The following is a 57,671-nucleotide window of genomic DNA, read 5'->3' on the forward strand; positions in this document are numbered from 1 at the left end:
GATTTTTTATCGCTTATAATAATGTTTGTGTTAATTATTCATAAATGTATTTATATTTTTTTCAAAATTATAATGAGAATGATTACACAGAAAAATTAAATGGAGTGGAAATAAATGATCAAGTTACAAATTGAATCAAAGCGGAATCAAATGTTACGTTTAGCCGAAAAGTACGGATTCACTTCAGATGAAACCGTACGATGTAGCCAGGAATTAGACGAGCTACTGAACACCCTTCAAATCCCAATTATTAGAAATAAAATTTAATTTTTATGATTTGTATCATAAAAGTGAAATGAAATCATTGCAATGAGTAAAATCTTTTGATAAGGTAGAGTCACTATAGTGAATAATCTTTACTTCATCAGTTGAAGTGAGGCTAGAGGAGCAAACTCCATCAGTAAGTATGTGTAGAAGGTTGAGCTTTGATGAAGCATACTAAAAGGGGATTTTGCCGAAGCTAAATAAGAAGCTCATCTTTTATTTAGCTGGGACTGTATTTAATAAATGCAGGACTGTCATATAGCATGGAGCTATATGGAGGGCTATCTCACGCATTGGAATGATTGTGTACGCACAGTTTTGCCATGCAGCAATGAGGATCCTTCATTGTTGTTTTTTTTGTGTTCAATCGGAGATAATAGATATAGCCCATTTTATTGATAATAATGGAATTGAGGGTGAGTAAAATGAATTTAGGACGAGTTATTACCGCAATGGTAACCCCGTTTAATGAAGAAAACAAAGTAGATGTAAATAAAACAAAAGATTTAATTGAGCATTTAATTAGTAATGGTACAGATGCCATTGTTGTAGCTGGAACAACCGGTGAATCTCCAACATTAACACATCAGGAGAAATTACATTTATTTGAAACAGTCGTTCAAGCTGTTAATGGCCGTATTCCTGTTATCGCCGGAACTGGTTCTAATTCAACCGCAGCATCTGTTGAACTAACCTTGCAAGCCGAACAATTAGGTGTCGATGCGATTATGCTTGTTGCCCCATATTATAATAAACCTTCTCAAGAAGGACTTTATCAACATTTTAAAACGATTGCCGAAGCAACAGATTTGCCAATCATGTTATATAATATCCCAGGGCGTAGCAGTGTCAATATTAGCGTAGAAACGACACTTCGTTTAGCAAAACTACCTAATATCATTGCAACCAAAGAAGCAAGTGGTGATTTAGACGCCATGACAACCATTATTGCAGGTGCACCAGATGGTTTTGCCTTATACAGTGGTGACGATAGTTTAACTTTACCTGTATTAGCGATTGGTGGTACAGGTGTTGTATCCGTTGCCTCTCATATTATTGGCAATGAAATGCAACAAATGATTCAAAATTTCTTTGCTGGTCAAGTACAAGCCTCAGCAATCCAGCATAGAGAACTGTTACCTATCATGAAAGCCCTATTTGCTGCACCAAATCCAACACCAGTTAAAGCGGCACTTAATATGAACGGTGTCCAAGTTGGCTCTGTTAGACTGCCACTTGTGCCATTAACAGAAACCGAGGTCAATGAACTAAAAGTTCAGCTCAGCCCTTCGTTAAGCTTTTTTGTTAGTTAATAATAAAAAAAGAAAATCTTTCAATTATCTCCAAATTAAAAAACGGGGCTGACCAAGAAGTCATGAAAATGACCTTTGAAGGTCCAGCCCCTTTTCAATGTATATAAAGCGAACGGTAAACAACACCCCATGCCCACCTAGCTGACTTCATTCAAAAATGAATACTATCTATCCCTAATAAGAAAAAAGAGCTGTACTTCTAAAGTCAACAATTGAACTTTAGAAGTACAGCCCCTATCCATTAATCATTTTAACAATACCTTATTCAAAACGATATTCCTTTTTTAAATCATTTAATTTTTCCAAGCTTTTTAAATTAAAATCTGTCTCTTCACTCTTAAGCTTTTCATGTAATTGATTCCATGCAATACTTAGTGATTCTTTATACTCTAAAACCTCTCCTTGATAGCTTTTTAAAGAAGAAAGTGGCATCCAAGCTTTCTCAAATTGAGCTAACGCCTTTCTTTCATGAAAGAATACACCTTCTGTTTGCTTTGGGTGATGCAAATCCCCTTGTTGTGGATGTTTTTTGACAGCAACCACTTTTACAAGTGCTTTATTTTCGGCCTCTTTCACCTGCAAACATTCCCCTATATAAACGCCTGTTTTATATACAGCCTGCACAATCTGCGCTTCCACGATATCCCACCTCTCCATTTATGAAGTCCAAAAGCATCTGTACATCAGAAATTTATAAACCGGGAACTAATAAAGTAAATAAATTCCACATAAATTCAGAAATAGGCACTAAATTCTCCTCAGCATAGCCCTTTAAGCTTTCTGACCCACTAAAAAAATCAATGATAATAAAAGTGAAAGTCACCAACACAACAAAAATCGTTGAAGCTAATATGACTGCTAGCAGTGCGATATAGGCCATTACTACTCGAAATACCCACCTTAACCAAGTAGGAATTTCCTTAATCTTTTTTAATATTTCCACTTAGGCTCCTCCTTACGTTCAAAACTCACTATGTTTCTATCGTACCAAAAAAGCCCTAAATAATGTGAAAAAATAAATGAAGATCAAGTGAATATTCGAGTAAATACACTATTTAGATAAGCCAACTTTTTTCAAAATCCCATCGATCGGTACACCATCAGGAGTCGATATATCACTAAAGTCAAACATTCTTAAGTCCACTTTGCCATTACTCGATACACTAATTGGTTGCTCATCCTCTTCTTGTTTAGATGATTCGACAACATTTATTTCTACTTCTGACGGCTCTTCTTCTCTATCATCTAATTGAGCAACTTCCAACGTTGTTTCTTCATCGATTGGAAGTGTGTTTGTTTGCTCGTGATTGCTAAATTGTATAAATGCTATAGTCCAAACCGCAATAAAAATGAAGCAAGTCACACTAATGAACCATATTTGACGTTTTTTCACAGGTTGAACCCCCTTTTCATGACCACTTATATAGGTCTATACTACCACAAACTGCAAATGTAGTCAGTAAGTCTTATTAACTAAAAACAGACTTTAACTAGTCAAATAGAAGGGTTTTAATCAAAAAAGAAGTACATATGCAAAAAAACCACAACAAAGGTCGTATGGACCTAATTGCTGCAGTTTTTTTAAATTAAGCCATCCATTTTGGCGGCATATTTTTCCCCCAGTATACATCCCCTAAATTATGATGACCTTCATGACCATCTAAGAATGTATGATAATGAAAATTAAACCAATGCCCTTTTTTCGGTGGTTGATCTCTTCGAACGTGAAAACGAAATATATCTTCTCCACTCTCTTCATTATATAAGTGAAAAATCTTTTCACCTGAACCATTCGTTGGTTTGGATGATAATTTTACTTGTTTCCACTCATTTTCCGTTAATTGATTAGTTGTCTCTGCAACGACTTCTGACAGCTTTGGTAAAATCTCGTCTTGAAACGGTTTTTCGATCTGTTTGGATATCGTTTCACCAAATTTGAGCATGCTCATATCATAAGCAAATTGCAAAAGGTAATTTGTATAAACTTCAGCAGATGACACATCTCGATGTATGTATTTATCCGTACTTGAAGGAAGAACGGCATGGAACAAAGCATATTCACTTTCATCTACTTTATAAATATTAGGTTTTTCATACACTGATTTTGACAAACGTAATGGCTCTTCTGCATAAACCTCTCGATAATCGGTTCCAGTCGTAACAAGACCAATCGATAGAAGCGCTGTAGAGACTAATAAGCCACGTTTTATCCAAGAAAACATAAAAAAACGCCCCCTCACCAATTAATAGATAATTCTATCATCTCATAATATTGGTGAAAAGGCTATGACTTTTTATTATATAATACATGTTAAAAATAGAAAATCCCTATATATTTTAAGGTAAATTTGAAGCTCCCATTAAATAACGATCACATTCTCTTGCGGCTTCTCGGCCTTCGTGAATAGCCCACACAACTAAACTTTGACCACGACGATTATCTCCAGCTGCATAAACTCCTTCAACACTTGTTACATATTGACCGTATTCTGCTTTAATATTAGAGCGCTTATCCGTTTCTAACTTCAATTGTTGAATAATCTTTTCTTCAGGGCCAGTAAACCCAACTGCTAATAATACTAAATCAGCTGGCCAAACTTTTTCTGAACCTGCAATAGGATGACGAGTCTTTTGTCCATTTTCATCAATTTTAGTTTCAACAGAAATGGTATGAAGCTCTTTTAAATTTCCATTTTCATCCCCAACAAATTTAGTTGTCATTAATTGATAGGCCCGCGGATCATTACCATAAACAGCCTTTGCTTCTTTATGGCCATCATCTACCGTATGAACAATTGGGAACATCGGCCATGGATTATTAGCTGGTCGCTCCTCTAATTTGGTTTTATTAATATCAAATTGAGTGATCGACTTCGCCCCGTGACGGACTGATGTTGTAATGCAGTCTGTTCCAGTATCCCCACCACCAATAACAATAACGTGTTTATCTTTCGCATCGATATAGTCTTGATCTTGAAAATTTGAATTTAATAAACTTTTCGTATTTGCCGTTAAGAAATCCATAGCAAAGTGAATACCATTTAATTCACGGCCTTCCACTTCTACATCACGAGGTTTAGTAGCACCGGTACATAATATAACAGCATCAAATTCCTTATCTAACTCAGCTGTTGTAATATCTTTCCCTACCTCCATGTTAGCTTTAAATAGAATCCCTTCTTCCTCTAAAAGCTTTACACGACGTTCAACGATATGGTTCGCTAACTTCACATCTGGAATTCCATATGTTAATAGGCCACCAATACGATCCTCACGTTCAAAAACCGTAACTAAATGACCGGCTTTGTTTAATTGTGCTGCCGCTGCTAGTCCAGCTGGGCCAGAACCTACAACAGCTACTTTTTTCCCGGTTCTTGTTTTAGGTGGCTGGGGCGTAATCCAGCCTTCCTGGAAACCTCTTTCGACAATGTGGTACTCAATGCTTTTAATGGATACAGCGTCATCACTAATCGCTAATGTACAGGAACCTTCACATGGAGCTGGACAAACCCTTCCTGTAAATTCCGGAAAATTATTTGTTTTGTGGAGGCGGTCAAGTGCTTCACGCCATTTCCCGCGATAAACGAGATCGTTCCATTCTGGAATGAGATTGTAAACAGGACAACCGATTTCTCCTGAACCAGCCATTGTTGTACCCGTTTGACAAAAAGGGACGCCACAGTCCATACACCTTGAACCTTGCTTCCTTAAAGAAGCTTCCGGCATAATGATTTGAAACTCCTGCCAATTTTTTGTTCTTTCAAATGGATCCCGCTTCGTTGGGTTCTCTCTTTTATATTCTAAAAATCCTGTTGGTTTCCCCATTCATTTCACTCCAAACTGCATTCTATTGTTCTGAATTCATATGGAGAGGAGGCTGAGACAAAAGAGTTTAACGAACAAAAAATCCGAACTTAATATTCGTTGCTCCCTTAGAGAGGTAGACTCACTAAAGGAGTGTCTAGTTCGTATCTTTGCTTAAACACTTTCGTTTTGTCCCAGTCCCTTCTATTATTTTCCACTAACTCGCGATTTATCGTTTTTATTTTCATCAAACGCAGCCATCACTGCATCAACATCCGCTAACCCCTCTTGTTTAACACGCTCAATCGCTTCAAGCATTCGTTTATAATCTTTTGGAATGACTTTAACGAACTTCTTAATTTCATTTTGCCAATTTCCGAGAATGCTCTTCGCTACTTGACTATTTGTATATGACTGATGTTTTTCGAGCATCGATTTTAATAACGATAAATCGATATCCGTTAATACTTCTTCAAGTAAGACCATTTCTTTGTTGCATTTATTAGCAAAATCACCATGCGGATTATATACAAAGGCAATCCCGCCTGACATACCAGCAGCGAAGTTTTTACCTACCGTTCCTAAGTTTACAACGACTCCACCTGTCATGTATTCAAGGCCATGATCTCCTACCCCTTCAACAACAACAGATGCACCTGAATTCCTGACCGCAAAACGTTCGCCTGCATTTCCATTAATATACGCTTCTCCACTAGTTGCCCCGTAAAAAGTCGTATTACCAATCAAAATGTTTTCTTCCGCTTTAAAGGTAGAATTCTTCGGTGGATAGATGATTAATTTACCACCAGATAATCCTTTTCCTGTATAGTCATTGGCATCACCTTCTAAAGTGATCGTCATTCCTGTTGGTAGAAAAGCTGCCAAACTTTGACCGGCAGACCCGTGCAATTGAATATTAATCGTATCCTCTGGTAAACCTTTTAAACCATAACGTTTACTGATTTCACTTCCTACAATTGTTCCAACTACACGATCAATGTTTTTCACTTCTGATTCAATAAAGACTTTTTCACCATGTTCAATGGCTGCTTTACTTACTGGCAATAGTTTGCGGTGATCAAGTGAAATTTCAAGTTGATGGTCTTGCTCAACCGTTTTATAGTTTTTCGCTTGTGAATTTACTTCTGGTTTATAAAGCAAATTCGATAAATCAATTGTTTTTGCTTTATCATTTTCAATGTTGGGATTCACTTCCAAGACGTCCGTACGACCGATCATCTCATCAAATTTACGGAACCCTAACTCAGCCATAATTTCACGAATTTCCTCCGCTATAAAACTCATAAAATTAACTACATGCTCAGGCGATCCCATATATTTTTTTCTTAACTCAGGATTTTGTGTTGCAATTCCGACTGGACATGTATCTAAATGACAGACACGCATCACAATACAACCTAAAACGACTAAAGGAGCTGTAGAGAACGCATATTCTTCAGCACCTAATAAGGCAGCTGTGACAACATCTTTTCCTGTCATTAACTTCCCATCAGTTTCTAAAGTGACACGACTCCGTAAATTATTTAATAGGAGTGTTTGATGTGTTTCTGCTAACCCAATTTCCCAAGGTAAACCTGTATGCTTAATACTTGTTCTGGCAGCAGCCCCTGTTCCACCATCATATCCACTAATAATAATGCCATCGGCCCTACCTTTAGCAACACCAGCAGCAATCGTGCCTACACCTGTACCAGCAACTAATTTAACACTAACTTTTGCTGCAGGATTTGCGTTTTTTAAGTCGTGAATTAATTCCGCTAAATCTTCAATTGAATAAATATCATGATGTGGTGGTGGTGAGATAAGACCAACCCCAGGTGTTGAACCACGAACTTCAGCCACCCATGGATACACTTTGTTACCAGGTAATTGTCCACCTTCTCCAGGTTTTGCCCCTTGTGCCACTTTGATTTGAATTTCATCAGCATTGACTAAATAATGACTTGTCACACCAAAACGACCTGATGCTACTTGCTTAATCGAACTTCTTCTCAAATCACCATTTTCGTCCGGAGTAAAACGCTCTGGATGTTCCCCACCTTCACCTGTATTGCTTTTCCCTCCGATTCGGTTCATCGCAATCGCTAATGTTTCATGTGCTTCTTGAGAAATCGAACCAAAGGACATTGCTCCCGTTCTAAAACGTTTAAAAATTTCAGAAGCAGGTTCAACCTCTTTTAATGGAACAGAAGGTCGGTCACCCTTAAACTTTAACAAGCCCCTTAAAGAAGTTTGCTGTTTCGTTTGTTCATTAATGGCGGTTGAATACTTTTTAAATAGCTTAAAATTATTAGAACGACAGGCATTTTGAAGCATATGAATCGTGTGAGGATTGTATTGATGCGGATCACCATCACGTCTCCACTGCAAATCATCACCTGCATCAAGTGTTTTATCGACACCTTCTTGATTTGAATAAGCCCTAGCATGACGCTTTAAAACTTCTTGTTCAATAACAGCTAGACCAATTCCACCAATCCTAGTCGTTGTCCAAGTGAAATATTTGTTAATGACCTCATCTGATACACCAACGGCTTCAAAAATTTGCGCTCCTCGATAACTTTGAATCGTGGAAATGCCCATTTTTGATAGGACTTTCATAATCCCTTTTGTTGCTGCTTTTACATAACGGTTAACAGATTCGACATAGGAATAATCTTCAATTAAACCATCTTGAATTAACCCATCAACAGAATCAAAAACTAAGTAAGGGTTAATTGCTTCCGCACCATACCCTAATAAAACCGCGTGATGGTGAACTTCCCTTGGTTCCCCAGATTCTAATAAGATACTTACTTTTGTTCTTGTCCCTTTTCGAATTAAATGATGATGTAACCCACTAACAGCTAACAAGGAAGGAATGGCCGCAAAATTCTGATTCATTCCTCTATCACTTAATACAATGAGTGAATAACCTGCTTCAATCGCACGATCCGCCTGCTCAAACAGTTGTTCCAATGAAGCTTCTAGACTTCCTTCATTCCCCACTTTAAACAAAATCGATAACGTCGTAGCTTTAAACCCAACCATTTTATTATGGCGAAGTTTGGCTAATTCTTCGTTATTAATAATCGGATATGGTAAATGAATATGTCTACAACTTGAAGGCAAAGGGTTTAATAAATTTTGTTCAGCACCGATTGTTGTCCCCATCGCTGTCACAACTTCTTCACGAATCGCATCAATTGGCGGATTTGTCACTTGTGCAAATAATTGCTTGAAATAATTATATAAAAGCTGTGGTTTTTTTGATAAAACCGCTAGTGGCGAATCATATCCCATTGAACCTACTGGATCAACACCATCTTTAATCATTGGCGTAATCATTTTAGAGAGTTCTTCGTACGTGTAACCGTAAGCAAGTTGCCTCTCTTTCAATTTAGAAAAATCTGTATTTTCAACATTCGATGTTTCTAAAACATCCTCTAATTGGATTAAATGATCAGCTACCCACTCTTGATAAGGGTGCTCTTTAGCAATTTCTTCTTTAATTTCTTGATCAGGGATAATTCGACCTTCTTCAGTATCAACCAAAAGCATATGCCCTGGGTGCAAACGCTCTTTATATAATACATTTTCAGGTTCTATTTCCAAGACACCCACTTCAGATGACATTAAAATATAATCATCCTTTGTCACGTAATATCTCGAAGGTCTTAAGCCATTACGATCTAAACAGGCACCAATTTGTTTTCCGTTTGTAAAGACGATCGCTGTTGGTCCATCCCAAGGCTCCATTAAGGTACTATGGAATTGGTAAAAAGCTTTCTTTTCTGGACTCATTGCTTGATCATTTTGCCAAGGTTCCGGAATCATCATCATCGCTGTATGTTGCATGGAACGTCCAGCTAATGAGAGAAATTCTAGAGCATTATCAAACATGGATGAATCACTACCATTTTGATCAATAATTGGTTTAATTTTATCCATATCATCGCCAAATAACTGTGATTCAAATAATTGTTCACGAGCATGCATCCAATTCACATTCCCTTTAACGGTATTTATCTCACCGTTATGAATCATGTAACGATTCGGATGTGCTCTCTCCCAGCTAGGGAATGTATTTGTACTAAACCTTGAATGGACAAGCGCCAATGCTGATTCAAAGTCCGGATCATTGATATCTAAATAAAATTGATTTACTTGTTCCGTCGTCAGCATTCCCTTATACACAATGGTACGACTAGATAAGCTTGTGAAATAAAAAGACTGTCCTTCGGGAACAAATTCAGCCGTTTCATTTTCTGCCCGTTTTCTAATCACATATAATTTCCGTTCAAATTCATCTGTACTTTTCATTTGTGTTGGCTTCTTGATAAAAATTTGGCGAATAAATGGCATCGCTGATTTTGCTGCATTACCAAGCATTGAATCATCAGTTGGCACATTCCGCCAGCCAAGTAGTTCTACATTCTCTTCTCTAATAATTGTCTCTAGTTTCTTTTCCGCAAGTTCTCTTTGATGAGCATCTTGTGGCAAAAACAGCATCCCTACACCATATTCATCTTCATTCGGAAGAGTCATTTCCTCTGCTTGGCAGACCTTTTTAAAGAAACGATGTGGAAGTTGTAAAAGAATACCGGCACCATCACCTGTATTCACTTCGTCCCCCTGGCCACCTCGGTGTTCCAAATTACGTAAAATATGAAGTGCATCATCAACAACTTGATGTGATTTCTTTCCTTTCATATGAGCCAAGAAACCGATACCGCAATTGTCGTGCTCAAATTGCGGGTCATACAGGCCTTGTTTCTTCGGGTATCCAGCGTTCCGCATTGGCATCAACCTTTCTCCAAAAAATAAATTCAATCAACTCTCCCCAAATAATTTCGAGCTAATATACAGTATTATATCATTTTTCTGACATTTCGGCAAATTAAAAATTATAAACCCCTCATATGAAAACGCTTTCTACCAAGCGTTAAAAGGTATTTTTCCATCCCCTCTCTATTACCTATATGAGCATTTAATGTATATTAATAACTTTAAATTGAATAAAAATACAAACACTCCTTTCTCTAATCATTTTATTATAAAAGTATAATACCAGCGTACAGATGTTTAACGACGAACAAAACAAACAACAATCACTGAATTTGTTCGCTTTTACAACAGTCCGTTTCCTTATATATGTAATAAAATCAGTCTTTGGTCTGATTCCTTTTCGACAATTATCTTTTTAAATAGTTTAAGGATACAAAAAAAGGGGCATGTAATCTTTTTGAATACGTAAGTACGAAGATTGTAAATTCCTATAAATTCATTCATAATAAAATCAAGGAATCTTACCATTTAAACCAGTTTTTAATCCTCAAAACGGAAATGAAACTTTCTTCTAAATAAATACGTAAATAAAAGAAAGAACAATTAAAATCGGAGGTATTTTTTATGACAAATCAATCGACAAATTCTCCATTGATTAAGGAAGAAATCGAAAAACATATAAAGCAAGAAAAAAATATTGATGCGATCCTCGAAAAACTACAATCATTAGGCGAAGATGAACAAAAACAAGCGGGCGAATCTTTAGAAGCTTTAAAACGCCCAGTTAAAGAAATGATGAATGATCAATCCAACCAACTGCCTAACCAATTATACCAATTAAAAGAAATGGTTAGTCAATTAGAGCCTGATTATTTAAATGATGGTCAGCTAAAAAAATGGGTTAATAAATTATTAAAAAGAAGCCCTATTGAGGCCTATACAAAAAAATATCAAACAGTCGAAGCACAAGTAGAACAAGTGATCGAAGGGTTATTGAGCGGACGTGATAAACTTCAAGAAGACAATGTTATGCTGCAACAATTAAAAGAAGTGGCTAAACAACGCATTCATAATTTAAACGTTCAAATTGATAATGGCAATCAACTACACGAAATGCTAGAGCAAGAAATGGATTCAGAGCAGTGGAAAGACAACCCGAATGAATTAAAAAAGGGGCAAGTGAAAATTGTCACGAGGGTCAAAAATATGTCTCAAGCCGTTATGGTTCTTCAGCAATCCTTAGCTTCCGTTGACTTAATTATTGATAATAATGATAAACTTGAGGAAGCGATTTTTAATGCCATTACAATGACAAAAAACATCATTACGGTCACTGCTTCTATTCAATTAGCATTAAATAATCAGCAAAAAGTGATCTCTGCTGTTCGAAATGTTAATGAAGCAACAGAATCCATGCTATTATCCAATGCACAATTATTAAAAGAAAATACTGAACAAACCTTAAAGACATTAGAAGAACCTGCGATTGCGATTGAAGCTTTTAGAAAAGCCTACAATCAAGTTTTTGAAGCGATTGAATTAACTGAACAATCAAATGAACGAATTGTGACAAGCGGAAAAAAATTCATTGAAGAAATGGACACTCTTAATAAAGAAATGAAAACGAAATTAATCGGCAAATAAATGCAAACAGAGACCCAAAAAAGGAGGAGAAATGATGAAAGATTTAATGGATTCACCATGGCTACGCTTTTTTACCCCCGCCCACAAAAGAGCTGTGGATGAACATCTCCTTCGTGATGAAGCAACAACTAAATTACTGAAAACTGGGGAAAAGTTAATTGATCATTTAATCTCAAAAGCACCAGGTTATAATCAAAAAAGAAGCTTACGTCGCAAGCAAAAACAATCAATCGTCCGCTTAAAGATCAACCATAAATTTATTAAACTTCAATTGCTAGATACAAAATATTCAGTCTCACCAATTCAAAAACGTATTACAATTATTTGTTATCGTCATTATGTACGTTCCAAAAATGGTGTAGGGATTTGTAAGGAAGCTTCTATAAACTATATGAAAGATGGAACATGGCATGTTAGATCTTTAAAACAGTCTTCACTCTTTCAAGGGATATTTTTTCGAATCCACCGACTTGATGAAGCTTTTTCTCAAGGACAAAGCCAATCAGAAGGTTCACTTGAATTATTAGATAAACAAAAAGAACTCCTCGGAGCTTCTAAAACAGACCAACTTCCACTATTACTAGAAGAATCGAAACGATTTTTTGATTCGGTCGAGCAATTCTCAATCGATCCATTAATTCAAAACCGCTTAGAGCGCTTAATCAAACAAGCGAGTAAATTAAGTTCTGATTTTGATTTACTTGATTACGAGGAAAAACATATTGTAAGAAGGATGTTTAAAGAGGATGTCCCCAAACTATTAAATACGTTTTTGTCATTATCGCTTAAAAACCAACTCGAACAAAAAGAAAACATTTTTGTAACCTTATCAAAAATGGAACTTACCTTAATTGACTATCATAATCAATTAGAAAAAGCACGAGTGGAAAAAATGAACCATCTCATCAGGCTCCAAGAAATGAGATATAATCGAGATTGAAGGTTCTGTTTTCATTTTATTGTCAACAATCGTCATCATAATCATAGATTGTTAACATACAGAATAAAAAATGAACGTCGTTTGCGTTCATTTTTTTTAAAACGTTTCGTTTTATGGTAAAATGATGGGACAGTTTGTTTTTTAGTTTTTTACTGCCCGTTATGATAGTTCTGCAGAAAAGCTAAATTAACGAACAAATAGATAAATGAATGACCGATAGAAAAGGAGTGAAAGTCTAAATGGATCGTAAAGAAGCACAACAATTAATTGGGTTTACCGTACAATATACCGATCAACATAAAGGTACATATTTAGCCCGTTTAGATGATTTAATTTTGGAACCTCGAAAGCCTTTTCGTGGACAAATTACCATCCTTGCCCTACTTTCTTTACCGACATTAATCGTCGACAAGCAGCAAGAGGCTTTTTATCCCTTAATTAAAGAAGGGGTCAGTTTGGAATGTTCCGGTCAATCTTTAGAAAAAACAGATTTTAAAAACGATTTATCCTATAACGAGTCTTTACTTCTCGCTTACGAAAACCGGATAAAACAATTATCATATAATGAAGATTTTTTTGAGATAGAATTCCTTAACTCAAAAAAACAACAGCTCCTTACTAAATGTTTAGCTATTCGGCCCACTATTGAACTTGAAGATTATATTAAATACACATTTGAAGAGCGTAACGAGCATTTTGTATTAATTGATGAGCATGGCGGTATTCTAGACCTTGATGACTGCCCTTTTGAATTAATGTGGCAAATCGATTCGACTAATTATAGCGGTTATTATATCGGGGCTGGTCAATTTGAATCTAATGACAAACAGATGTATTCGCCAATCGACGGGGATTGGATTTTTATTCACAAAGATCAATTTGATCCTTATATGATCTTAAGGCAAGAGCTTGAACCACAAGTACTTGAGGCGTTTGAAAAAAGCTTAATGAGCTACGGACTTACACATGATGATTTGATTGAATGCCATAACACATTATTGCGTCAATTGCTCAGTCAAGAACAAACATCCGATTTTTCAGGTACCAACTTCCTAACTTATAAAACGAATCAAGGGATTACAATGGTATTACATCATTATGATCGCAAATTAAAAAAAGGCAAAGAAGACATCATTTACGACCGCTTTGAATTCACGACAGAGAATGGCAAACGTTCGATTTTTACGTATACAAACGAATATTCGGTTTAAAGGAACTCCCAAAAGCCTTTTTAAGAGCTTTTGGGGGTTTTTATTTCAAGTTATTTGAATTTAGCACCAAAAATGCTTGGACAATTCCCAAGCAGCAACTTTTCAACAAACTTTTTAGTACTTGAGAGGCCCTCCGGCTCCGCTCCCGAGATGGGGGCACGCTTTCCGCAGGACGCGGAGGCGAGTGTGGAACTAACTAGCTGGGCCGTTTTTATCTGCTCTTAATTTATTAGGACTTCCTGATTGCACTTCGTAATTTCTTAAAATCATTCCGTTTGATTTTTTCATATTAAAATTCTCATAATAAGGAACTAATTCATCATCACAGCATAAATCAATCATATAAATATGGTCAAGCTCTTTTAACATTCGCTTTACTAATTCGTAGCCTATGCCTTTATTTTTATATTCTGGCAAAACTTCAAGGAAAGGAATATAGGCAGACAGTACTCCATCACTAATTGCTGTTATAAACCCAACTACTTGATTAGTATTATCATCTACTGCCACAATCACTTTACTACTGTTTTCTAACAATTTTAAATGCGTTTGAGCATTAGGAGGATTAAGCCAACCATCAAAGAAACCTTTCAACGTATTAGCAGTAATACCTTCAAGACAATTTTTGTATATCACTATATAACAGCCCCTAAATGAAAATTAATTCAGATGATATACCAGAAGTAAACTAACACCATATCCTGTGTTATCTCTGAAACAAAAACTTGGTTGATAAAATCTCGTTTAACAAGACTTTATCAACCAATTATACCTTTTAAGGCGTTCTTTATTTACTCTTCGTCTTCTACATAAATGATTTCGACACCACAGGCTTTTAATGTATCGATAATTTGTTTGTTAAGTTCTCGATCATAACAAAGCCCAATCGATTCGACTAGTTCTAATTCCTCTAAATAGCCTTTTTCAGCATCTTCGACAAGCTCGAGTAAATCTTCCATGTTATCAACTGATAACTTTGCTTTTAATTGTTCTATATTCATTTGTTTTTATCCCTCATTACTTTTGTTTTGATGACAGAGAATCGGTCATTTGTTTCCAGACGGAACCTTTGGCTTCTTCCCCACCTTCAATTCTTTCTAACGCCATTTTCACTTGAAGAGCTACTTCAAATTCCGGATCATTTTCTGCTTCTTTTAAGGCTTCAATCGCCGATGCATCACCTACTTCATTTAAAAACATCGCGGCTCTCCAGCGAACAAGTTTATTTTTGTCTTTTAAAGACTCGATTACTTCTGGCATAGCTGCTGGATCACCGATATCGGACAAACAGTCGCCAGCAGTACGACGAACAGTTACAGAAGAGTCTTTTAAAGCTTTATATAAGAGTGGCAATACAATAGGCTTCTCGATCATCCCTAAATACATCGTAGCCAACCTTCGAATCGATGCTTTTTCATCCTCTAGTGCTTTTTCTAAAACTGGCAAATCTTCTTCGCTCGGATCCATCCTGTCTAGTATTTCATAACGCTCACGCCAGTCTTCTTTATCAAGCATTTCAAGTGTCACTTTTATATAACGATTCGTTGTAATACGCTCAGCCCCTGCCTCTCCTTCTCCACGGTTAGCAGCTTGTACTAATTCTTTTAAGCGTTCTTCCGAATAAGCAGCTGAGACTTCTTCTCGTACTTCCTTTGCTATCTCATCTAACTCACCATATCGTACCCCTTGGTCAACCCATTTTCTCTCCAAGACGACATTATCAGAATCAGATTGAGCTTTAGCTAGTGCTTCAACAAAACGTTCTGGCAAACCTTCACGCTTTTCTTGCTCTCCATCTGATAGTTTGATTTGCATCGGAATTCCTTTAAACATTTGTAATTGAACGGTCACTTCACCAAAATGCTCAGTCGCTTTTTCTTCCGCTTTTAATGCTTCAGCGTTCTCGCCAAAAATCGCTCTTACTTTCGGTAAAATAAGTTTCCAATCGACTTTCGGATGACGATCAATGGCAATAAAGTCAGCTACATGATAGACAGCCTTTACCCCTTCAACCTCAAATAACTCTTGTATATTTTTCGGTGCTGTATCCTTATTTTTCACAGTATAACTATGACCTGACTCCCCGCCTAAACTTTCACTTAATGTAAGTTTCATTGTATTTGGACTAGGTGTTGGTTCGATTGATTGAATATACAATCTATCCAGCCTCCTTCTTATTGAATTCTTTATTGATCTTACCATATTCAGCAGGATGCTGCCAATTTAACAACCGACAGCTATTACCGTATTTTAGTCATTGACTCCTTTCAAATTCTATATTATTTCACAAAATTAATTCAGAAAATTGAGTGTTTGTCTGTTATACTATAGAAAAGGGAGGTTATAAGACATGCGTTTTGCGTTTTTATCAGATATTCATGGCAACGCCACTGCACTAGAAGCAGTCATTCATGATATTCGCCAACAAGAAGTTGATCAAATTTTTATTCTAGGAGATATTTGTTTCCGTGGTCCTGAGCCAAAACGTTCACTTGATCTAGTTCGTTCCCTTGATGCAACTGTTATCAAAGGAAACGCAGATGAGTGGCTTGTAAAAGGTATTTCTAAAGACGAAGTTCCAGAAGAAGCACTTGCCATTATGAATGAAGAACGTGAATGGACACTACAAAGACTTGAAGACGAAGATTTAGAATATCTAGCAAATCTTCCGACAGAATTAGTCATTGAAGATGGTTTAGACATTATTATTCATGCCTTTCATGCCACACCAAATGATTTACTAGGTGTCGTCTTGCCTGACGAAACAGAAAAAATTGAAAATGAAATTATGCAACGTGATGAAGCCGATTTATTCGTATATGGGCATACTCATTTGCCATTTGTTCGTTCATTACTCGGTAAAAATGTCGCAAACACAGGTAGTGTAGGAATGCCATTTGATGGACATCCACTCGCTTCCTACTTAATTGTTGAGATTGAGGATGGTCGACACCGTCTTCACTTAAACCGAGTACCATATAATCGTGAACATGTTGTTGAATTATACAAGCAAGGTAGCTACCCTAATATCGAAACAATGGGACGAGTTATCTTTTACGCGGTAAAACCGTAATATTATGATCAAAAAAACACTGGAATCCCAGTGTTTTTTTGATTACATCATTATCATACATCGCTTAACAATGATCGTTATATGCTTGAGCAAGGTTGCGGATAATATTTTCGGGAGCTTCCCCTTCAATATGCTCTCTTGGGATAAAGTGTACGACTTCTTTTCCTTTTAATAAAGCCATTGACGGTGAAGATGGTGGAATATCACCAAAATAGCTTCTCATTGTTGCAGTCGCTTCTTTATCTTGACCAGCAAAAACAGTAACAAGATGATTTGGCGTTTTATCATGTTGTAATGACGTAATCGCTGCTGGCCTTGCTAACCCAGCGGCACAGCCACAAACAGAATTTACAACAACAAGTGTTGTGCCCGCTGCATTTTCCATATACTCTTGAACGGCCTCTTCTGTTATTAACTCTTTAAATCCTGAATCTGTTAATTCTTTTCTCATCGGTAAGACCACTTGTTTCATATACTCTTCATATGCCGTTGACATCGTATCGACTCCTTTAACGTTCCTTTAAATTTAATTCTAATTGTTTTTTTACAAAGTATGGCTTTAATGTATCAAATAAATAAGCAACCGATTGAAACGCGTACAATCTTTCTACTCCTAAGCCATTTTGAAACACGAGTAAACATGGAACACTTTCAATCTTCCACTTTTGAGCAAAATGAGCGGCATGATTGATATTCAATTGATTAATTGTTATCTGCTCATTGGTTGCTTCCACAATTTCAATCATTTTAGAGGCCAATTTACACGTACCACATAAGGGTGTGTAAACATATAAAAACTCAACAGAGTCTCTTTGATTTAACTTATGCTCAAAACGTTCAATCGATATTTCCTTCATTTTGTTCCCTCATTTAAACACTCTCTAGATTCTTATCTATTTTAACAGATTATCACTCATCTCGCACGGGTGACTTTCTTGAGAGCATTATTCTTAAAGTCACCTTATAGCAGACAAATTTCATTTCCGTTCTATAATAACGGATGATTACATTTTGGTCATAGCTTGCTTCGACATAATCATTTACGTTAGTTTATAAATCATTTGATCAAACGCAATAAGTGTCGGTGTAAAAAACTGGTTCGCCTCGTTTAAAAGCGACTCTTCCGCGCCTGCATAACGAGAGCTAATATGAGTCATAATCAGTTGTTTTACATCTGCTTTTTTCGCTAATAAAGCAGTAGCTTCAATCGTTGAATGACCAAATTGTAGCGCATGTTCACGTAAGTCACTTCTAAAAGTAGCTTCATGAATAAGTAAATCGGCTCCGGCGGCAAATTCTACTAATTTTTCGGAAGGTCTTGTGTCTCCGGCAATGACAACTTTACGTCCTCGTTTTGGTTCACCAACAAAATCTTTTCCATTTAGAATTGTTCCATCTTCTAACCGAATTTGTTCTCCCTTTTTAATTTGCTGATAAATCGGACCTGGTGGAACTGCAAATGGTTTTAATTTATCGATTAGAAGCTCCCCTGGCTTTTCCGCTTCCACTAATTTATAAGCAAAGCTCGGCATCACATGATCAAGTTCAAGAACTTCTACTTTTACACCATCTTCATCAAACAGCGGTCCACTTTTAGTCACTTCAACAAACCGAATCGGATATTTTAAATACGTATGTGATACTTTTAAGGCTTGTGTCACAAAGTCTTCTAGGCCAGGGGGCCCATAAATAACTAATTCAGATGTCGCTCCTTGAAAAGAACGTGACCCGATAATTCCTGGTAAGCCAAAAATATGATCGCCATGAAGATGGCTAATAAAGATCTTCTCTATTTTTGATAAAGAAATAGGCGTTTTTAAAATTTGCTGCTGTGTCGCCTCCCCACAATCAAATAACCATTGAATGCTTCTTCTTTTTAAAAAACGTAACGCAAGGGCACTAACATTTCGTTCCGTCGACGGGATTCCGGCCCCTGTACCTAAAAAATAAAATTCCAAACTTATTCCTCTTTTCCTAGCTAATCATATTAACTAGTATACCATGCCACAAAAAGGACAAACATCAAAGAATCTCGCCATACAAAAAGAACGTACTACAATTGTACGCTCTCTACTCCTATTCAAATGAGAAGATTAAACAAACTCTCATTTTTATTGATCTCGTGAAATCCGAAACCTTTCTTTTCTAAACGATGGATAAACTGTTCATAATCTTGATTACATTTGAGTTCAATTCCAATTAACACCGGTCCATTGGATTTGTTATTTTTCTTTGTATATTCAAATCTTGTGATATCATCATTTGGCCCTAACACTTCTTGAATAAATTCTCTTAAAGCACCCGCACGTTGAGGGAATTGAATAATAAAATAATGCTGCAACCCTTCATAAATTAAAGAACGCTCAGACATTTCCTGCATTCGGCCAATGTCATTGTTTCCTCCACTTACGACACAAACGACGGTTTTGCCTTTAATTTCTTCTTGATAAAAATCTAAAGCGGCAATCGGCATCGCTCCCGCTGGTTCAGCAACAATCGCGTTTTTATTATAAAGTTCCAAAATAGTTGTTGAAATCTTTCCTTCAGGCACAAGGGTAATATCGTCTAATAATTGCTGGCAAATTCGAAAAGATAAATCTCCGACTCGCTTAACAGCGGCACCATCGACAAATTTATCAATCGTTTCTAGTTCAATTACCTTTCCTTGTTTCAGTGATTCCTTCATTGAAGGTGCTCCCACAGGCTCACATCCAATGATTTGTGTTAAAGGACTTATGCTTTTAATATAAGTGGCAAGCCCGCTTATGAGACCTCCACCTCCAATAGACGCAAAAACATAATCGATATTTTCATCAATATCATTCATGATTTCCAAACCAACTGTTCCTTGACCGGCAATAATGTTTTCTTGATCAAATGGATGAATAAAGCTCAGGTTTTCCGCTTCTCTTACTTTCATCGCCTCATTAAATGAATCATCAAAAGTATCGCCAGTTAAAATCACCTCGACAAATTCTTTTCCGAAAAATTTCACTTGGTCCACTTTTTGACGCGGAGTTGTTGAGGGCATAAAAATCTTCCCGTGAATTTTTAACTTATAACAGGAATAAGCAACACCTTGAGCGTGGTTTCCTGCACTTGCACAAATAATGCCATTTGCTCTTTCCTCATCTGTCAAACATGAAATTTGATAAAAGGCACCTCTCAGTTTAAAGGAGCGGACGACTTGCAAATCCTCTCTTTTTAAATAAACTCGGCATTGATATCTTTCTGACAAGACTTGATCATATTGTAAAGGTGTATGGGTTACAATATCTTTTAAACGTTGATTCGCAATGATGATGTCTTCTAATTGTACTAATTCCATGCTAAATTTCCTTTCGAATTATCATTTATAAGTATTTTCTGAATTTACGAATAAAACAATCTTATCATATGGTTACCCTTTTGATAAGACTTTGTTCACAAATATCTTAATCGCTTTAAAGTTTTAACACTTGCCATCAAGAAAATTTGATAAAGTGCGATATATATAACTCAACTTTCGCAGCGTATGATTGACCCTTAACCGTTGATAGAGATTGACTTTAGGGCGATACCATACTCAAATTGACTTTACAGGAACGGTTCAATCATTGACAGTCTGAACATACCTCTTAGTAGGCTGTTGAAGGAAACTGTGCACTAAAATGAAGAGCTTGGGTGGTCGCTACCAAACAGAAACCAGACATGGGAGTGATTTATGTTCTACTTGTTTCATGCCCTTCGGCTATCGCTCCCAAACAGACACTCCGCGTCCTGCAGGAACCTCATGAGCCTCCTCAGCACGCTTGCGGGGTCTCATTGGACGGTTTATTCGAGGCTGCTGAAAAACCTCGCTTATTTTTTGGGATGGAAAGGAGCGAACTAAAAAAGGGAAAGGAATAACCATTAATTGGTTATTCCTTTCCCTTTTTTCTCCTTTTATTCGGTCTAATTTCCCTTAATTTTGCTCTTTTTCATCGATTAGTTTCATGATTCGTTTCAGATTGACAACGAATATGGTCATAGCCGTCTGAAGGCTCATGCCAAACAGACCCGAGTTTTTCGCTTTTTTAAACCCGTGCCGATTCTTCATTTCTCCAAATTTAGCTTCAATCATATAGCGATCTCGTGCCAATGCTTGAAAGACTTCAGAGTTCTGAAAGTGTTCTTGTTCCCTATGTTCAGGTGATTTGATGGTCACCGAATAGGTTTTCGTTTTGGTTCCTTTATAACAACCTTCTTGCATGGGACAGGACTGGCAGATCTCCACATCAAAAAAGTATTTCATTTGAGGGTTCTTGTTTTCTTTTTGTCCTCGGTTATCTATCTTCTTCTTAAAAGCTAAATGACCAGCTGGGCAAGCGAACATGTCCGCATCTTTATTAAAAACAAATCCTTTTTGAGCGTTAGGGTGTTGAGTGATAATGGGGTGAAGCTTAGAAACAAGGTCAATCTTTCCTTCTTCTTTGGCGAATTGTAAATTGTCTTTCCCTGAATAAGCGGTGTCTCCAATTACGGTATCTATTTCTACTCCTGCGGCTCTTGTCTGATTCACTAAATCTTGTAAATAGCGACCATCCGCTTTTTCCCCCGTTGTGACAATCGCTGCGGTTATCAAACGGTCTGTGGTCATAGCCGTATGCGTTTTGTAACCGAAAAACGATTGGTCTTGTGATTTGTACCCAACACGCGCATCTGGATCATTGGATGGAACAGTGCCTTCTTGATAATCTTCTACGATTTCCTTTAAATAGTTCACTTTCTCTTGAATAGCTGGAATCGGTTCTAATTTCGCTTCTTGCTCGATCGTTTCAATTAATGTTTTACTATAGGCACACCATTCTTTTCCGTCATCACTTTTAGGCTTTTGTGGGAATTTTTCTTTCATCGATTCATCAAATTGATAAACGCTTTTCCTCACAAGTTTGGCTTTTTCTTTTATAAATCTTCCAGCGGTCATCGAATGATACCGCGAGGAACTGTGCGTTGAATCCACGATAACGGTGCTACTCATACGAATCTGATGCTGTTCAGCGATCTCCACTGTTTTGGCGATAAGAATGGTCAGTAAGTTTCCTTTTTCCTTTTCCTCTTTTCCTTCGTTCATCTCTTCTTCAATCGGTTTGATTCGTTGTTTTCTAAATTTTGATAAGAGGCTCGGATCAATGACATCATCTTCAGGGGCTAGATCTAAAAAGAACTTAATCGCTAAATCCGTTTTAGAACGAGCGACCAGATCTCGATCGGCTAAACTATAAAATTCCTTTAGAAGCAAATATTTAAACATTCGAATGGGAGGAACACCATTTCTTCCATTATCTAAACAATAAGCTCCCTTAAAAAGCTCATCTATAAAAGAAAAATCCACTAACTCCTTGATTCTTCTTAATGGATGATCAGGGTCGATCAGCTTTTCGTATAAATCAATATAAGGACTAAGAATCAAGGAAGATTGTTGTTCGATCATGTTTACCACCCATTCTGCTTTGTTTCTTTTATTATACAAGAAATTCAACGACCTAAAAACAAAATTTCCATATTTATGGGGGACTTTTTCAGCAGCCTCGGTTTATTCCTGCGGGAGTCTCCGTGTCTGTTTGTCCGCTTGATAATAGAATCGAATCTAGGTTCGGTTCTCCTCATGGAATAAAAAATAGTCATTACTTCAACGTACAAGAGCTTGAGAATGATTTTTCTTCAATGACTCAGTCCGTTACAGTTGTAAACAAATCCGTGTTGATACTCTGTACGTTAGCTAGACTAGCGAGCTTATTTCGATTGGAATCATGTCTTTTCATAACTAACAAAGTAAAGAAGAAGGTCCTTATGCGTTAGAAATAGCTGATTTGGGCATGGCGATATCATCAAGCATCTCCACGACACTTAGCGGACAAAACCATACGGAGACTCCCGTGGGAATAAACCGTGGAGCGAGACCCCGCAAGGCTTGCCGAGGAGGCTCGCCAGGTTCCCACAGGACGCGGAGTATGGTTTTGGGAGCGACAGCCGAAGCGCATTGTACATTGTCTATTTTTTCTTAATGCACAGTTTATCCGTTTTGTGTGATAATGCGTTCTTTCTTTCCAAACGTGTCAAGGGCATTTGTTTAAGAGCTTCCCTTTCGCTCTGCCAACTAGTTGAACGGATTTTCTCGATGCGAAAGTGGAGTATAAAACTAAAGGAAGTTCTTACATCATGGAAAAGGAAAAGTCATCATCCCTGCAGAAAATTCTTTGCTTTGACAGATTAATCGCTTTTTAAATGGTTCATGATGGCGTTTATTTTATTGATTGTAAGCGATTATCTGTTGATTATTTACGCTTGCAACACTATAATAGAATCGATACTTGACGGTGTCTTAATGAAGGAGGGTTGATAATGATAAAGAAAACAATTGCAGCCGTAACAGCTTTCCTTGCCATGTTACTGCTACCATTACATACAGTTTTAGCTGCAGGAGCCGATAGCAGTACTACTGAAGCCGCATCAGGTGGTATGGGCATGACGACTATTCTTTTACTGGTCTTATCAGTAGCAACACTTGTTACAATGGCTTATTTACTTATTCGTGATAATGGTTAACAAAAATAAAAACGTGTAGATTCCTATAAGAGGAACTACACGTTTTTTTAATTCGTTAAGTTATTCAATGCCTCATCCACTTGAGAGAGTACATATTTAATCGATTTAAAGGTTTCTAACTGTCGCTTTAAACTCGTGTTCCCATAAAAGGATTTAATCGCAACCGTTTCAAAATTATCGACAGTTTGCGTAATTTGGTTCGCATAAAGCTGATTCGGTTTATATTCCCTTACAAATGACTCAACCAATCTCTCCCATAATGCTGTTAATTCAGTCACTTCATCTGTAAAAGGTTTAACCTTCCCAAAAAAATCAGGTTCATAACCTTCCTGTCTCGCTTTATGAACAAAAAAATCATGAGCAAACTCATTTTTATCTCTTAACGCCTTATTAACATCGCGTAGTTGCTGTAGTTGTTCCTCCGTCATTTTACACCTCCACAATGAGCTTATCAAAAATAAAACATTGTGAAAAGGAAAGAACGCTCTACTAAGCACCCCTCTAATAAAAGAACAAGTAAAGAGACTGAAACAATTCATTACCAGACCTTTTTAACTTGGAATGAACATTTGCACAAAGGTCCGCCACCTTTTTTTCGGTTCCCCACCTGCTGCTAATGGCAATTCGGCTTCCTCAAATTCTTTAGCTACCTTTGATTCCATACTTTCTAGTCTAGTTTCCAAGCGGTTGAGCATTTTGACCATATCCTCAATCTCAGCACGATGTTTTAATAACTGGTAACTGACAACCTCGTCAGCTTTTTGTGAAAGACGTTGTTCTAAGTCCATCACTCGCTCAAGAACTTGTTCTAATTTTTGTTCATATTCATCCGTAGCAATCCGAGGTTTATCTGTCTTTGTTGCAATCATAGCACCTTCTATTTGAATTTCAACATCACGTAATTTTTTTCCATTGTTTAATTGACTTTTAATCGACTGTAATAATTCAACTTGTTCGGCCGTAAAGAAATAATGACCGTGCTCATTTGTTTCACATGGTAAGGCAAAGTATTTTACCCAGCGTTGGACGGTCGTAGGATTGACTGAAAGCTCTTCAGAAACTTCCTTCGTTTTAAATAATTTACTCATCATTTATCCCTCCGTTTATAACTTTGTCCTTCCCAATTCAACTTTAGGAGAGCACTTCCCTTCACGGCTGACAAAACTAGAAGGCTTTCGCCAAAGAAAGTCCAAAACTAACACAATTCCTCTTAAGGACGAAAAAAGCCGCTAAATTCTTCCTAATTCTGTACTTTCATTTCGCTTTTTGTAAAATTGACTTTGATTTATGTCAGAAGATCTTTTTCGGAAACTGACAAAAATAAATAAAAGCTAATTCGCTCTCTTTCCACTTCAACCAATTTGTTCGTTCTTTTGGCTTTTTTTCTTTAACTGGTTGATAGAATTTGCCGATTTGCTTTGGGGTTAAGCACCAGCTCGTAATCTTTGGACGTTGATGTTTAAATTCTTGGTAGGCTAAACGGAGAATCGGGGTTTGGTTAGTAGTTGTCCATTTTTTGCTTAATCGTTCATAATCACGCCGCGAACCCGTATGTTCTGTTCCTAATAAAAAGAGCTTAATGACCTCATGACAATCCGGATGGTAAAGGATTTGTGCCAGTTTTTTTCCGAGTTCGATTCTCGCTTCCACCTTTTTAAAGTTCGTCACCGATACCCCATACATTTTCTCTTCTAAAGTAGGAAATAACACATAACTTAGATGAGCATGGTCTTCCAAAAGAAAAGGTAGCTGTGACAAAATTTTCTCTTTTGCGAACAGTGTTTCGATTAACGTATGTTGTAAATGATACTGTTCATTAATAATGAGTGAAGTCATTAAGCGCTCTTCATCTTTTTTAAACCAAAAAAGCTGCCATTCATGCTCACTAAAGCTTGAAATATTTAAATCTGTCAATAATGAAAATAAAGGGGACTCCATTTTTTTGGATAATTGGTATAACAATAGTTGTGGGTACGCGTCTGCAAATATCAGCCAATTTGCTCGCTCAAAAAAAGTAAATAAATGAGCTCGTACCTTCATAGACATCAAAGATTGAAACCTTTTGCTTTGTAAACTCGTCATATTATAACCAGCATTTCTAGATACAGCAGAGGCAAGTAAGCTCCATTTTATTTCTGGATTTTTGCGATAAAACTTTAAATAAGCTGAAGTCCTAGACAAGTTATCACGATTATGTCTTTTCGTTTCCGTCCTTATCCAAGACAGTAAAGCCTCTTTTTGTACATGTGATAGGTGTACCATTAATTTCACCATCTTTCACAAAACTTTATAATCTTATCACTTTTCTTCCGTTAATTAATTGCTCATTTATGGTAATATAGTTTGATGGGATCTGTATTATTATGTACATATTCTCACGCTTAGAATATTTCATTTTAGAAAGGGTTGTGATTAGATGACGATTCGCTACCCAAACGGAAAGGTGTTTAAACGAGAGACTACCGTTAAAAATCAGCGCAAAACAAGTGAGATCACTTACAGCAATCGGGGCATGTCGTTAGAAGATGATATTAACGAAACAAATGAATATTATTTACAAGTAAAAAAAGCCGTCATCCATAAAAAGCCAACACCTGTTCAAATCGTTCAGGTCGATTATCCAAAGCGAAGTGCTGCCGTAATTAAGGAGGCTTATTTTAAACAGGCATCAACAACCGATTATAACGGTGTATACAAAGGTCGTTACATAGACTTTGAAGCAAAGGAAACGAAAAATAAAACATCCTTCCCTTTGCAAAACTTCCACGAACACCAAATTCAGCATATGCAAGCTGTATTGGATCAAGAAGGAATTGCCTTTATCCTGATCCGTTTCTCTATAACGGACCAAGTTTTTTTGCTAGATGCAAGCTATTTAATTACATGTTACTTAGCTCAAAAGAATGGTCGGAAATCGATTCCAAAAAAAGAGATTGAAAAATGCGGCCATTTGGTTAAAATAGGATATCAGCCACGGATTGATTATTTAACGATTGTAGAGCAATTATATTTTTCGTAATAGACTCGATCTTTTTTCTGTTAAATAGAAAAAAGATAAAGCTTGATTTTTATTTGAAAGGGAGAAAAACATATGTCAGATCATAATAAATCAAACCCACCTTCTGCTAAGTCGCGTGTGGAAAAAAGAAAGCAAGCCCAAAAAAATCAGACAAAACCAAAAAAGAAGGGCATTTGGAAAAAAATATTTATTACACTCGTTGCCCTCTTTATGTTAGCAGTAGTCGCTGGTGGGATTACCGTCTTTGCCATCGTCCAAAGCTCACCGGAGCTTGACTCAGATAAACTTATTTTAACCCAAGGTAGTGAAATTTTTGATCAAAATGACCAATCCGTGTCAATGTTAAATTCATCAGAAAACCGAATTAATATTGATTATGCCGATATCCCTGATGTTTTAGAGGATGCTTTTTTATCGGTTGAGGATGTTCGCTTTAGAGAGCATTTTGGAATGGACATGCGCCGTTTCTTCGGTGCCGTTTTAGCGAATATTACCGACGGTTTTGGTGCAGAGGGTGCCAGTACGATTACCCAACAGCTCGTCAAAAACCTATTTTTAACCGATGAAAAGAGACTTTCTCGGAAAATTCAAGAAGCCTATTTAGCGATTCAATTGGAACAAAAATATTCGAAAGATCAAATTTTAACGATGTACTTAAACCAAATTTATTTAGGTGGTGGGGTTTACGGTGTCGAACTTGCTTCACAAAGATATTTTGGCAAATCAATTGCTGACTTGAATCTAGAAGATGCTGCTTTGCTTGCGGCCATCCCACGTCGTCCAAGCTTTTATGATCCGATTCAAAACCCTGAAAATGCGGAAAGTCGTCGTAATGTTGTTTTATCTTTAATGGAACAGCACGGCAAAATCTCAAGTGAAGAGGCAACGGCAGCTAAAGAAGTACCGATTGCCGATCAAATGAATCCAACAGAATTTGAGTCGTACCCATATGAAGCGTATTACAACTTTATTATGTCTGAACTTGAGAACATTGATGGCATAACTTTAACGGATGTTTATAATTCTGGTTTAAAAGTATATACAACATTAGATGTCGGTGCCCAGGAACATCTAGAAGAAGTTTTAGCTTCAGATGATTACATTGCACATTTTCCTGATAATGAATTGTTCCAAGCTGGTGTATCAGTACTTGACACACAAACAGGTGCGATTAAAGCCTTAGGAAGTGGGCGTGAGGATACTGGTTATCAATTAGGTTTAAACTATGCAACCGATATTAAGAGGCAACCAGGTTCTACAATAAAACCGATTTTAGATTACGGCCCAGCGATTGAACATCTGCAATGGTCAACAGGTAAAATTTTAAATGATAAGCCGACTACTTATAATGATCGCGACCAGACACCTGTGAACAACTTTGACAGAAGGCATCTTGGCAATATGACGATGCGTGAAGCCCTTGGCCGCTCCCGGAATACGACAGCGATTCAAGCTTTACAAGAAGTTGGTGTTGATAAAGCGGCCGAGTTTGCACGAGGTTTAGGCATTGATACAGGCAATGAAGACGAACCAATGCATGAATCCTATGGACTTGGTGGTTTTACAAATGGAATTTCTTCACTAGATTTAGCAGCAGCTTATGCAGCTTTTGGAAATGGTGGAACGTACACAAAACCTTATGCTATACGTAAAGTTGTTTTCCCAGACGGACGCGAACTTAATTTAGAACCAGAAACGCATAAAGCGATGGAAGATTATACTGCTTATATGATTACCGATATGTTAAAATCTGTTGTTACGGCTAGTTATGGAACAGGAGGGTCCGCCAATGTAAGTGGTGTACCATTAGCTGGTAAAACGGGTACAACAAACTTTACTCCGGAACAGATAGAAGAACATCGATACCCTGATGGAGCTGTACCTGATTCTTGGTTTGCTGGTTATTCAAGCCGTTACTCGATAGCCGTGTGGACAGGTTTTGAAAAGCGAGATGACACAACTTACCTTGCCAATGCAGATGAAAGACGAGTTCCTCAACATATTTTTAGAGAAATGATGAGCTACTTGTCAGCTGATATTGATACACCTGATTTCCAAATGCCTGACTCTGTCGTCCGAGTTGGTGTAGAGAGATCGACTGGGTTATTGCCAAGTCCTTTCACTCCTTCTAGTGAGATTATTCAAGAACTGTTTGTCAGAGGGACCGAGCAAACACAAGTCTCCGAAAAATTTGTTGATATTGAAGCTCCTTCTGGGGTACGTGCTGTCTATCAAGAAGATCAAGATCAAATTATCGTCACTTGGAATTATCCACAAGACTTGCTTGATGACGTCAATTTTGAAGTAAGGCTTTCAATAAACGGTGGTAGCAATGAAACGGTTCAACAATCGAATGATATGCAATATATTTATTCTAATCCAGAACCAGGCTCTACTTACGAATTCTCAATCACAGCTGAATATGAAGGAGAAACGAGTGACCCAGCAAGAGCTTCTGTTGAGATTCCGGACGCTATTGAAGAAGAAGAGCCAGAACCTGAAGAAGAAAATGTTGAAGAAGACACTGAAGACAATAATGATGAAGACCAAACAGAGGACGGAAACGGAGACGACTCTGGCGAAGATACAGGTTCTGACGAAAATGAAGACGATAATGGCGGCGAAGAAGAAAATAACAACGAAGGAACTCGCCCTGAAGACGAAGAACAAGAAGAAGATATTGAAACAGAAGAAGAATAGACAATTTTAATAAGTAAAAGCAGATGAGATCATTTTCTCATCTGCTTTTTTTGTTGGCTTTTGGCATCATTGCTGGCCTTTGATTCCCTTTGCGGCTTTTATTCACCCGCTTTGATTCCCTTCCCTCCTCTCATTCAACTGCTTCCGACTTCATTTTTTGGAGATTCGCTTACTTTATCTATTGTAAATAATTTTGAATCTGATAAAAAACAACCTTAGTCAATCACAAACAAGGTTGTTTTTATAAAGTCATGGTCTAATTAAAACAATTGCTGTCCCAAGAGCATACTTGAGACTGAAAAGGCACCAGCAGGTGGTAAAACATTAGTATATATGGGAGGTCCCAAACGGGTTGTAAAGGTTGTAGCAATCCAATTTCCGTATTCACCAGCCAGCAAAGAGGGAGGTTTCATTATAAACCGTCCACTTAAAATGAAATGCCGAATGCTTATAGCGGTCTCATCAAATATTCTCAAGTTGCCAACAAAGGAGGCATATGGTGAATCGAAACTTATTTGTTTAGCGCTTTCGTCCCAATACCCATTAATCGGAATAGGTATACCACGAAAATTAACTGTACCTACTACTTTGTTGTCTACAATGGAATCAATGGTAAGTATACCTCTAATAATGGATCTACCCGCAATAGAAGCATCAATCCCCCATACGGATGGAAAGGGGATACTAACTTTGGTTGTCTTTGGAATTTTCAAAATTAACCTCTCCTTGATTATTTTATGTATGGATTGAGTTGTATTTAATCATAATCCTGTAGTAATGATACAGTATATGCACAGAGAATCATTTAGGTGTTTTGTTAAGAAAGGAGCATCAATAATCAATCAGCCTACTGTTTAGATGAACAAGAGTTTGCCTGACCCACGAAATAGCCGTCTCAAACGGGACAAAAACTCCCTTTTGAAACGACTTTCTATTTTCTATCCTTAAACAAAATTTAATTCCAATAATCTAGACATTTCTTTTTCTAATCTTACTTGTTCCTCTTTTGAAAACAATGATTCAAAACGCTCCACTTCTTGTTGCATCGTTTGACTAATATGTTGAATCCCTTGCTCATGGAGGGTGTTGATTAATAAAGCCATATTTTCTATTACTTGCCCTTCAATATTTCGAATCGTTTCACGTGCTTTTTGGGCTCCCGTATCAACTAAAACTTCTTTTAACTGCCTTGTGCCACCTTCTTCAAAAAAATGCTTTAATGATTTAAATTCTTGTTTATATTCATTTGGATCAACCTCAATTAAAGAATCTAATGAAATTGGCTCAAAATGGAATTCTCTTTTGTCTGTCGGCAAGTTAAAATATTGCACCCTCTTTTGAATCTCTTTTTCCATTTCCTTTTGCCAACGTAGATAACTTCTAGAAACAGCCAATTCTAAACGAACAATCGTTGCTTCAAGCTCTTTTTGCAAAAACCATTCCGCTTCACTTTTCCACTCACGGATACTTTCGACTAATTTCGTCTGTTGTTCTTTTTTCGTTTTTCCATTCACTGAAGTAATATTAATCGATTCTGTATACCCATCTGAGAGAATAAATGTCATTCTTTCACGTAAATAAACCATCAATTCTTGTAGTTCTTGGGTCACTTCCGTTTGTAGTGAATCCATTGATTGTGCTTCAATAAATGAAACGAGCTGTTTTGTATCCGTTTTTAATTGAGCTAGTTTTTGCTGTCGTATATCGATTTCACTGTTCATAAAAGCGATACTTTCCGTAACCTTTTGTTGATACTTCACTAATTCTTCATATAAATGCCGATTATTAAGAGCCTTTAATTCTTCAATCGTTTCTTGATAAAATTGTTGTTCAAATTGGGCAAAGGACTGTCCCTCGCTTGTTTCACTCTCTCCTCGTTTATCTGATAACCCTCGTTTGCTTGATAAGTGGTAAAGCCTAGGTTCCATCATCCCATTACGTTTTAACTCATCGTAAACATGTTTTTTAACGCCATTTAATTCACGTTCACTACTCGCGAGGTCAGCTGCATTTAAGACAAAATAAATCTTATCTTCACTAAAGCCTTCATTCACTTTCGCTACCTGTTGTAAAAACCATTGATCTGCTTTAGAAAAAGCATGATTATAATACGTTAAATAAAAAACCGCATCAGAGTTTTTTAATTGTGTAAAAGCAACATTTGTATGCCGTCCATGGATTGAATTTACTCCTGGCGTATCAATGAGCTCAATCCCCTTTTCCGTTAGTGGACAATCGTAGTAAATATCAACGGCATGCACAAGACAGGCCTTTGATTCATCGGCAATATAGGCAGCTGCTTCCTCTTTCACAACACTCGTACTCGTATCGAGGACAGCTTCATATTGTTTTAAACTGTTTTTTAACGTTAACAAATATTCCACAAACGTTTTTTGAGAGCTCCTTGTATATTGAGCTACATTTGCTCGCCACTTACTTAACTCTGGCAAAGATAAAATTTCTTCACCCAACTGCTTACTCACATATTGAATCTCGGCCTCTACGCTTTCTCGTGACTTAAAATGTAAAACAGCTGTGTTATGACCATGCTCTACATTGGAACGTTTAATCGTATTAATCGTGGCTGTCGTTGGATGTGGTGACACTGGTAAAACGTAATCACCTAATAGAGCATTAGCAAAGCTTGATTTCCCGGCACTAAAAGCTCCAAATAGCGATATTCGGAACGTTTCATTCTTATGTCTTTTAATACGACTTAATAGGCTCTCTCTCTCATTTTTTAAAGAATAGGAATGCTCTCCTGTTAAGAGCCAATCTTCCACCTCTGCAAGCAATGTTTCACTAAGTTTTTCTTTCTCTCGTTCTTGCATTTTCTCTGTCTGCCATTCCCAACTCGTATCAATCACACTTTCCTCTGGCAATGCTAATTCAATAAATGGAGAAGCATCCAATGTTTCTGGAAATGGTTTATTCGAGGCGGCCTTTAAATCTTTTTCAAAATGAGTTTGATGATAACGTTTCGACTCGTCCACTAATATTTGGGCTTTGCTTGCGAACTCATGCTTTAATTGTTCCATGCTCTTTAATTCTGCCTGAATTTGAGCAAAGGAGTTTAGTTCTTCTTCGATTTGTTCCTTTTTTAAGGACCAGCTGTTTTGTAGGCCTTCTATTAGTAAAAGAAGGGCCGATTGGGCTTTTTGTTGTAATCTCTTTTTGATGTCCGCTTCCCGCTCTTTTGTAAACGTAAATACATAATCGCGGTTAATATGTTTGGGAATCGCAACAGACTCAAACAAGGTACGATCGATTTCGACATCAATCTTCTCAATCGCAGCTTCCACTTCCTGTCGATTCGTTAAATCACTTTTTTCTACTCGCTCAAATGACCTTTTTAAATGAAAGATGAGCATACTTTTTACTTTATCTTTTAACTCATCTAATAAAGCTTGAAGTCGTCTTTCTTGTTCTTCTTCTGTCTTCTTTTTCGCAAACAGGAGTCCCACTTTAAAAGATTGGTCTTTACTTTCCAACCATTGGCGGGCTAGGTCCGTTGTCGAATAAGGAAAAACGGTTACTTGTTGAAAAAGCTTTTTCCACTCTGCTTCTAACATACTTTGTAATTCGGTCGATTCCAATTGTAATGCTTCTAACTGTTGAAGAAGTTGGGCTTTTCGTTCAAAGGCATCTTTAGGAAACCCTAAGCGCTCAAACTCTTCCCCTTTTTCAGTTATTTCTTCCTCTAAATCTTGTTCTATTCTCGATTTTGCATTCAATAACAAACTTTGAACCATGCGATCATTAGAAATTTTCGCTAAAGAATCCCCGTGAAACAAAATCGCTTTCATGGCCTGTTCAAATTCAAAAAATTGATTATTTGGATCATTTTTTACTTTCATGCTTGTATAATACAAATCAAGAAACTCAATTTTCCAATTTTTAAACGTTTCACGGACAGAAGAATCAAATTGGGCAAAGGAAAGTTCCTGATCATTATGCTTATCAACTTGATTAATAACTAACATCAACGGTTTATGTTCTTCTGATAATTGTTTAAGAAAATATAAATTGGTTTCTGATTGAACATGATTATATTCCATGACATAGACGATTAAATCAGTCGTATAGAGGGCTTCAACCGTCATTTTTTGATGGGTTGGATCAGTCGAATCAATACCTGGAGTATCATATACCACACTATTACTTAAAAACGGGAGCGGGGCATAAATTCGCATATCGGTAATATTGTGGCCGTCCATTCCCCATTTGCGAATTTGTTCCCACGGAATATCCCCTGTCCATTTTTTAATTTTTTGATCCGAGCTTGTAACAGATACACCTAGCTCCCCTTGCTGAATGGAAACGATGTTAGCACTCGTTGGAATCGGGCTTGTTGGCAATACTTCTGCCCCTAATAGTGTATTCATAATTGTTGATTTTCCGGCTGAAAAATGGCCACAAAAAGCGATTTCAAAAAATGATTGCTCTTTTTTTTGTTCAATGATTTGAAATCGCTTTAATTCTTGCTCATTTAATAATGATTTCGTTTCCAATAATGTTGTGTTTCCCTCGTTGCTTGACATTTCTCTCCACCCCTCGTTCACATGCTCCAATATGCTATACTCATTTTCGTTCGATCATTTTTACTCTTGTATACAGTTTTCTTAATTCCTCAAAAAGCATTTCTAACTGTACAAATCCTTGGTAATGGCCGACATGTGTCAAAATAAAATGAATTCTTTCGCTCGCATTAACCGGCTTATAGAAAAGTTCCTCTATATCGGTTCGTAAACTTGTTAAATTTCGAACTTTTTCTTTGTTTAACCAAAACAAAGCATCAATTAACAAAGCAGACATCGCCATCATAAGCGGCTTCGCTTTTTTAGCCTCTCTGTTTCGAAAATCCTCTTTTATTTGGTTCTTTTTTTTATCCCAATAATGAAAAATTAGCGGTAAAAATCGTTCATGTTCAAGCCAAGGTTTTGCCACTTCTGTTAAATCAAAATAAAAATAAACAGAAAGCCACTTATCTTCGTCTGACCTGAGTTTCTTTTCGTCGATTACGGTTTGATTTTCATAAAAAGGGGCGATTTGAAAAGAAGATGGAAGCTTCATAATTAAAGCTTCCCCTTCATCCGTTTTTTTCCTTCCCGACACATAGATAATAAAGGACATTCTGGACACTGTGGCGATTGAGCCTTACAATGATATCTTCCGAAAAAGATTAATTGGTGATGGGTATCAGACCAACGCTCTTCAGGTATTTTTTTCATTAAGGTTTCTTCTACTTCCCGAACATTATCCTTCCAACGACAAATTCCTAATCTTTTACTGACGCGTTCAACATGTGTATCGACCGCAATAGCTGGAACACCAAATGCAACAGAAGTGACGACATTAGCTGTTTTCCGACCAACTCCTGCCAACTTCACAAGCTCATCCCGTTCTTTAGGTACTTCTCCTTGGAAATCATCAATTAAGGAACGACAGAGCTTTTGGATATTTTTCGCTTTACTGCGGAATAAACCAATTCTCCGGATATCTTGCTCTAACTCTTCTTGTGGAACCATCAGGTAATCTGTCGGGCTTTTATATTTAGCAAATAATCCAGGTGTTACCTTATTTACTAATGCATCTGTACATTGGGCCGATAAGACAACCGCAATTAATAGTTCAAATGGGTTCGAATGCACGAGCTCACACTCTGCATCAGGAAATAAATAGGCCATTTCATCTATAGCTTCTAACGTTTGTTTCTTCGTTAACACGATTCATTAACCCTTTCTCTCTCAACTAACTTTCAAGCCAATTAAAACTTGGATAAGCATCTGAACGAACACGTTCCTGCTCTTTTGCTTTTGGCTGTTGTTGGTATTTTCTAAATTTCTCTCCATATACTTTTGCTTGCTGTAATGTTTGCACACCATTTCGTTTCCATTCGAATAAAATTCGGTCAATATAACGGAAATTTAGCTTTCCAGAGACGACCGCCTCTCGTAGGGCTGCTATAATCAATTCTGGCTTATGTTGATCCTGGTCAAGCCACATCGACAAAGTCTCTGCTTCAATTGGTGATAGCGGTCTTGAAAATTCCTGTTCAAACTTTTGATACAGTTTTCCTTCCTCTTCTGCCTCTATTTCTACTTCTTTTTCCATCTCTTGTTTTTTTATGATTTGAAATAATTTTATCCAAAGCGGCTCTAGAGAATAGTCCTCATACATGATTCCTTGTTCATCCCAATCTTTCTCTAAAGACAAATAACCTCGTTTGCATAAGGAGCCTAGCATTTTTGCACAGTCATCTGGATTTTTAGTCATTCTTACACTTAATAGTTCTGGTGTAGGAAAATGATCGCCTTGTTCTATAAAGGCTTGCACATGTAATAAAGCGACTAATTCCGTTTCTGTTAGACCAATTTTCGTGTAATGCTCCATTAACATCTTTGGAACGGAAATCGAACCAAGCTTCATCCATTTTACTAAAATATTATGTTCCATCCGTAAACACCTCTATCCGACATTATAACATGATGTCAGTGGAAAAGGCTTCGTAAAAAGACTTTTCCCATAAATATCTTCTTGGAATTTTGGTTATGTTTGGATTGAGCTTGCTCTGTTATTTGCGGCAAATGGTGTCTGCTGCCTACTTCAAGAGAAAGACATGGAAAAACAGTCTACGCGTTGATTATAGTTACATTAGTTAGCTTACTCCGCCAGCTTCATACCCTACGCGTTCCGCGGGTGAACCGGGAGCCTCCTCAGCAAAGCTTGCGGGGTCTCCCTTGTCTCACTTTTCCCGCAGGAGTCTCCGGGTATTGCACTGGCTCCGTTTTGGTTAATGAAAAAACGGCTTGATGCTGTGATTGACGAACTAATGAATAACTTAATTGCCTAGTACTCCTCCCTATAAAGGTTGCTCAAGAGACTTTTTCAGTAGTTCCTTACGAAATGACGATGTGGGCTGGTTTTGTATTAAAGGTTCTTGTTAAAATCATTTATTGAACAAAAAAAGCCCGGGCGCCATTTATTGACACTTCCCGAACTTTGATTGTTCCTTTGTAATCATTATGGATATAAACGATTTAATAAACGTGGGAATGGAATCGTTTCACGGACATGCTCGACTCCAGATAACCAAGCAACGGTCCGTTCTAACCCAAGACCGAATCCAGAATGTGGCACAGAGCCATATTTTCTTAATTGTAAATACCACTCATACGCATTTAAATCCAGTTTATGCTCATCAAGTCTTTGCTCAAGCAATTCCATATCATGAATACGTTCTGAACCACCGATGATTTCTCCATAACCTTCTGGAGCGATTAAGTCGGCACATAAAACCACTTCAGGTCGGTTTGGATCAGGCTGCATATAAAATGGTTTTAACGATGTTGGATAATGAGTAATAAACACTGGTTTATCATAATGGTTAGCGATCGCTGTCTCGTGTGGAGAACCGAAGTCATCGCCCCATTCAATATCATCAAAGCCTTCTTTATGCAAAAATGTTACAGCATCATCATACGTAATCCGAGCAAATGGAGCTTGAATTTTCTCCAATTTTTCTAAGTCGCGGCCGAGTGTTTTTAATTCAATTTGACAGTTTTTTAAGACAGATTGGGCAAGATAAGAAACATATTGCTCCTGCACTTCTAAGTTTTCTTCAAATTCAACAAAAGCCATCTCCGGTTCAATCATCCAAAACTCAATTAAATGACGACGGGTTTTCGATTTTTCAGCACGGAATGTCGGGCCGAAAGAGAAAACACGACCTAAAGCCATCGCAGCTGCTTCCATATAAAGCTGTCCACTTTGAGAAAGGTAAGCATCCTCATCAAAATATTTAGTCGCAAATAACTCACTTGTACCTTCTGGGGCACTTCCTGTTAAAATAGGCGGATCAACTTTAACAAAGCCGTTTTCATTAAAAAATTCATATGTAGAACGGATGATTTCATTTCTTATTTTCATAACCGCATGCTGACGTTTAGAACGAATCCATAAATGACGATGATCCATTAAAAATTCAGTGCCATGCTCTTTCGGTGTAATCGGATAGTCGACTGCTTCGTGTATGAGTTCTACATCTGTTACCGTTAATTCATAACCAGATGGGGCTCTTTCATCTTCACGAACGATTCCTGTTACATAAAGAGAGGATTCTTGTGTGATTGCTTTAGCTTTTGCAAAAATCTCCTCGCCGACTTCCGCTTTCACAACGACCCCTTGAATAAAGCCTGTACCGTCTCTTAATTGTAAAAAAGCAATTTTTCCACTTGAACGTTTATTGGCAATCCAAGCTCCGATTGTTACGGTCTGGTCGACAAATTGTCCAACTTTTGCGATTGTAGTTTTCAATATATACCCTCCATTACTTCAAACATTTCCTTTTATCACGCTCTTTATTATACAGTTGGCTGAATTTTGAAGTCAATTGTTTTCCTATATTAACATAGAATCTTCGCTACTTTGTTAATCTCGATTCAAATGGTACCTTTTCATAAAAGCTCCCTCTTCAAACGTCACATAATAATAGCTTTGACGATTTTCATCATCAATAAACATGACTTCATAAGCAGGCATATTTCGTTCATAACCTAAACGAACTTGAACTACTTCTTCCGCTCCATAATCTTGATGAACGATCGCCATTGCCGCCTCAGCTGTAATCCCATCAGACTGTTTATAAAGGTCATAAAAGCTCAAATCCTCTTTTAACCATAAGTAAGCCGTATCACCATCTTCATCTTCACCCGTTATCACATAATAGGTTTCTGTGCCATGATAATAATTAATATCACTAATGTCATGTAATAATTGTTCATTTTCAACATAAACAAGAACTTGCTCATACGCTTCGGTTAAAGGCTCGCGCACGAGTTGGTACATATAAAAAGCAACACCTATAAACGTGATAAACAGGAGGAAGACACTTGAGATAATCCACTTTTTCATATTGATCCCCTACCTAAGTTTTATAAATCGTGAACACCATTTGTTCTTCATTCTCTTGATCAAGAGCTAATCCAAACATTAAATCTTTTTCTTTTAATGTACGATTTAGGGAATCGACAATTTTGTATAAATCAGCTGATTTTTGCACCCTAACTGTTGATAAAACTTCAATTTTATTCTCCATTTAAAATCCACCTTTTTTTTGTATGATTCCGTTATAAATATATCCTGTTTCAGAAAGTATTACTAGTCATAGTTATGTCCATTCATCCCATACTAATATTATACTCAAGCAAGGAGGCGGAATGATGTCGAAACAAACGAAATCGATTTCTGCTTTATTCCAAGAACAAAAACAGCATATTTCGCTTCTAAGCCGTAATGGATTGGATACACACCGTGCTTTTCCAATGTCGATTAGACAAACCAATTTTCCATTACGGTTTGAGCAAGAAAAAAATAAAATTTCTATCCACACCTCACTCGTACCTGCACAATTCATTTGTGCGGGTATTATTTATAGGCGTGACATCACTTGACGAAATTCGTGGTTTGCTTCATAAATAATCTTTTCCTCATCCAATGTTAGTAATTGTTTATTTTCCATTAAGGCAACACCTTGAACATAAACATCGGTGACATCCTGACTATTTAGTGCATAAACGAGATGAGAAAATAATTGGCTTTCTGGCTGTAGATGAGCTTGGTTTCCATTAATTAAGACAAAATCAGCCTCTGCTCCTTCTTTTATTCCTTTCACTCCTTCAAATTGTAATGCCTTGCTCCCATTTAATGTCGCCATATGTAAGGCATCTATACTAGTCACCACCGTTGGATCACGCTCGATTCCTTTATGAATTAATGCAGCCATCCGCATTTCCTCAACCATATCAAGCGTATTGTTAGAGGCAACACTATCCGTACCTAAACAGATGTTCAAATCATATTGTTGCCATTTAGAAACAGCTGCTATGCCAGAACCGAGCTTCAAATTACTAATTGGATTATGACTAATGGCGACACTTTTAGCTGATTGAAGCACTTCTAAATGCTCATCTTCTAAAAAGACACCATGAGCAAACAACCAATCAACCTCCTTTAACACGCCGAGTTCGTCCAAATGATGAACCGGGTGTAGACCGTACTCGTTGATATGATCATCGACTTCTTTTTTCGTTTCTGCTAAATGCATATGCACTGGTAATTGTAGGGCAGTCGCTTCTTCAACAATCCGTTTAATAAAGTTCGGTGGACACGTATATGGAGCATGTGGCGCGAGCATCGTTTGAATTCTTCCTTCCGCTTTTTGATGCCAATTGAGTGCGAATTCTTTTGCTTCTTTAAGCTTGGCTTCCTGTTCTTCTGTTGGACATAAACCGATCATTGAGCGCATTAATGTCGCTCTTATTCCGACATCTTGAATTTCTTCAGCAAAATCATCCATAAATAAATGATACATTTCTAAAAAAGTTGTCGTTCCTGATTTGAGCATTTCCACTAACGCTAACCGCCTTGCTGCTGCAACAGAAGCTCGGTCTAATTTTGCTTCAAATGGCCACATTTTTTCTTGTAACCAGCGTTGTAACGGAAGTTCATCTGAGTACCCTCTTAATAAGTTCATTCCAACATGTGTATGAGTGTTAACAAAACCAGGGAGAAGCCATTTCCCTTTTCCATCGATAACTCGACTCACTTGATTAAGTGTTTCAATCGGTGGCTCACCTTTGTTAACCTTTTTAATAATTTTTCCATCTATTTCAAGATAACCATCGCTGACTGTTTTCTTTTCAATCGAGATTATTTTGACATTTTTGATGATAAAAGACAATGAAATCATCCTTCTTTACTTATTTTTTTGAAATTCTTGAACCTCTTCTAATAATCGCTCAAGTTTCCCTTTAGATATTGGAATTGGTGGGAGTGATTTAACAAAAGCAGAGCCGTATCTAGTCGTTGAAATTCTTCTATCTAAAATATAAATACAACCTTTGTCTTCTTTTGTTCGAATCAATCGTCCAAACCCTTGTTTGAAACGAATAATCGCTTGAGGCAAAGAAACGGCCATAAATGGATTTAAACCCGCTTCCTTTGCTTTTTCAAACTGGGCTTCAATATGCGGTTCTCCTGGAGGTGAAAATGGCAAGCGAACAATAACTAAGTGCTCAAGCTCAGCCCCTGGCATATCAATTCCTTCCCAAAAACTGCTCGTCCCAAATAATAAGCCTGATTCACTTTGTTTAAACAATTTGATGAGTTTGATCCGGCTTCCACTCGTTATACCTTGTGCAATGATCGTTGTCGTTGTCTCATCCGTACGTAAGTCCTTCATATATTCATATACGGCACGTAACATTTCAAACGAGGTGAATAAAACAAGGATTTTCCCTTTCGTTTCTTGAGAAATTCGTTCGATTTTAATGGCAACTTCCATTGCATATTCCGTTTCGCTTACTTCTTTTATCGATGGCATATCGGTCGGCAAAAGAAGTCTTGCTTGTTTTTCATAATCAAATGACGTAGGAATGAGTAAGCGTTTCACCCCAAAATCTTCAAGACCTAATCGTTCAACTTGGTAATCAAATGATTGATTAACAGTTAACGTCGCTGATGTTAGCACAACGCTTTTTTTCTCTGTAAAAAAGCGATCGGCCAACGTCTCGGCTACATCAATTGGTTTTTTATATAAAAAAGCGGCATTTTTAGCCCCTTTTGCTTCGATTTCGATCCAATACACATAATTTAAATCGGCTTCGAGTAGCAGTTCATATAGGACTTGCTCGTTTTCATATAACTGTTTAGCCATTGCGTGGATGTCGGCTAATAGGGCTCTTTCTAAATAGGCTAGTTCCTCCAAGTCGTTTAAAAGAGAACAAAAATTCATTAATGGAGTGAACATGTCCTTACATAACACATGTAGTCTCATACAGCTTTCTAAAATCGCATCCCATATAGGTCCACTTTCTTTAAAACTTTGATAACGATAACGAACCCTCCCGACATCAGACGTACTAACGCGGTAATGTTTTTCAACATAACGAAATAACATTCGAAATAGCTCATCGACCTCTTCATTCATCGCTTTTAACTTTTTTTCCATCTTAAAATAAGGATTTGCTTCAAATAAGTGATACCGTTCTAACATATCCTTCAATTTATTTAACAGACCATTATCAGCACCTGAGGTCAAGCGGGCAAAGACATAAGTAAATGATAAATAATCAGTCGATTGACCTAAATGGTTTGAAGCCGCCTCTTCAAAATGGTGAGCCTCATCTATAATGGCGTGTTTATAAGCAGGCAAAAGTGGTTGCTCTGTCGCTAAATCAGTAAATAACAAAGCATGGTTTGTAATAATAATATTCGCTTTCTGAGCTCTTCTTCTTGCCCGAGCATAATAACAACGGCTTAGCCATGGATTAAAAGAACCAAGCTCAGTGTTGGCATCACTTTTGACATCATGCCAAAAGGTTCTTCCACCTGTTGGTAAAGAAAGTTCCTCAATATCTCCCGTTGTCGTTTCGGTAATCCAAACGAGGATTTGGGCTTTCGTTAATTGCACATCATATGTATCGTCTTCTACATAAGTTAAAGACTGTTCGAATTTTCGTAAACATAAATAATGATTTCGTCCCTTAAGTAAGGCCACATTTAGCTGAAATGGGAGCAACTTCTTTAATATCGGAATATCTTTTGTTAATAATTGTTCCTGTAACGGAATCGTCTGCGTACTCACAACAATCGGTACTTGATTTGCGACACTATAAAAAGCGGCTGGAAATAAATATGCAATCGATTTTCCGGTTCCTGTTCCAGCTTCAATCAATATATGCTCATTGCTCTCAAAAGCATTTGAGATAGCTTCCATCATTTGTAATTGTCCCGCTCTTTTTTCATAACGTTCAAATGCTTGCTTCGTATCTTTCATTTGATCGTCTTTTAATTGCTGCAAAACAGTCTGTAAAGGAGGCGGTTGTTCACTATTTTCGCTGCTTTCTTTTTCCATTCGCCGTAACGATAATGAACGAAAGTGATCAAAAAGGTTATCCTGAGCTTTTCGGTCTTGCCGCAATAAGTTTTCAATATGGTGATCAATATCGCTCCGAAATGTTTTCGTGATTCTTTGCAAATGCTCTAGTGTAGATGTCGGTAAAGCATTTAATTTTTCTAATAATAAAAGAAACAGTTCTCCTGTGACCTCTGCATCACTATCTGCTTGATGTGGACGTTCATGTTCAAACCCTAACTGCTCCGCTAAATGTCCAAGCTTATAGCTTTCTTCACTCGGCAATAAAATACGAGCAAGTTCAACTGTATCATATTGATGGTTCGTATTTAATTCATATCCGTGGGCCTCTAATTCATGTTTTAAAAAGGAATAATCAAATAAAACATTATGAGCAACAAAGTCAGCGTTTTCTAACATTGGCAAAAGAAAAGGAATGAGCTCTGAAAATAGCGGTGCCTCTGTGACATGTTCATCGGTAATACCCGTTAGCTCTGTAATAAATGGTGGGATTTCCTTTTTCGGATTAACATAAGAGGCAAATCGTTCAACGATTTGCCCAGCTTCAATAACGACAGCTCCGATTTGGATAATTTTTTCTCCAAGTTTAGCGGAGTGGCCGGTCGTCTCTAAATCAATTACGACATAACGTTCCATTCTAAAACACCTCTATTTTACTTCCTGAAAAGAAGCTCAACTACAAACCCATATACTTGCTAACCATTTAAAAGAGTCAGCTCCAGTTGGATGTGTAGGATTCAATTGAAATAACTTTTTAAAATAGTTCAGCGAAAGCTCGCGTTTATTTAACATTCCATAATTCCATGCAAACCCGTGTAAACAAGCTTCTGTTTCTCGACCATCTGTATGCAATTTTTTATAACAATCCAGTGCTGCTTCATGTTTACCATTCCATTCTAATATATAAGCAAGTCCTAATAAACTTTCTGTTGAATGTAACAAATGCAAAGCTTGACCTAAGGCCCTAAAGCCTGCTTGGCGTTCTCCCAATTCGATTAAACAACAGCCTAAAAAATAATAAGCTTCTCCATCATGGTCATTTCGTTTAATCGCCTCATAAAAATAACGAACCGCATGTGCAAATGAATGATTTAAAAAATGACAGATGCCTAAATTATACACGACATCATCGTCTTCTGGTAACCATTCTTTTGTTTGTTCAAAAAAGAAAATTGCTTCATCATATTTTGATTTTTTACAAGCCATACAAGCTAATCCAAAAAGAGTATGATGTTTGATTACATGATCCTTTGTCAATTGTAACAAATAGAGAAATTGATCCTTTGCTTGTATAAATTGATCACAATATAGGTAAGAATAAGCAAGATATAATAAACGTAGTTCGTCTTTTACACCTGTTTCTTTTTCTAACTGCAGGTGCTCGCGTGCTTTTTCAAACATTTCTAATTCAAAATAAGTCGTTCCAGTTGAACGATAATTGTACACTTCGTCATCGTTTTTTAAATGCTCTTTAAAATAATGCAGTTGTTCTTCTATGCCAACCCAATAATCTAAAATCGAATTGGAAAGGTTCTCGAGTTTGGCTAACTGCTCTCTTTGTCTTGATAAGGGTTGGTTGTCCCAACTCGCCTGAAGCTCCTCTACCCATGCCACATTTTCTAATAACCAATTATCCAAAAAAATCCCCCCTCTTCAACACTTTCTACTATCAGTGTTTACTTCAAGGGGGGATCTATGCACTTTACATAACGGTAGAAGCTGGTTCTGTTCCTAACATCTCGACGATTTTGTTATTCTCACCTAAAACAGCGACTTTTGGTTCAAAATGAGCTAATTCTGCTTCATCGACCATACCGTAAGCGATAATAATCACCGTATCACCAGGTTGAACGAGCCTTGCTGCGGCCCCGTTCAAACAACAGACTTTGCTGCCTCTTTCCCCTTTAATGACATACGTCTCAAATCTTGCCCCATTATGATTGTTAACGATTTGTACTTTTTCATTTTCAATAATTCCAACCGCATCCATTAGATCCTCATCTATCGTAATACTTCCGACATAATTAAGGTTTGCTTCCGTTACGGTTGCTCTATGAAGTTTTGCTCTCATCATTGTGCGTAACATTTTTATAACTCCTCTCCTACTCGTACAATTACATTATCAATTAATCTTGCCTGCTTAAATTGATAAGCTAAAGCAATAATCACTTCTCCCGTTAATTGTTTTTCCACATTTAAGGTTGGAAACGATAAAACGTCCGTATAATCCAGTTTACCAAGCGAGAACTTGTTTAATTCACTCGTTAAAAATGAGATGATTTTGTCTCGGTCTGTTGTCCCAGCTTGGATAAGTTCGCGCCCTTTTAACAGCGTTTGATATAGCTGTGGAGCCAATTTCCGTTCCTCATCCGATAAATATACATTTCTTGAGCTTTTCGCCAACCCGTCTTCTTCTCGTACGGTTTCACAACGAATCACTTCTACGGGAATATCGAAGGTTCGAACCATATTTTCAATAACGGCAACTTGTTGAGCGTCTTTTAAGCCAAAGAAGGCTTTATTTGGCTGAATAATTTGAAATAGCTTCATTACAACGACGGCGACACCATCAAAGTGTCCAGGGCGACTTGCTCCACAAAGAACATCTGTTCCTTTTGTGACACGAATCTCCATCATTGGCTCTTCTGGATACATCTCTTCGACCGTTGGATAAAATAAATAATCGACTCCCGCTTTTTCAGCTAGCTCTGAATCTCTCTTCTCATCACGTGGATAACGCTCAAAATCCTCATTTGGTCCAAATTGTAATGGGTTAACGAAAATACTCATCACGACAACGTCACATTGTTCCTTCGCTTTTGCAACGAGATTTAAATGACCCTCATGCAAAAAACCCATCGTCGCAACGTAACCAATCGTTTTTCCTTTTAACTTTTGTAGCCCTATTTCGGTTTGAGTTTCTTTTTTTGTTCGAAACGTTCTCATTGAACTAATTTCCTCCGTATAAGCTAACTTGTTTCACTTCAGATTGGAAGCTATGCTCTTTTTGCGGAAACTGTTCTTTTTTTACTTCTTCCACATAAGAGGATACCGCTGTTTGAATCGTCTCTGATACATTGGCATATTTTTTGACAAACTTCGGCACATGTCCTTCTCCATAGCCAATTACATCATGATATACGAGCACTTGACCATCGGTATGAACACCAGCCCCAATGCCCATTACTGGAATTTTCAATTCTTCTGTAACCCATGCGGCGACTTGCTCTGGCACACACTCTAAAACAAGAGCAAACGCGCCTGCTTCTTCAACTGCCTTCGCATCTTTTAATAGCTTTGCCGCACTTTCTTCGTCTTTTCCTTGTACTTTATATCCACCAAGAACACCGACTGACTGAGGCATTAACCCTAAATGTCCCATGACCGGTACTCCTGCATTTGTTAATTTCAAAATCGTGTCAACTAATTCATCGGCTCCCTCAAGCTTGACCGCATGCGCTCCTGCTTCTTGCATCAATCTTTTCGCCGCTTGAAAAGTCTCTTCAATAGAAGCATGATAACTTAAAAAAGGAAAGTCGGTAACGACAAAAGTATCCTTTGCCCCTCTTTTGACTGCTTTAGTATGCATCACCATATCATCTAAAGTAACCGGTACGGTCGAATCATAACCGAGGACGACCATCCCTAATGAGTCACCAACTAATATTAAATCAACCCCTGCTTGCTCGACAAGCTTGGCTGCTGGTGCATCATATGCCGTCATCATCGCAATCTTTTCCTTATTCTGCTTCATTTTCAAAAAGCTTGACGTTGTTTTCATGTTCATTTCCCCCTTCAAATTGAGAGGGTGTCCATAATGAGCACAAAAAAGCATCCATTTTTTCTATCAATAAGAAAGAAGGATGCTTAACAAATAAAACAAGAATACTCTTGTTTTGCTGTTATCATTATGAATCCCTCTGTCCTAGTCCTAATTGGATCAAGGCAGACCCTGTTCACATGCTATAATAAATAAAGGTTGAATTGGTGCTGTTCCATTTTTGATACAGCCCATTCATTCAAAGTATAACAATTATTTTTCAATTTGAGAAGCCATTTCAATATCAGCCGAGTAAATGGAATGGATTTGACCTTCCTGATCCTCTAATAATAAAACGCCATCATCATTAATGCCTGTTGCTAAACCGTAAATCGTTTCCTTTGCTGTCCGGGCGTAAATATGAGAACCAAGGCTAATGGCATAAGATTCCCACAACGTTTTAATCACCGAAAATCCAGACTCAAGATAAAGGTCATATAACCCTTCGAACTCGTTTAACACTTCAGCAATTAACTCGGCCCGCTTATAAGTTTGTCCACTTTCGATGAAAAGGGAACTTGCTTTGTCGCGTAATTCCTCAGCAAAATCGTCTTGCTCCTGATTGACGTTAATCCCAATTCCAATGACAACTGAATGAACAAGATCAGGTTCCGCTTGCATTTCCGTTAAAATACCGACAATTTTTTTGCCATTTATTAGAAGGTCATTCGGCCATTTAATCGAAACATCAAGATTCGTTTGTTTTCGAAGGGCTCTAACGACAGCAACAGCTGTTAATAACGTCAACTGGGGAACTTTCATTGGACTAATATCCGGTTTCAAAATTAAACTCATCGCAATCGCCTTTGCTTGAGCAAAATTCCAAACCCGACCAAGTCGACCCTTTCCATTTGTTTGGTTGCTTGTGACAACGAGTTCCCCTTCTGTTGCTCCATTTTGGATGTACTTCATTGCTTCTTTCTGTGTCGTCGGAACCGCATCAAAATAATGAATCTTATGACCAATATACTTTGTCGCTAAATGAATTTTAATATCATGGGCTTTCATCATATCAGGCACTTCGATCAGTCGATAACCTTTACGTGGTGCCGACTCTAAACGATAGCCATCCTGACGAAGAGCATCAATATGCTTCCAAATCGCCGTTCTCGAGCAGCCTAACTCCTCACTTAACTTCTCGCCAGAAACAAAGGCACCTGGCTCCTTTAATAAAAGCTTAATTAACTGCTCCTTCATCTGTTAAAACTCCCTTTTAACTCTTTAATTAGTGCTTCTTTTTCATTTCTTATTTGCTGCGTCAAAACAAGCCTTTCCGCTTTCCTTAGACACTCTTCTATCCAAACACCCGGTTTTTGCTCAAACTCCTTGAGAAGGATTTTCCCATCAATCGCCAGTTCGGAACGATCTTGAATCGTCAATTGTTGCCATTTCGTTTTTAAGCTCTGTTCAGCAATAAATCGTTCGCCCAAACTTTCTTTTAACCATTCAACTTTTTGAGCGATTGTATAGCCCGCATCATAAAGACTTTCAAAGCCCCAGTCCAAATCCTTTCGAAGAGCATAAAAATGAAGAACTTTGTTTATTTCTTTTAAAACAACTTTAGCTAGTGGCAATCTTGGGGCCGTACTTTGATTCCATCCCTTGATATAATAAATAATCGTCCAAATCAAACTTTGATCATGATTTGGTAACCGATTTAGTGTACTCAACACGGAAAGCTCTTTTTTAGTAAAAGATAAAAGCGGTAGCGCATCAAGAACCTTTTGATTGGTTTTATTCTCGATAGTCTTTTGGCAATAAGGCCCACAAAACCATTTTTCGATTTCTTTAACTATCCGTTCCATTGCAACCTGCTCTAATAATTCACAATGTTGGGAGATAACATTGGCTAATTCGCCTTCAAGCTTAAATCCTAATTCACTTTGAAAACGAAGAGCCCTTAGCATACGCAAAGGATCTTCAGTCATACGCTCTACTGGGTCAATGGAACGAAGGACTTGTTTATCCAAGTCTGATTTCGCTCCAAATAAATCAATGATTTCCTGATTCTCTGTCATTGCTAGACTGTTAATCGTAAAATCACGTTTTTGTAGATCCTCTTCAAGTGAGTTGCCACGCTCTGATGTCACTTCAAACAAATACCCGTCACACTTAATTAACACCGTTTGATGCTGATTATTCATTTGAAAGCTTGCTGGAAAAAGCTCAAGCATTTGCTTTGGAGTCGCTGACGTAACAAGATCAAGGTCAGAAATCGGCCGTTTCAAATAAAAATCGCGGACAGCTCCACCAACAAAAAAAGCACGGTAACCATAGTCATTTAGTTGTTTTAATAATTTTTGACCAGCTGAAATAAGCTCTTGCACATACAGCCCTCCTCCTATTATACGTTTTGATAAATACGTTCATATTGTTTGACGATCGTTTCTGAATAAAAAAGGGTTTTAGCCCGTTCAATTGAAGCTTGTTGAAAGGCTTCATATTTGGTTTGATCATTTAATAGCTCGATTGTTTTTTCTGCGATGCAATTAATATCGCCAACTGGGCATAAGTAACCCGTTACCCCATGTTCGACCACTTCAGGAATTCCGCCAACTTTCGTTCCAATTACTGGAACTCCACAAGACATAGCTTCCAAAGCGACTAAACCAAAACTCTCTTTCTCGCTTAATAAAAACAAAAGATCACTCATCGAGAGAAGCTCCGCAATATGTTTTTGGTTTCCTAAGATTAAGACTCGATCTTCGAGCTGATATTCTTTCACAAGGTCGCGAACAATTGGCAAGTCTGGTCCATTTCCAATCAACAGCAGCTTTGCATCGACTTTTTCAGCGACTTTATGAAATGTTTTGACAACATCTGTCACCCGTTTAACCGGACGAAAATTGGAAATGTGAATAAACACTTTTTCTGTCTCTTTGATACGATAATGGCGTCTTAATTCCGAAACCTCTTTTCTCGTATACACACGTTCATCAATAAAATTATAAACCGTTTCGATTTCTTTATCTGTGGCAACTAATTCTTTCGTTTGTTTAATTAGATCTTGAGAAACGGCGGTCACATAGTCCGATTTCTCAATCGCAAAACGAATGAGTTCAACTAAAGATGGGTCATAACCTAAAACGGTAATATCCGTTCCGTGTAGCGTTGTAACGATCTTTAATTCATCTCCAACCATTTGTTTCGCTAAAATGCCGCAAATCGCATGTGGAAGAGCATAGTGAACATGTAAAACATCCAGCTTCTCCCGTTTAGCAACCTCTGCCATTTTACTTGCTAACGTTAAATCATATGGCGGATATTGAAAAACCGAATATTGATTGACTTCAACTTCATGATAATAAATGTTTGGATACACTCGATCAAGCCTGAATGGGACACTTGACGTAATAAAATGGACTTCATGTCCCCGTTCCGCTAATAGTTTCCCTAATTCCGTTGCAATAACCCCTGAACCACCGACCGTCGGGTAACAACTAATCCCTATTTTTAACGTTTTCATTTTTTAACCTCTGTCTATAAAGTATCTAGTTTTAAAGGCTTTATCGTTTTAAACCCTTCCGCATACATTACACCAGCTTCTTTTCCGTATAAACGTTCCCTCGCCGAAACGACTTCCATATATCCATTCGTTAAAGGCGTCTCCACCGCATCATCGCCCCTTTTTTGAAACTGACTTTGATAAGCTTGGAGGGCGGCTTTTTTCTGGTCATAAAAATCACTAACATCTAACACAAAATCTGGGTTCGGACAACCATTGATAAAATATGTATAAAAATCCTCCACAATATGGGCTTGTAATGATTGATTCGCCTCATATCGCCTTATTCTTGCATTAAATAACGCTTCTTTCACGAGTTCAAAACAGTGCCCATGATCTGGATGGCGATCAACATGATATGGAGCAAAAACGATTCTAGGCTGACACTCTCTTATAACAGCGACGATTTTAGCTAGCTGCTCATTTGAAACATATTTTAAACCGCGGTCTTTTAAATCAAGCTGAAGCAAATGAGACACTTTTAAGATCTCTGCTGCCTTTTTCGCTTCTTCTTGGCGCTCTTGAACCGTGCCATTAGAAGATAATTCAGCATAAGTCAAATTACAAATCGCGACCGTTTTACCTTCTTGTGCCAACTTGGCCAAAGTCGCCCCCATCCCAATTTCAACATCATCAGGATGGGCACCAAAAGCTAAAACATCCACTTTATTCATCGTTTTTATCCTGTTCATGAATTACTTGACGCCATTTTAAATCGCCACGCTCTAACCCCTTTATTAGAACTTCTGCTGTTCCAATATTTGTAGCAAGCGGCACTTCATTCACATCACATAAACGAATTAAAGCCGAGACGTCTGGTTCATGAGGTTGGGCAGTTAATGGATCACGTAAAAAGACAATTAAATCAAATTGATTCTCTGCAACTAATGCCCCGATTTGCTGGTCGCCACCAAGTGGGCCCGATTTAAAACGATGAACACTTAAATTCGTCGCCTCCATAATTCTCGTTCCTGTCGTTCCAGTTGCATATAGTTCATGGTTAGCTAAAATCTGTTCGTAAGCAATCGCGAATTGCACAATTCTATCTTTCTTTTTATCATGAGCAATCAAAGCAATCTTCATAAACGATCTCTCCCTCAATTATTTAGTCAATAATATTTTCTAACCCATATACAAGCGTATCTAAATTCATAACCGTCTCAACCGCTAATTGGACTCCCGGCATAAAGGACTCTCGATTGATGGAGTCATGTCGAATTGTTAAGGTTTGACCAACACTGCCAAATAAAACCTCTTGGTGAGCAACAAGCCCAGGCATACGAACACTATGAATTTTCATGCCCTCTATATCTGCCCCTCTTGCTCCTTGTAATTCTTCTTTTTCTTCTGGATGTCCTTGCGTTTTAGCTTCTCTTACTTCCGTAATTAGTTGAGCAGTTTTTATAGCGGTACCTGATGGAGCGTCTAATTTCCGATCATGGTGCCGTTCGATAATTTCCACATCTGGCATATATTTAGCAGCCGTCTCGGCAAACTTCATCATTAAGATCGCTCCAATCGCAAAATTTGGTGCGATGATAGCCCCGAGTTGCTTGCTTTCTGACAAGTGACGAAGTTCTGCAATGTCTTCTTCTGTAAAGCCTGTTGTTCCTACAACCGGACGGACTCCATGGTTAAAGGCACTTTCCATATGCTTTTTCCCGAATTTAGGATTCGTTAAATCAATCAGGACATCTGGTTCCTGTTCCGATAAACACTGATCAATGTCTTCATAAATCGGTATATCTAAAGGCATCAGCCCTTCAATGTCTTTGATTTTCTTTCCCGTATTTTTCGAATCGACAACAGCGACTAATTCAAAACGCTTGTGATTCGAGACCATTTTAACGGCTTCTTTCCCCATATTTCCTCTATGTCCGGCAATAACGATTTTTAACTGACTCATTCTGATTCTCCTTCTTCTATTCGTGTCCAGCGATCTTTATCTCGCGTTTCAAATTTATTCATAACTAAATCAAATGCTTCTTCTAAATCAATATGTAATGAATTAGCAAAACAAATGAGCACAAATAAGATGTCTCCCATCTCTTGTTCCATCGTTTTTTCTTCTTCTGAGGTTTTTTTCGGCTTTTCACCATAAAAATGATTGACCTCTCTTGATAACTCGCCGACCTCTTCTGTAATCCGAGCAAGCATCGCAAGTGGGCTAAAATAACCTTCTTTAAATTGACCGATATATTCATCGACCTGCTGCTGCATCTCTTCCATTGTCTTCTTTGTCAATTTAAGCACCTCTCTTTCCCCTTGACTACATGTTAGCGAATCCGCTCTGTTTTGACAAATACAAAAGGTTCATTTGCCGAAATTTTGTCTTTTTTATATAATAAGTGTAGTTTTATGTTGGAAAATTTAGGAGGAGGGCTTTTGAAACTACGAATTAAACCATTAAATGTATTCATGATTTTAGTCGGCTCAGCCATTATGTCTTTTGGACTTGTTTTTTTTAATATGGAAAATCAGCTGGCCGATGGTGGATTTACCGGAATTACATTAATTCTGTATTTTTTGTTTGAAATTAACCCAGCCATCTCAAATTTAGTCTTAAACATCCCGATTTTAATTATTGGTTGGAAAATCCTTGGTCGACAAACGTTTATTTATACGGTTATCGGGACTTTAAGCGTTTCCGTCTTTTTGGAATTATTTCAACGATTTCGTTTTATGGCGATTCCATTACATGACGATATGACCCTTGCTGCTTTATTTGCCGGAGTTTTTATCGGTGTTGGTTTAGGAATCGTTTTTAGATACGGAGGGACAACAGGTGGGGTTGACATCATTGCCAAACTTGGCTTTAAATATTTAGGGTGGAGTATGGGAAAAACGATGTTCATGTTTGATGCCGTCGTTATTACAAGCTCACTCATTTATTTAAACTACCGTGAAGCGATGTATACGCTTGTTGCTGTTTTTATCGCCGCACGTGTCATTGATTTTATTCAACAAGGAGCTTACTCGGCGAAAGCAGCAATTATCATTTCCGAAAAAACGGAAGAAATCGCTAAACGAATTTTAGTAGACATGGACCGTGGTGCGACGCTTTTACAAGGAAAAGGTAGTTTTACCGGCACAGACAAACAAGTGCTTTATTGTGTCGTCGGTCGAAATGAGCTCGTTCGTCTAAAAACACTCGTGGAACAAATTGATCCACATGCCTTTGCTTCTGTGAACGATGTACAAGATGTCATCGGTGAAGGATTTACACTAGATGAGAACAAAAAGCCGTTAGATAACTAAAAAACCGAATGATATTCATACTAAAAAAGAATCGAGAAGCTAAACCTCTCGATTCTTTTTCTATTTAATGGCTTCGTGCCGGCCGCTTTTGGTGCTATTAATCATCATTCATGCCAACATACATTAAAATAAAACGAACGAGTTCTAATACAGCGACAACAGCTGCTGCGACATATGTTAAGGCTGCAGCATTTAATACTTTTTTCGTTTCACGCTCTTCATCGTTTCGAATGATGCCTGTCGATACCATTTGGCTCATCGCACGATTACTCGCATCAAACTCTACTGGTAAAGTCACAAGCTGGAACAACACAGCTGCTGCCATAAACACGATTCCGAGTAGTAACATCCCGCTCGCTCCCATAATAATACCCGCCAAAATAAAGAAAAACGATGCATTTGAGCCGAAATTAGCAACCGGAACTAACGAATGACGGAAGCGTAAGAAGGCGTATTCTTCTGCATCTTGGATCGCATGACCGACTTCATGGGCTGCAATCGCTGCACCAGCTACAGAAGTACCGTAAAAGTTGTCCGTCGATAAACGAACCACTTTTGAACGTGGGTCGTAATGGTCGGTAAGTTTTCCTCGCGTTTCCTCCACTCGAACATCAAACAAACCATTGTCATTCAAAATCTTCCTCGCAACTTCAGCACCTGTTAGACCTGAGGAAGCATGTACTTGTGAATACTTACGGTAAGCTGATTTTACTTTACTTTGAGCCCATAACGGGATAACTAATAGTAAAATGAAATAAACAATAAACATCATACTCATGCTATGACTCACTCTCCTAATCCCTTTATTGATTAACATTTTACAGATGAAGGTCAGTTATAGTCAAACAAAAAGCCTCTATTTTAGAGGCTTTTTATACAGTGTGTTCACAAAGCATTCACATTATTCTTTTGCCCTTATTTTAGCGGACATCTCTTTCTCCGCTGTATATTTACGCCAGCCAACATAAATAAGCGTAAAAAAGATCATTCCACCTATCGTAAACATAACCCATAAAAAAGACGGGTCTGAGCTTTCTTCTTTCACTTGTTGATAGAGCTGTTCCCATTCTTGAACAATCGTCTCAAGATGGTTAGTTAAGATATTAAGGTTATTTGCTTCTTTTCTCAATGTTTCTAAATACTTAACTTGTGATTCCACTCGTGTTAACTGTTCCGGTGTTAAATCAATTAATAGGGCTGGCCTAATCATTTGATATTGCCTTAAAAACTCATTTAAAGCTAATTGAAACTGTTGTCTTTCTTCCACTTGTAAACTTTCGATCATTTTTTGTAACGCACCCATCACCGACTCTTCTGTATAAAGCCATAACGGATGGAATTCACTTGATAAAGCATCCACCGCTAAACGGAAACTCGTCACATGCATAATTCGATCCGTAAATTCTAACTCGGCCGCTGTCAATGCTTCCTCCGCTTTTTCAATTGACAAAGTGACTGTGCGTAAATCATTCATCGTTAAACCTTCACCTTTAAAATCCATCTGCAAAAATTGCTCAGAAAAATAGTTAAGCTCCTTTTTCGCTTGCTCAAAGTTCTCTTGTTTAACAAGCTGTAAAATGAGATCGGATGTTCGGTTTAATTCGTTCCAAGGATCACCTGTGTCCGTTTCTGCACTAGTCGGATAAGGGAATATAAGTACAATAGCGATACCTAAATAAAACGTGAAAAGACGACGCATCTTTGTCCCTCCTTCTTCTACTCCCATCCTATGAAGCTTTGGACAAGGATAGACCAAAAAAGGGGACAAGTTTTAGACGTTGATTGATAATTTTAATGTTTTCGTTCGGACCGATAAATAATAGACAGTCAAAATAGAAAAAACACTTAAACTGACCGTAAAAACCATAACTGAATCAAGATATGGCATTAAATGACTTGATAAATAAGGGTGCATCCCAAAATAATAATCAATAAAATCATTATGTAAAGTCCAAATAGCTGCTACGACTAAATGCCACATTTTTATACGGAAATAAGGGCTATAAATAATAGCTTGTAGAGCCATTCCTGCATGAGAGAAAATGAGCATATAATGTTGCCAATTTAAAGAGCCACCAAGCATTCCTGTTGCTGCGTTCATCACAACGGCCCATATCCCATATTTAATGAGCGTGACAGCTGCTAACGCTTCAATAATCGGCCAATTTCTCTTCATTAAAAAAGCAATAAGAACAAACACAAAAAACAAGCTAGCCGTCGGACTATCCGGCACAAAAATATAAAATGAAGGCGGTGTATTTTGCAACTGCCCCCAATACCAATAAAACCCATAAATCGTCCCTGGCACATTAATAATTAGTAATAAAATGAGCATTGAACGATGTCCAAATAACGTTAACAATTGCCTAAGCATGCTATTCCTCTCCTTTTATTATACATTTATTTCTACAGGGGCTCCCATGTTTCACTTCTCCCGCAGGAGTCTCCAAGTATTCCGCTGGCCACGTTTTTGTTAAAGAAAAAACTGCTGAAGCCAAAATGAATCACTTTTTCAGTGGCCTCACCAAGCTTCTTTCATTTTTTACTAAACAAGCTCTGCTGTCAACTTTTCTCTTTTTCCTAACTCAACTTTCGCATCGTGAAAACCCGTTCAACTAGTTAGCAGAGCGAAAGGGAAGCTCTTAAACAAGTGCCCTTGACACGTTTAAAAAGCGAGAACGCACTATCACACAAAACGGATAAACTGTGCATTAAGAAAATATTATAGACCCTCCGGCTGTCGCTCCCAAAACCATACTCCGCGTCCTGCGGGAACCTGGCGAGCCTCCTCGGCAAGCCTTGCGGGGTCTCGCTCCACGGTTTATTCCCGCGGGAGTCTCCGTATGGTTTTGTCCGCTAAGTGTGGTGGAGAGGTTTGATGATATCGCCATTCTCAATTAGCTATTTCTAACGCAGAAGGACCTTCTTCTTCACTTTGTTAGTTATGAAAAGACAGGATTCCAATCGAAATAAGCTCGCTAGTCTAGCTAACGTACAGAGCATCAACACGGATTTATTTACAACTGTAACGGAATGAGTCATTGAAGAAAAATCATTCTCAAGCTACTGTATTTTGAAGTATTGTCTGTTTTTTTATTCCATGAGAAAACGAACCTAGATTCGATTCCAGTATCTAGCGGACAAACAGACACGGAGACTCCCGCAGGAATAAACCGTCCAATGAGACCCCGCAAGCGTGCTGAGGAGGCTCATGAGGTTCTCGGCAAGGACGCGGAGTGTCTGTTTGGGAGCGACAGCCGGAGGGCCTATTATTTATTTCTTGATGCACAGATAACGTGAGATTGGTTTGTTCGTTTATGAACATGACGTATTAAAGCAAAGGGTTGACTGTTTACATTTTTTTCAATAGGAAGGAAGAGTTAATCACATTGTTCGCGACAGCCGCAGCTCTTAATTTTAGTGAACAGTTTCCTTCAACAGCCTACTAAGAGATGTGTTCAGACTTATCAACGATTGAACCGTCCATGTAAAGTCAATTTGAGTATTGTACCGCCCTAAAGTTAATCTCTATCAACGGTTGAGGGTCGGTTATACGCTGCGAAAGTTGATTTCCTAACATAATAAATTTTCTTAATTAGCACTATTACGCTTTATATATATAAAAAACCCGATGAAAAGGAATTCCCTTTCACCGAGTTTTAGATACTAATTATTCATCTTCTGGTTGGCCGTGAGCCGCGATGTATTCAGCTAAAATTTCTAACTCTTCATCAGTGCCTTCAAACAATCCACCAGGCATTGCTCCATTTTCACTACCATTTTGAATAATGTTAATGACTTCTTCAGGAGTTTTTTCCGTATCTAGAAGTGTTGGACCACCGGCACCGCCAGCCATCGTATCACCATGACAGCCAATACAAGATTGATTACTTACATAAATCTCATATCCTTCTGCTTCAGTGTTAATATCGCCTTCTTCAACGATTTCCCCTTGTTGTGCAGCTGCTTCCCAATCGTGTTGGTCAACAGACTCCCATGTTAAGAAAATAACCGAAATAACCCCTAACATCATTAAGCTTGACGCAACTGGACGCTTTAATGGACGACGCTCTTTACCAGTATCTAACCAAGGTGCAAGTAAAAGAGCACCAAAAGCAAGACCAGGGATAATAACCGTTCCAACCACATCTGAAGCATACTCATACTTTAGTAGTTGATATAAGAATAAGAAATACCAGTCTGGTAATGGAATATAACCACCAGCAGCAGCTGGATCCGCCATTCTTTCAAGCGGTGCTGGATGAGCAATTGTTAAGCAAAGGAAACCCATAAGGAAAACCGCCCCAACCATCCACTCTTTTAGTAAATAGTTCGGCCAAAACGCTTCCGTTTTACCAGGGTATTCCGAATAATCTTTAGGAATATTTTTCATACGTCCGTCCGCTTTGACACGAGAGTCACCGACGAACTTCATCCCTTTACCACGTTTCATCTTATTCCCTCCTTATCTGCGAAGATTTAATTAATATTCGTTCATTATTAAATTAAAGTGGACCAGAAATACCTTGACGGCGAATCATAATAAAGTGAGCCGCAAGAAGTCCAAGTAAAGCCGCTGGTAAGAAGAAAACGTGAATCGCAAAGAAACGTGTTAACGTAACCGCTCCAACAATATCTCCCCCTGCGAGTAACGCTTTGGCAAATCCACCAATAAATGGTACACTTTCAGCGATTTGTAAAGTTACAACCGTAGCAAAATAAGCTTTCATATCCCAAGGTAATAAGTAACCTGTCAGACCTAACGCAAGCATGACGAAGAAAATTAAAACTCCGACAACCCAGTTAAGCTCACGTGGTTTCTTATATG

54 protein-coding genes and 1 riboswitch (1 of these 55 running past the window's edge) are annotated in these 57,671 nt (G+C 37.7%); of the genes, 11 read left to right on the forward strand and 43 right to left on the reverse strand.

Going from position 1 to position 57,671, the window contains the following annotated elements:
- The first annotated feature begins 114 nt into the window (after positions 1 to 114).
- Positions 115 to 267, forward strand: a complete 153-nt coding sequence (locus tag BALCAV_RS21385) for an aspartyl-phosphate phosphatase Spo0E family protein (protein WP_003323271.1) — start codon at positions 115 to 117, stop codon at positions 265 to 267.
- A 105-nt stretch (positions 268 to 372) separates the two neighbouring features.
- Positions 373 to 556: riboswitch (Lysine riboswitch) on the forward strand.
- Between the two features lie 133 nt (positions 557 to 689).
- Positions 690 to 1,577, forward strand: a complete 888-nt coding sequence (gene dapA / locus BALCAV_RS00005) for a 4-hydroxy-tetrahydrodipicolinate synthase (protein ID WP_003323269.1) — start codon at positions 690 to 692, stop codon at positions 1,575 to 1,577.
- A gap of 261 nt (positions 1,578 to 1,838) precedes the next feature.
- Here the strand turns inward: dapA and kapB are convergent, their stop codons facing one another.
- The 6 genes from kapB to gltB form a co-directional block, all read right to left on the reverse strand.
- On the reverse strand, positions 1,839 to 2,216 hold the full coding sequence (gene kapB / locus BALCAV_RS00010) for a sporulation phosphorelay system protein KapB (RefSeq protein WP_003323268.1): 378 nt from the start codon (positions 2,214 to 2,216) through the stop codon (positions 1,839 to 1,841).
- A 52-nt stretch (positions 2,217 to 2,268) separates the two neighbouring features.
- Positions 2,269 to 2,520: a hypothetical protein gene (locus tag BALCAV_RS00015; protein ID WP_003323267.1), complete on the reverse strand. Its 252-nt coding sequence runs from the start codon at positions 2,518 to 2,520 to the stop codon at positions 2,269 to 2,271.
- A 108-nt stretch (positions 2,521 to 2,628) separates the two neighbouring features.
- The gene (locus BALCAV_RS00020) at positions 2,629 to 2,970 is read right to left on the reverse strand and encodes an SRPBCC family protein (protein WP_003323265.1); all 342 of its coding nucleotides are present in this window, start codon (positions 2,968 to 2,970) and stop codon (positions 2,629 to 2,631) included.
- Between the two features lie 193 nt (positions 2,971 to 3,163).
- Positions 3,164 to 3,799 (reverse strand): YpjP family protein, encoded by a 636-nt coding sequence (locus BALCAV_RS00025; protein WP_003323264.1) that lies wholly within the window; start codon positions 3,797 to 3,799, stop codon positions 3,164 to 3,166.
- A gap of 115 nt (positions 3,800 to 3,914) precedes the next feature.
- The gene (locus BALCAV_RS00030) at positions 3,915 to 5,402 is read right to left on the reverse strand and encodes a glutamate synthase subunit beta (RefSeq protein WP_003323263.1); all 1,488 of its coding nucleotides are present in this window, start codon (positions 5,400 to 5,402) and stop codon (positions 3,915 to 3,917) included.
- A 186-nt stretch (positions 5,403 to 5,588) separates the two neighbouring features.
- Positions 5,589 to 10,181: a glutamate synthase large subunit gene (gene gltB, locus BALCAV_RS00035; RefSeq protein ID WP_003323261.1), complete on the reverse strand. Its 4,593-nt coding sequence runs from the start codon at positions 10,179 to 10,181 to the stop codon at positions 5,589 to 5,591.
- A 612-nt stretch (positions 10,182 to 10,793) separates the two neighbouring features.
- On the opposite strand from gltB, the gene BALCAV_RS00040 reads away from it, so the two are divergent.
- The 3 genes from BALCAV_RS00040 to BALCAV_RS00050 all read left to right on the forward strand — a co-directional run bounded on the left by BALCAV_RS00040 (position 10,794) and on the right by BALCAV_RS00050 (position 13,964).
- Complete coding sequence (locus BALCAV_RS00040; protein ID WP_003323260.1) at positions 10,794 to 11,813, forward strand: toxic anion resistance protein; 1,020 nt, start codon at positions 10,794 to 10,796, stop codon at positions 11,811 to 11,813.
- Positions 11,814 to 11,847: 34 nt separating this feature from the next.
- Positions 11,848 to 12,753, forward strand: a complete 906-nt coding sequence (locus tag BALCAV_RS00045) for a hypothetical protein (protein WP_003323259.1) — start codon at positions 11,848 to 11,850, stop codon at positions 12,751 to 12,753.
- A gap of 239 nt (positions 12,754 to 12,992) precedes the next feature.
- Complete coding sequence (locus BALCAV_RS00050) at positions 12,993 to 13,964, forward strand: DUF2777 family protein (protein WP_003323258.1); 972 nt, start codon at positions 12,993 to 12,995, stop codon at positions 13,962 to 13,964.
- 192 nt (positions 13,965 to 14,156) lie between these two features.
- Here the strand turns inward: BALCAV_RS00050 and BALCAV_RS00055 are convergent, their stop codons facing one another.
- The 3 genes from BALCAV_RS00055 to BALCAV_RS00065 all read right to left on the reverse strand — a co-directional run bounded on the left by BALCAV_RS00055 (position 14,157) and on the right by BALCAV_RS00065 (position 16,121).
- Positions 14,157 to 14,600, reverse strand: a complete 444-nt coding sequence (locus tag BALCAV_RS00055; protein ID WP_003323257.1) for a GNAT family N-acetyltransferase — start codon at positions 14,598 to 14,600, stop codon at positions 14,157 to 14,159.
- Between the two features lie 155 nt (positions 14,601 to 14,755).
- On the reverse strand, positions 14,756 to 14,965 hold the full coding sequence (locus BALCAV_RS00060) for a hypothetical protein (protein WP_003323256.1): 210 nt from the start codon (positions 14,963 to 14,965) through the stop codon (positions 14,756 to 14,758).
- A 16-nt stretch (positions 14,966 to 14,981) separates the two neighbouring features.
- The gene (locus BALCAV_RS00065; RefSeq protein WP_003323255.1) at positions 14,982 to 16,121 is read right to left on the reverse strand and encodes a conserved virulence factor C family protein; all 1,140 of its coding nucleotides are present in this window, start codon (positions 16,119 to 16,121) and stop codon (positions 14,982 to 14,984) included.
- 193 nt (positions 16,122 to 16,314) lie between these two features.
- On the opposite strand from BALCAV_RS00065, the gene BALCAV_RS00070 reads away from it, so the two are divergent.
- Complete coding sequence (locus tag BALCAV_RS00070) at positions 16,315 to 17,037, forward strand: metallophosphoesterase family protein (protein WP_003323254.1); 723 nt, start codon at positions 16,315 to 16,317, stop codon at positions 17,035 to 17,037.
- A 64-nt stretch (positions 17,038 to 17,101) separates the two neighbouring features.
- On the opposite strand, the gene BALCAV_RS00075 is transcribed toward BALCAV_RS00070, so the two are convergent.
- The 5 genes from BALCAV_RS00075 to BALCAV_RS00100 all read right to left on the reverse strand — a co-directional run bounded on the left by BALCAV_RS00075 (position 17,102) and on the right by BALCAV_RS00100 (position 22,489).
- Positions 17,102 to 17,533: a BrxA/BrxB family bacilliredoxin gene (locus BALCAV_RS00075; protein ID WP_003323253.1), complete on the reverse strand. Its 432-nt coding sequence runs from the start codon at positions 17,531 to 17,533 to the stop codon at positions 17,102 to 17,104.
- Positions 17,534 to 17,546: 13 nt separating this feature from the next.
- Positions 17,547 to 17,894 (reverse strand): thioredoxin family protein, encoded by a 348-nt coding sequence (locus BALCAV_RS00080; protein WP_003323251.1) that lies wholly within the window; start codon positions 17,892 to 17,894, stop codon positions 17,547 to 17,549.
- Positions 17,895 to 18,077: 183 nt separating this feature from the next.
- Entirely contained in the window at positions 18,078 to 18,995 is a 918-nt protein-coding gene (gene rnz, locus BALCAV_RS00085) for a ribonuclease Z (RefSeq protein WP_003323250.1), read from the reverse strand.
- Between the two features lie 122 nt (positions 18,996 to 19,117).
- Positions 19,118 to 20,365 (reverse strand): threonine ammonia-lyase IlvA, encoded by a 1,248-nt coding sequence (gene ilvA / locus BALCAV_RS00090; protein WP_003323249.1) that lies wholly within the window; start codon positions 20,363 to 20,365, stop codon positions 19,118 to 19,120.
- A gap of 615 nt (positions 20,366 to 20,980) precedes the next feature.
- A complete protein-coding gene (locus tag BALCAV_RS00100) occupies positions 20,981 to 22,489 on the reverse strand; it encodes an IS1182 family transposase (RefSeq protein ID WP_040323172.1) in 1,509 nt (502 codons plus the stop codon).
- Between the two features lie 905 nt (positions 22,490 to 23,394).
- Here BALCAV_RS00100 and BALCAV_RS00105 point away from each other — a divergent pair.
- Positions 23,395 to 23,604: a hypothetical protein gene (locus tag BALCAV_RS00105; protein WP_136446025.1), complete on the forward strand. Its 210-nt coding sequence runs from the start codon at positions 23,395 to 23,397 to the stop codon at positions 23,602 to 23,604.
- A gap of 47 nt (positions 23,605 to 23,651) precedes the next feature.
- On the opposite strand, the gene BALCAV_RS00110 is transcribed toward BALCAV_RS00105, so the two are convergent.
- The 3 genes from BALCAV_RS00110 to BALCAV_RS00120 all read right to left on the reverse strand — a co-directional run bounded on the left by BALCAV_RS00110 (position 23,652) and on the right by BALCAV_RS00120 (position 25,866).
- On the reverse strand, positions 23,652 to 24,032 hold the full coding sequence (locus BALCAV_RS00110; RefSeq protein ID WP_003324464.1) for a YppE family protein: 381 nt from the start codon (positions 24,030 to 24,032) through the stop codon (positions 23,652 to 23,654).
- Positions 24,033 to 24,155: 123 nt separating this feature from the next.
- Positions 24,156 to 24,692, reverse strand: a complete 537-nt coding sequence (gene racA, locus BALCAV_RS00115; RefSeq protein ID WP_003324465.1) for a chromosome-anchoring protein RacA — start codon at positions 24,690 to 24,692, stop codon at positions 24,156 to 24,158.
- 202 nt (positions 24,693 to 24,894) lie between these two features.
- Positions 24,895 to 25,866, reverse strand: a complete 972-nt coding sequence (locus tag BALCAV_RS00120) for a DUF2515 family protein (RefSeq protein ID WP_003324466.1) — start codon at positions 25,864 to 25,866, stop codon at positions 24,895 to 24,897.
- A 154-nt stretch (positions 25,867 to 26,020) separates the two neighbouring features.
- Here BALCAV_RS00120 and recU point away from each other — a divergent pair, with 154 nt between their 5' ends.
- Both recU and BALCAV_RS00130 read left to right on the forward strand, forming a co-directional pair.
- Entirely contained in the window at positions 26,021 to 26,623 is a 603-nt protein-coding gene (gene recU, locus BALCAV_RS00125; RefSeq protein ID WP_003324467.1) for a Holliday junction resolvase RecU, read from the forward strand.
- Positions 26,624 to 26,695: 72 nt separating this feature from the next.
- Positions 26,696 to 29,323 carry a penicillin-binding protein 1A gene (locus tag BALCAV_RS00130; protein ID WP_003324468.1) on the forward strand — a complete coding sequence of 876 codons (2,628 nt, stop codon included), beginning with the start codon at positions 26,696 to 26,698 and terminating at the stop codon, positions 29,321 to 29,323.
- Between the two features lie 260 nt (positions 29,324 to 29,583).
- Here the strand turns inward: BALCAV_RS00130 and BALCAV_RS00135 are convergent, their stop codons facing one another.
- From BALCAV_RS00135 to BALCAV_RS21390, 8 genes are all read right to left on the reverse strand, one after another.
- Positions 29,584 to 30,036, reverse strand: a complete 453-nt coding sequence (locus BALCAV_RS00135) for a hypothetical protein (RefSeq protein ID WP_040323182.1) — start codon at positions 30,034 to 30,036, stop codon at positions 29,584 to 29,586.
- A gap of 231 nt (positions 30,037 to 30,267) precedes the next feature.
- Entirely contained in the window at positions 30,268 to 33,864 is a 3,597-nt protein-coding gene (locus BALCAV_RS00140; protein WP_003323526.1) for a dynamin family protein, read from the reverse strand.
- Between the two features lie 40 nt (positions 33,865 to 33,904).
- Positions 33,905 to 34,396, reverse strand: coding sequence for a YpoC family protein (locus BALCAV_RS00145; protein WP_003323527.1), 492 nt, complete (start codon positions 34,394 to 34,396; stop codon positions 33,905 to 33,907).
- 2 nt (positions 34,397 to 34,398) lie between these two features.
- Complete coding sequence (gene nth, locus BALCAV_RS00150) at positions 34,399 to 35,049, reverse strand: endonuclease III (RefSeq protein ID WP_003323528.1); 651 nt, start codon at positions 35,047 to 35,049, stop codon at positions 34,399 to 34,401.
- Positions 35,050 to 35,074: 25 nt separating this feature from the next.
- Positions 35,075 to 35,779: a DnaD domain-containing protein gene (locus BALCAV_RS00155; protein WP_003323530.1), complete on the reverse strand. Its 705-nt coding sequence runs from the start codon at positions 35,777 to 35,779 to the stop codon at positions 35,075 to 35,077.
- A gap of 567 nt (positions 35,780 to 36,346) precedes the next feature.
- Positions 36,347 to 37,639, reverse strand: a complete 1,293-nt coding sequence (gene asnS, locus BALCAV_RS00160) for an asparagine--tRNA ligase (RefSeq protein WP_003322397.1) — start codon at positions 37,637 to 37,639, stop codon at positions 36,347 to 36,349.
- A 114-nt stretch (positions 37,640 to 37,753) separates the two neighbouring features.
- Positions 37,754 to 38,236, reverse strand: coding sequence for a cell wall elongation regulator TseB-like domain-containing protein (locus tag BALCAV_RS00165; protein ID WP_003322398.1), 483 nt, complete (start codon positions 38,234 to 38,236; stop codon positions 37,754 to 37,756).
- Positions 38,237 to 38,249: 13 nt separating this feature from the next.
- The gene (locus BALCAV_RS21390) at positions 38,250 to 38,420 is read right to left on the reverse strand and encodes a YpmA family protein (RefSeq protein WP_003322399.1); all 171 of its coding nucleotides are present in this window, start codon (positions 38,418 to 38,420) and stop codon (positions 38,250 to 38,252) included.
- 124 nt (positions 38,421 to 38,544) lie between these two features.
- Between BALCAV_RS21390 and BALCAV_RS00170 the strand changes: the two genes are divergently transcribed.
- Positions 38,545 to 38,775 (forward strand): hypothetical protein, encoded by a 231-nt coding sequence (locus BALCAV_RS00170; protein ID WP_040323186.1) that lies wholly within the window; start codon positions 38,545 to 38,547, stop codon positions 38,773 to 38,775.
- On the opposite strand, the gene BALCAV_RS00175 is transcribed toward BALCAV_RS00170, so the two are convergent.
- The 13 genes from BALCAV_RS00175 to BALCAV_RS00235 all read right to left on the reverse strand — a co-directional run bounded on the left by BALCAV_RS00175 (position 38,754) and on the right by BALCAV_RS00235 (position 51,814).
- A complete protein-coding gene (locus BALCAV_RS00175) occupies positions 38,754 to 40,073 on the reverse strand; it encodes an amidohydrolase (RefSeq protein ID WP_052044308.1) in 1,320 nt (439 codons plus the stop codon). The two genes, BALCAV_RS00170 and BALCAV_RS00175, sit on opposite strands and share 22 nt — an antisense overlap.
- Positions 40,074 to 40,079: 6 nt before the next feature.
- On the reverse strand, positions 40,080 to 42,896 hold the full coding sequence (gene dinG, locus BALCAV_RS00180) for an ATP-dependent DNA helicase DinG (RefSeq protein ID WP_003322402.1): 2,817 nt from the start codon (positions 42,894 to 42,896) through the stop codon (positions 40,080 to 40,082).
- Between the two features lie 36 nt (positions 42,897 to 42,932).
- Positions 42,933 to 43,898: a tetratricopeptide repeat protein gene (locus BALCAV_RS00185; RefSeq protein ID WP_003322403.1), complete on the reverse strand. Its 966-nt coding sequence runs from the start codon at positions 43,896 to 43,898 to the stop codon at positions 42,933 to 42,935.
- Between the two features lie 64 nt (positions 43,899 to 43,962).
- Positions 43,963 to 44,346, reverse strand: a complete 384-nt coding sequence (gene panD, locus BALCAV_RS00190) for an aspartate 1-decarboxylase (RefSeq protein WP_003322405.1) — start codon at positions 44,344 to 44,346, stop codon at positions 43,963 to 43,965.
- 2 nt (positions 44,347 to 44,348) lie between these two features.
- Positions 44,349 to 45,206: a pantoate--beta-alanine ligase gene (gene panC / locus BALCAV_RS00195; RefSeq protein ID WP_003322406.1), complete on the reverse strand. Its 858-nt coding sequence runs from the start codon at positions 45,204 to 45,206 to the stop codon at positions 44,349 to 44,351.
- Between the two features lie 4 nt (positions 45,207 to 45,210).
- The gene (panB, locus tag BALCAV_RS00200) at positions 45,211 to 46,041 is read right to left on the reverse strand and encodes a 3-methyl-2-oxobutanoate hydroxymethyltransferase (RefSeq protein WP_003322407.1); all 831 of its coding nucleotides are present in this window, start codon (positions 46,039 to 46,041) and stop codon (positions 45,211 to 45,213) included.
- 252 nt (positions 46,042 to 46,293) lie between these two features.
- On the reverse strand, positions 46,294 to 47,277 hold the full coding sequence (locus tag BALCAV_RS00205; protein ID WP_003322408.1) for a biotin--[acetyl-CoA-carboxylase] ligase: 984 nt from the start codon (positions 47,275 to 47,277) through the stop codon (positions 46,294 to 46,296).
- Entirely contained in the window at positions 47,274 to 48,407 is a 1,134-nt protein-coding gene (locus BALCAV_RS00210; protein ID WP_003322409.1) for a CCA tRNA nucleotidyltransferase, read from the reverse strand. The genes BALCAV_RS00205 and BALCAV_RS00210 overlap by 4 nt, the downstream gene beginning before the upstream one ends.
- Positions 48,408 to 48,424: 17 nt before the next feature.
- The gene (gene bshA, locus BALCAV_RS00215; RefSeq protein WP_003322410.1) at positions 48,425 to 49,546 is read right to left on the reverse strand and encodes an N-acetyl-alpha-D-glucosaminyl L-malate synthase BshA; all 1,122 of its coding nucleotides are present in this window, start codon (positions 49,544 to 49,546) and stop codon (positions 48,425 to 48,427) included.
- Positions 49,547 to 49,560: 14 nt separating this feature from the next.
- Positions 49,561 to 50,259: a bacillithiol biosynthesis deacetylase BshB1 gene (bshB1, locus tag BALCAV_RS00220; protein ID WP_003322411.1), complete on the reverse strand. Its 699-nt coding sequence runs from the start codon at positions 50,257 to 50,259 to the stop codon at positions 49,561 to 49,563.
- A complete protein-coding gene (mgsA, locus tag BALCAV_RS00225) occupies positions 50,252 to 50,668 on the reverse strand; it encodes a methylglyoxal synthase (protein ID WP_003322414.1) in 417 nt (138 codons plus the stop codon). The genes bshB1 and mgsA overlap by 8 nt, the downstream gene beginning before the upstream one ends.
- 22 nt (positions 50,669 to 50,690) lie before the next feature.
- Positions 50,691 to 51,491 (reverse strand): 4-hydroxy-tetrahydrodipicolinate reductase, encoded by an 801-nt coding sequence (gene dapB / locus BALCAV_RS00230; RefSeq protein ID WP_003322415.1) that lies wholly within the window; start codon positions 51,489 to 51,491, stop codon positions 50,691 to 50,693.
- A complete protein-coding gene (locus BALCAV_RS00235) occupies positions 51,488 to 51,814 on the reverse strand; it encodes a nucleotide pyrophosphohydrolase (RefSeq protein WP_200880875.1) in 327 nt (108 codons plus the stop codon). The genes dapB and BALCAV_RS00235 overlap by 4 nt, the downstream gene beginning before the upstream one ends.
- Before the next feature lie 156 nt (positions 51,815 to 51,970).
- Between BALCAV_RS00235 and BALCAV_RS00240 the strand changes: the two genes are divergently transcribed.
- Positions 51,971 to 52,843, forward strand: coding sequence for a YitT family protein (locus BALCAV_RS00240; RefSeq protein ID WP_003322418.1), 873 nt, complete (start codon positions 51,971 to 51,973; stop codon positions 52,841 to 52,843).
- A gap of 97 nt (positions 52,844 to 52,940) precedes the next feature.
- Here the strand turns inward: BALCAV_RS00240 and BALCAV_RS00245 are convergent, their stop codons facing one another.
- From BALCAV_RS00245 to qcrB, 5 genes are all read right to left on the reverse strand, one after another.
- Positions 52,941 to 53,615: a zinc metallopeptidase gene (locus BALCAV_RS00245; RefSeq protein WP_003322419.1), complete on the reverse strand. Its 675-nt coding sequence runs from the start codon at positions 53,613 to 53,615 to the stop codon at positions 52,941 to 52,943.
- Positions 53,616 to 53,744: 129 nt separating this feature from the next.
- On the reverse strand, positions 53,745 to 54,542 hold the full coding sequence (ypjB, locus tag BALCAV_RS00250) for a sporulation protein YpjB (RefSeq protein ID WP_003322420.1): 798 nt from the start codon (positions 54,540 to 54,542) through the stop codon (positions 53,745 to 53,747).
- A 72-nt stretch (positions 54,543 to 54,614) separates the two neighbouring features.
- On the reverse strand, positions 54,615 to 55,217 hold the full coding sequence (locus BALCAV_RS00255) for a DUF1405 domain-containing protein (RefSeq protein ID WP_003322421.1): 603 nt from the start codon (positions 55,215 to 55,217) through the stop codon (positions 54,615 to 54,617).
- A gap of 1,296 nt (positions 55,218 to 56,513) precedes the next feature.
- Positions 56,514 to 57,296, reverse strand: coding sequence for a menaquinol-cytochrome c reductase cytochrome b/c subunit (locus BALCAV_RS00260; RefSeq protein ID WP_003323143.1), 783 nt, complete (start codon positions 57,294 to 57,296; stop codon positions 56,514 to 56,516).
- 52 nt (positions 57,297 to 57,348) lie between these two features.
- Positions 57,349 to 57,671, reverse strand: partial view of a menaquinol-cytochrome c reductase cytochrome b subunit gene (qcrB, locus tag BALCAV_RS00265; protein ID WP_003323144.1) — the final stretch only. 349 nt of this gene lie beyond the right edge of the window; only the last 323 of its 672 coding nucleotides appear in the window; its start codon lies off the right edge, out of view; the stop codon is at positions 57,349 to 57,351.

It is taken from the genome of Alkalihalobacillus alcalophilus ATCC 27647 = CGMCC 1.3604 (genome assembly GCF_000292245.2).
In the GTDB taxonomy this organism is placed as follows: Bacteria; Bacillota; Bacilli; order Bacillales; family Bacillaceae_D; genus Alkalihalobacillus; species Alkalihalobacillus alcalophilus.

What these genes read in the sequence shown, in the direction of transcription:
- BALCAV_RS21385 (WP_003323271.1), top strand. Translation starts at nt 115, where the DNA reads ATGATCAAGTTACAAATTGAATCAAAGCGGAATCAAATGTTACGTTTA.
- dapA (WP_003323269.1), top strand. Translation starts at nt 690, where the DNA reads ATGAATTTAGGACGAGTTATTACCGCAATGGTAACCCCGTTTAATGAA.
- BALCAV_RS00025 (WP_003323264.1), bottom strand. Translation starts at nt 3,799, where the DNA reads ATGTTTTCTTGGATAAAACGTGGCTTATTAGTCTCTACAGCGCTTCTA.
- BALCAV_RS00030 (WP_003323263.1), bottom strand. Translation starts at nt 5,402, where the DNA reads ATGGGGAAACCAACAGGATTTTTAGAATATAAAAGAGAGAACCCAACG.
- gltB (WP_003323261.1), bottom strand. Translation starts at nt 10,181, where the DNA reads ATGCGGAACGCTGGATACCCGAAGAAACAAGGCCTGTATGACCCGCAA.
- BALCAV_RS00040 (WP_003323260.1), top strand. Translation starts at nt 10,794, where the DNA reads ATGACAAATCAATCGACAAATTCTCCATTGATTAAGGAAGAAATCGAA.
- BALCAV_RS00045 (WP_003323259.1), top strand. Translation starts at nt 11,848, where the DNA reads ATGAAAGATTTAATGGATTCACCATGGCTACGCTTTTTTACCCCCGCC.
- BALCAV_RS00050 (WP_003323258.1), top strand. Translation starts at nt 12,993, where the DNA reads ATGGATCGTAAAGAAGCACAACAATTAATTGGGTTTACCGTACAATAT.
- BALCAV_RS00060 (WP_003323256.1), bottom strand. Translation starts at nt 14,965, where the DNA reads ATGAATATAGAACAATTAAAAGCAAAGTTATCAGTTGATAACATGGAA.
- BALCAV_RS00070 (WP_003323254.1), top strand. Translation starts at nt 16,315, where the DNA reads ATGCGTTTTGCGTTTTTATCAGATATTCATGGCAACGCCACTGCACTA.
- BALCAV_RS00075 (WP_003323253.1), bottom strand. Translation starts at nt 17,533, where the DNA reads ATGTCAACGGCATATGAAGAGTATATGAAACAAGTGGTCTTACCGATG.
- BALCAV_RS00080 (WP_003323251.1), bottom strand. Translation starts at nt 17,894, where the DNA reads ATGAAGGAAATATCGATTGAACGTTTTGAGCATAAGTTAAATCAAAGA.
- ilvA (WP_003323249.1), bottom strand. Translation starts at nt 20,365, where the DNA reads ATGGAATTAGTACAATTAGAAGACATCATCATTGCGAATCAACGTTTA.
- BALCAV_RS00100 (WP_040323172.1), bottom strand. Translation starts at nt 22,489, where the DNA reads ATGATCGAACAACAATCTTCCTTGATTCTTAGTCCTTATATTGATTTA.
- BALCAV_RS00110 (WP_003324464.1), bottom strand. Translation starts at nt 24,032, where the DNA reads ATGACGGAGGAACAACTACAGCAACTACGCGATGTTAATAAGGCGTTA.
- racA (WP_003324465.1), bottom strand. Translation starts at nt 24,692, where the DNA reads ATGAGTAAATTATTTAAAACGAAGGAAGTTTCTGAAGAGCTTTCAGTC.
- BALCAV_RS00120 (WP_003324466.1), bottom strand. Translation starts at nt 25,866, where the DNA reads ATGGTACACCTATCACATGTACAAAAAGAGGCTTTACTGTCTTGGATA.
- recU (WP_003324467.1), top strand. Translation starts at nt 26,021, where the DNA reads ATGACGATTCGCTACCCAAACGGAAAGGTGTTTAAACGAGAGACTACC.
- BALCAV_RS00130 (WP_003324468.1), top strand. Translation starts at nt 26,696, where the DNA reads ATGTCAGATCATAATAAATCAAACCCACCTTCTGCTAAGTCGCGTGTG.
- BALCAV_RS00140 (WP_003323526.1), bottom strand. Translation starts at nt 33,864, where the DNA reads ATGTCAAGCAACGAGGGAAACACAACATTATTGGAAACGAAATCATTA.
- BALCAV_RS00145 (WP_003323527.1), bottom strand. Translation starts at nt 34,396, where the DNA reads ATGAAGCTTCCATCTTCTTTTCAAATCGCCCCTTTTTATGAAAATCAA.
- BALCAV_RS00155 (WP_003323530.1), bottom strand. Translation starts at nt 35,779, where the DNA reads ATGGAACATAATATTTTAGTAAAATGGATGAAGCTTGGTTCGATTTCC.
- BALCAV_RS00165 (WP_003322398.1), bottom strand. Translation starts at nt 38,236, where the DNA reads ATGAAAAAGTGGATTATCTCAAGTGTCTTCCTCCTGTTTATCACGTTT.
- BALCAV_RS21390 (WP_003322399.1), bottom strand. Translation starts at nt 38,420, where the DNA reads ATGGAGAATAAAATTGAAGTTTTATCAACAGTTAGGGTGCAAAAATCA.
- BALCAV_RS00170 (WP_040323186.1), top strand. Translation starts at nt 38,545, where the DNA reads ATGTCGAAACAAACGAAATCGATTTCTGCTTTATTCCAAGAACAAAAA.
- BALCAV_RS00175 (WP_052044308.1), bottom strand. Translation starts at nt 40,073, where the DNA reads ATGATTTCATTGTCTTTTATCATCAAAAATGTCAAAATAATCTCGATT.
- dinG (WP_003322402.1), bottom strand. Translation starts at nt 42,896, where the DNA reads ATGGAACGTTATGTCGTAATTGATTTAGAGACGACCGGCCACTCCGCT.
- panD (WP_003322405.1), bottom strand. Translation starts at nt 44,346, where the DNA reads ATGTTACGCACAATGATGAGAGCAAAACTTCATAGAGCAACCGTAACG.
- panC (WP_003322406.1), bottom strand. Translation starts at nt 45,206, where the DNA reads ATGAGAACGTTTCGAACAAAAAAAGAAACTCAAACCGAAATAGGGCTA.
- panB (WP_003322407.1), bottom strand. Translation starts at nt 46,041, where the DNA reads ATGAAAACAACGTCAAGCTTTTTGAAAATGAAGCAGAATAAGGAAAAG.
- BALCAV_RS00205 (WP_003322408.1), bottom strand. Translation starts at nt 47,277, where the DNA reads ATGAAGGAGCAGTTAATTAAGCTTTTATTAAAGGAGCCAGGTGCCTTT.
- bshA (WP_003322410.1), bottom strand. Translation starts at nt 49,546, where the DNA reads ATGAAAACGTTAAAAATAGGGATTAGTTGTTACCCGACGGTCGGTGGT.
- bshB1 (WP_003322411.1), bottom strand. Translation starts at nt 50,259, where the DNA reads ATGAATAAAGTGGATGTTTTAGCTTTTGGTGCCCATCCTGATGATGTT.
- mgsA (WP_003322414.1), bottom strand. Translation starts at nt 50,668, where the DNA reads ATGAAGATTGCTTTGATTGCTCATGATAAAAAGAAAGATAGAATTGTG.
- dapB (WP_003322415.1), bottom strand. Translation starts at nt 51,491, where the DNA reads ATGAGTCAGTTAAAAATCGTTATTGCCGGACATAGAGGAAATATGGGG.
- BALCAV_RS00235 (WP_200880875.1), bottom strand. Translation starts at nt 51,814, where the DNA reads ATGGAAGAGATGCAGCAGCAGGTCGATGAATATATCGGTCAATTTAAA.
- BALCAV_RS00245 (WP_003322419.1), bottom strand. Translation starts at nt 53,615, where the DNA reads ATGATGTTTATTGTTTATTTCATTTTACTATTAGTTATCCCGTTATGG.
- ypjB (WP_003322420.1), bottom strand. Translation starts at nt 54,542, where the DNA reads ATGCGTCGTCTTTTCACGTTTTATTTAGGTATCGCTATTGTACTTATA.
- BALCAV_RS00255 (WP_003322421.1), bottom strand. Translation starts at nt 55,217, where the DNA reads ATGCTTAGGCAATTGTTAACGTTATTTGGACATCGTTCAATGCTCATT.
- BALCAV_RS00260 (WP_003323143.1), bottom strand. Translation starts at nt 57,296, where the DNA reads ATGAAACGTGGTAAAGGGATGAAGTTCGTCGGTGACTCTCGTGTCAAA.